Annotated in this window: 54 protein-coding genes (2 of these 54 running past the window's edge); 33 read left to right on the top strand and 21 right to left on the bottom strand. The window is 58.6% G+C overall.

The genetic code is table 11. From position 1 onward, the window contains the following. The 10 genes from O3297_RS19085 to O3297_RS19040 form a co-directional block, all read right to left on the bottom strand. Positions 1-416, bottom strand: the 5' portion of a protein-coding gene (locus O3297_RS19085; RefSeq protein ID WP_305049439.1) for a head GIN domain-containing protein. Its footprint begins 454 nt before the window's first position; 416 of the gene's 870 nt are visible here — the first part of the coding sequence; the start codon lies at positions 414-416; the stop codon falls past the left edge of the window. 539 nt (positions 417-955) lie between these two features. Further along, the gene (locus tag O3297_RS19080) at positions 956-1186 is read right to left on the bottom strand and encodes a hypothetical protein (protein WP_305049438.1); all 231 of its coding nucleotides are present in this window, start codon (positions 1184-1186) and stop codon (positions 956-958) included. A 466-nt stretch (positions 1187-1652) separates the two neighbouring features. Continuing rightward, on the bottom strand, positions 1653-2582 hold the full coding sequence (locus tag O3297_RS19075; RefSeq protein ID WP_305049437.1) for a reverse transcriptase family protein: 930 nt from the start codon (positions 2580-2582) through the stop codon (positions 1653-1655). A 201-nt stretch (positions 2583-2783) separates the two neighbouring features. After that, positions 2784-3080 carry a hypothetical protein gene (locus O3297_RS19070; RefSeq protein WP_305049436.1) on the bottom strand — a complete coding sequence of 99 codons (297 nt, stop codon included), beginning with the start codon at positions 3078-3080 and terminating at the stop codon, positions 2784-2786. Between the two features lie 4 nt (positions 3081-3084). After that, positions 3085-3939 (bottom strand): hypothetical protein, encoded by an 855-nt coding sequence (locus tag O3297_RS19065; protein ID WP_305049435.1) that lies wholly within the window; start codon positions 3937-3939, stop codon positions 3085-3087. A 446-nt stretch (positions 3940-4385) separates the two neighbouring features. Then, on the bottom strand, positions 4386-4874 hold the full coding sequence (locus O3297_RS19060; RefSeq protein ID WP_305049434.1) for a 3'-5' exoribonuclease: 489 nt from the start codon (positions 4872-4874) through the stop codon (positions 4386-4388). Positions 4875-5407: 533 nt separating this feature from the next. Continuing rightward, positions 5408-6505, bottom strand: coding sequence for a TniQ family protein (locus O3297_RS19055; protein WP_305049433.1), 1098 nt, complete (start codon positions 6503-6505; stop codon positions 5408-5410). Next, a complete protein-coding gene (locus O3297_RS19050) occupies positions 6502-7455 on the bottom strand; it encodes an ATP-binding protein (RefSeq protein WP_305049432.1) in 954 nt (317 codons plus the stop codon). Before O3297_RS19050 ends, O3297_RS19055 begins: the two co-directional genes overlap by 4 nt. A gap of 3 nt (positions 7456-7458) precedes the next feature. After that, positions 7459-9363 carry a DDE-type integrase/transposase/recombinase gene (locus tag O3297_RS19045; protein WP_305049431.1) on the bottom strand — a complete coding sequence of 635 codons (1905 nt, stop codon included), beginning with the start codon at positions 9361-9363 and terminating at the stop codon, positions 7459-7461. A gap of 977 nt (positions 9364-10340) precedes the next feature. Continuing rightward, positions 10341-10568 carry a DNA-binding protein gene (locus O3297_RS19040; protein ID WP_305049430.1) on the bottom strand — a complete coding sequence of 76 codons (228 nt, stop codon included), beginning with the start codon at positions 10566-10568 and terminating at the stop codon, positions 10341-10343. A gap of 291 nt (positions 10569-10859) precedes the next feature. On the opposite strand from O3297_RS19040, the gene O3297_RS19035 reads away from it, so the two are divergent. From O3297_RS19035 to O3297_RS19015, 5 genes are all read left to right on the top strand, one after another. After that, a complete protein-coding gene (locus O3297_RS19035; protein ID WP_305049429.1) occupies positions 10860-11213 on the top strand; it encodes a helix-turn-helix domain-containing protein in 354 nt (117 codons plus the stop codon). 86 nt (positions 11214-11299) lie between these two features. After that, a complete protein-coding gene (locus O3297_RS19030) occupies positions 11300-12619 on the top strand; it encodes a hypothetical protein (protein WP_305049428.1) in 1320 nt (439 codons plus the stop codon). A 38-nt stretch (positions 12620-12657) separates the two neighbouring features. Continuing rightward, positions 12658-13539, top strand: a complete 882-nt coding sequence (locus O3297_RS19025; RefSeq protein ID WP_305049427.1) for a DNA adenine methylase — start codon at positions 12658-12660, stop codon at positions 13537-13539. Positions 13540-13578: 39 nt separating this feature from the next. Continuing rightward, a complete protein-coding gene (locus O3297_RS19020) occupies positions 13579-14466 on the top strand; it encodes a DUF6602 domain-containing protein (RefSeq protein WP_305049426.1) in 888 nt (295 codons plus the stop codon). Between the two features lie 123 nt (positions 14467-14589). After that, a complete protein-coding gene (locus tag O3297_RS19015) occupies positions 14590-15831 on the top strand; it encodes a hypothetical protein (RefSeq protein ID WP_305049425.1) in 1242 nt (413 codons plus the stop codon). A gap of 107 nt (positions 15832-15938) precedes the next feature. Here the strand turns inward: O3297_RS19015 and O3297_RS19010 are convergent, their stop codons facing one another. After that, on the bottom strand, positions 15939-16256 hold the full coding sequence (locus O3297_RS19010) for a transposase domain-containing protein (protein WP_305049424.1): 318 nt from the start codon (positions 16254-16256) through the stop codon (positions 15939-15941). A 388-nt stretch (positions 16257-16644) separates the two neighbouring features. On the opposite strand from O3297_RS19010, the gene O3297_RS19005 reads away from it, so the two are divergent. From O3297_RS19005 to O3297_RS18990, 4 genes are all read left to right on the top strand, one after another. Next, positions 16645-17295: a TetR/AcrR family transcriptional regulator gene (locus tag O3297_RS19005; RefSeq protein WP_034788763.1), complete on the top strand. Its 651-nt coding sequence runs from the start codon at positions 16645-16647 to the stop codon at positions 17293-17295. Positions 17296-17464: 169 nt separating this feature from the next. Next, the gene (locus O3297_RS19000) at positions 17465-18115 is read left to right on the top strand and encodes a protein-L-isoaspartate O-methyltransferase (protein WP_099389175.1); all 651 of its coding nucleotides are present in this window, start codon (positions 17465-17467) and stop codon (positions 18113-18115) included. Positions 18116-18128: 13 nt separating this feature from the next. Further along, a complete protein-coding gene (locus O3297_RS18995; RefSeq protein ID WP_034788759.1) occupies positions 18129-18452 on the top strand; it encodes a rhodanese-like domain-containing protein in 324 nt (107 codons plus the stop codon). A 141-nt stretch (positions 18453-18593) separates the two neighbouring features. Beyond that, positions 18594-19934, top strand: coding sequence for a TolC family outer membrane protein (locus tag O3297_RS18990; RefSeq protein WP_099389174.1), 1341 nt, complete (start codon positions 18594-18596; stop codon positions 19932-19934). 75 nt (positions 19935-20009) lie between these two features. On the opposite strand, the gene O3297_RS18985 is transcribed toward O3297_RS18990, so the two are convergent. Further along, complete coding sequence (locus O3297_RS18985; RefSeq protein ID WP_305049423.1) at positions 20010-20477, bottom strand: DMT family transporter; 468 nt, start codon at positions 20475-20477, stop codon at positions 20010-20012. A 91-nt stretch (positions 20478-20568) separates the two neighbouring features. Between O3297_RS18985 and O3297_RS18980 the strand changes: the two genes are divergently transcribed. After that, a complete protein-coding gene (locus tag O3297_RS18980; protein ID WP_305049422.1) occupies positions 20569-21474 on the top strand; it encodes a LysR substrate-binding domain-containing protein in 906 nt (301 codons plus the stop codon). 4 nt (positions 21475-21478) lie between these two features. Here O3297_RS18980 and gloA read toward each other — a convergent pair whose 3' ends face one another. The 4 genes from gloA to O3297_RS18960 form a co-directional block, all read right to left on the bottom strand. Next, positions 21479-21886 (bottom strand): lactoylglutathione lyase, encoded by a 408-nt coding sequence (gloA, locus tag O3297_RS18975; RefSeq protein ID WP_071653386.1) that lies wholly within the window; start codon positions 21884-21886, stop codon positions 21479-21481. A gap of 124 nt (positions 21887-22010) precedes the next feature. Next, positions 22011-22433, bottom strand: coding sequence for an OsmC family protein (locus O3297_RS18970; protein WP_070254681.1), 423 nt, complete (start codon positions 22431-22433; stop codon positions 22011-22013). 106 nt (positions 22434-22539) lie between these two features. Continuing rightward, on the bottom strand, positions 22540-23850 hold the full coding sequence (locus tag O3297_RS18965; protein WP_305049421.1) for a sorbosone dehydrogenase family protein: 1311 nt from the start codon (positions 23848-23850) through the stop codon (positions 22540-22542). A 51-nt stretch (positions 23851-23901) separates the two neighbouring features. Continuing rightward, positions 23902-24168 (bottom strand): hypothetical protein, encoded by a 267-nt coding sequence (locus O3297_RS18960; protein ID WP_034788743.1) that lies wholly within the window; start codon positions 24166-24168, stop codon positions 23902-23904. Positions 24169-24424: 256 nt separating this feature from the next. Between O3297_RS18960 and O3297_RS18955 the strand changes: the two genes are divergently transcribed. The 7 genes from O3297_RS18955 to can all read left to right on the top strand — a co-directional run bounded on the left by O3297_RS18955 (position 24425) and on the right by can (position 33501). After that, the gene (locus O3297_RS18955) at positions 24425-25384 is read left to right on the top strand and encodes an NAD kinase (protein ID WP_305049420.1); all 960 of its coding nucleotides are present in this window, start codon (positions 24425-24427) and stop codon (positions 25382-25384) included. Between the two features lie 49 nt (positions 25385-25433). After that, positions 25434-27101, top strand: coding sequence for a DNA repair protein RecN (recN, locus tag O3297_RS18950; RefSeq protein WP_092607376.1), 1668 nt, complete (start codon positions 25434-25436; stop codon positions 27099-27101). A gap of 271 nt (positions 27102-27372) precedes the next feature. Further along, positions 27373-28482 carry a ferrochelatase gene (hemH, locus tag O3297_RS18945; protein WP_305049419.1) on the top strand — a complete coding sequence of 370 codons (1110 nt, stop codon included), beginning with the start codon at positions 27373-27375 and terminating at the stop codon, positions 28480-28482. 344 nt (positions 28483-28826) lie between these two features. Beyond that, the gene (grpE, locus tag O3297_RS18940) at positions 28827-29363 is read left to right on the top strand and encodes a nucleotide exchange factor GrpE (RefSeq protein ID WP_034788734.1); all 537 of its coding nucleotides are present in this window, start codon (positions 28827-28829) and stop codon (positions 29361-29363) included. 91 nt (positions 29364-29454) lie between these two features. Next, positions 29455-31398, top strand: coding sequence for a molecular chaperone DnaK (gene dnaK / locus O3297_RS18935; RefSeq protein ID WP_034745982.1), 1944 nt, complete (start codon positions 29455-29457; stop codon positions 31396-31398). 161 nt (positions 31399-31559) lie between these two features. Next, positions 31560-32693 carry a molecular chaperone DnaJ gene (gene dnaJ / locus O3297_RS18930; protein ID WP_034745985.1) on the top strand — a complete coding sequence of 378 codons (1134 nt, stop codon included), beginning with the start codon at positions 31560-31562 and terminating at the stop codon, positions 32691-32693. Between the two features lie 136 nt (positions 32694-32829). Further along, entirely contained in the window at positions 32830-33501 is a 672-nt protein-coding gene (gene can / locus O3297_RS18925) for a carbonate dehydratase (RefSeq protein ID WP_034788731.1), read from the top strand. A 21-nt stretch (positions 33502-33522) separates the two neighbouring features. Here can and O3297_RS18920 read toward each other — a convergent pair whose 3' ends face one another. Then, positions 33523-34008, bottom strand: a complete 486-nt coding sequence (locus O3297_RS18920; RefSeq protein WP_083299841.1) for a tetratricopeptide repeat protein — start codon at positions 34006-34008, stop codon at positions 33523-33525. A gap of 211 nt (positions 34009-34219) precedes the next feature. On the opposite strand from O3297_RS18920, the gene O3297_RS18915 reads away from it, so the two are divergent. From O3297_RS18915 to O3297_RS18900, 4 genes are read left to right on the top strand one after another with little or no spacing between them, the layout of a single operon-like run. Further along, positions 34220-35104: a TauD/TfdA family dioxygenase gene (locus O3297_RS18915; protein ID WP_070254678.1), complete on the top strand. Its 885-nt coding sequence runs from the start codon at positions 34220-34222 to the stop codon at positions 35102-35104. Positions 35105-35138: 34 nt separating this feature from the next. Then, complete coding sequence (locus tag O3297_RS18910; protein WP_370385417.1) at positions 35139-36152, top strand: ABC transporter substrate-binding protein; 1014 nt, start codon at positions 35139-35141, stop codon at positions 36150-36152. 1 nt (position 36153) lies between these two features. Next, positions 36154-36999, top strand: coding sequence for an ABC transporter ATP-binding protein (locus O3297_RS18905; protein WP_305049418.1), 846 nt, complete (start codon positions 36154-36156; stop codon positions 36997-36999). After that, positions 36996-37868: an ABC transporter permease gene (locus O3297_RS18900; RefSeq protein WP_305049417.1), complete on the top strand. Its 873-nt coding sequence runs from the start codon at positions 36996-36998 to the stop codon at positions 37866-37868. Before O3297_RS18905 ends, O3297_RS18900 begins: the two co-directional genes overlap by 4 nt. On the opposite strand, the gene O3297_RS18895 is transcribed toward O3297_RS18900, so the two are convergent. After that, positions 37869-38762: an HTH-type transcriptional regulator ArgP gene (locus O3297_RS18895; protein WP_208672440.1), complete on the bottom strand. Its 894-nt coding sequence runs from the start codon at positions 38760-38762 to the stop codon at positions 37869-37871. Positions 38763-38900: 138 nt separating this feature from the next. Between O3297_RS18895 and O3297_RS18890 the strand changes: the two genes are divergently transcribed. From O3297_RS18890 to O3297_RS18870, 5 genes are all read left to right on the top strand, one after another. Continuing rightward, on the top strand, positions 38901-41330 hold the full coding sequence (locus O3297_RS18890) for a penicillin-binding protein 1A (RefSeq protein WP_305049416.1): 2430 nt from the start codon (positions 38901-38903) through the stop codon (positions 41328-41330). A gap of 4 nt (positions 41331-41334) precedes the next feature. After that, entirely contained in the window at positions 41335-41958 is a 624-nt protein-coding gene (locus O3297_RS18885) for a trimeric intracellular cation channel family protein (protein ID WP_070254674.1), read from the top strand. Between the two features lie 96 nt (positions 41959-42054). Continuing rightward, complete coding sequence (locus tag O3297_RS18880) at positions 42055-43944, top strand: beta-propeller domain-containing protein (protein ID WP_305049415.1); 1890 nt, start codon at positions 42055-42057, stop codon at positions 43942-43944. Between the two features lie 49 nt (positions 43945-43993). Continuing rightward, on the top strand, positions 43994-44560 hold the full coding sequence (locus O3297_RS18875) for a sigma-70 family RNA polymerase sigma factor (RefSeq protein ID WP_305049414.1): 567 nt from the start codon (positions 43994-43996) through the stop codon (positions 44558-44560). Further along, positions 44557-45363 (top strand): hypothetical protein, encoded by an 807-nt coding sequence (locus O3297_RS18870; protein WP_305049413.1) that lies wholly within the window; start codon positions 44557-44559, stop codon positions 45361-45363. The genes O3297_RS18875 and O3297_RS18870 overlap by 4 nt, the downstream gene beginning before the upstream one ends. Positions 45364-45369: 6 nt before the next feature. Here O3297_RS18870 and O3297_RS18865 read toward each other — a convergent pair whose 3' ends face one another. Further along, positions 45370-46515 carry an MFS transporter gene (locus O3297_RS18865; protein ID WP_305049412.1) on the bottom strand — a complete coding sequence of 382 codons (1146 nt, stop codon included), beginning with the start codon at positions 46513-46515 and terminating at the stop codon, positions 45370-45372. 282 nt (positions 46516-46797) lie between these two features. Between O3297_RS18865 and O3297_RS18860 the strand changes: the two genes are divergently transcribed. The 7 genes from O3297_RS18860 (at position 46798) to O3297_RS18830 (ending at position 55053) form a co-directional block, all read left to right on the top strand. After that, on the top strand, positions 46798-47565 hold the full coding sequence (locus tag O3297_RS18860; protein ID WP_092607402.1) for a gamma-glutamyl-gamma-aminobutyrate hydrolase family protein: 768 nt from the start codon (positions 46798-46800) through the stop codon (positions 47563-47565). Between the two features lie 54 nt (positions 47566-47619). Further along, positions 47620-48990, top strand: a complete 1371-nt coding sequence (locus tag O3297_RS18855) for a glutamine synthetase family protein (RefSeq protein WP_034788700.1) — start codon at positions 47620-47622, stop codon at positions 48988-48990. A 12-nt stretch (positions 48991-49002) separates the two neighbouring features. Then, a complete protein-coding gene (locus O3297_RS18850; protein ID WP_151097272.1) occupies positions 49003-50463 on the top strand; it encodes an aspartate aminotransferase family protein in 1461 nt (486 codons plus the stop codon). Positions 50464-50601: 138 nt separating this feature from the next. Further along, positions 50602-51750, top strand: a complete 1149-nt coding sequence (locus O3297_RS18845; protein ID WP_151097270.1) for an ABC transporter ATP-binding protein — start codon at positions 50602-50604, stop codon at positions 51748-51750. A 7-nt stretch (positions 51751-51757) separates the two neighbouring features. Next, the gene (locus tag O3297_RS18840; protein WP_305049411.1) at positions 51758-52687 is read left to right on the top strand and encodes an ABC transporter permease subunit; all 930 of its coding nucleotides are present in this window, start codon (positions 51758-51760) and stop codon (positions 52685-52687) included. Continuing rightward, positions 52684-53529: an ABC transporter permease gene (locus O3297_RS18835; protein ID WP_070281693.1), complete on the top strand. Its 846-nt coding sequence runs from the start codon at positions 52684-52686 to the stop codon at positions 53527-53529. Before O3297_RS18840 ends, O3297_RS18835 begins: the two co-directional genes overlap by 4 nt. Positions 53530-53565: 36 nt before the next feature. Further along, the gene (locus tag O3297_RS18830; protein WP_305049410.1) at positions 53566-55053 is read left to right on the top strand and encodes an aldehyde dehydrogenase; all 1488 of its coding nucleotides are present in this window, start codon (positions 53566-53568) and stop codon (positions 55051-55053) included. 141 nt (positions 55054-55194) lie between these two features. On the opposite strand, the gene panB is transcribed toward O3297_RS18830, so the two are convergent. Both panB and folK read right to left on the bottom strand, forming a co-directional pair. Then, positions 55195-56070, bottom strand: a complete 876-nt coding sequence (gene panB / locus O3297_RS18825; protein ID WP_305049409.1) for a 3-methyl-2-oxobutanoate hydroxymethyltransferase — start codon at positions 56068-56070, stop codon at positions 55195-55197. 110 nt (positions 56071-56180) lie between these two features. Further along, positions 56181-56445: the 3' portion of a 2-amino-4-hydroxy-6-hydroxymethyldihydropteridine diphosphokinase gene (folK, locus tag O3297_RS18820; protein ID WP_305049710.1), read on the bottom strand. The gene runs 224 nt beyond the window's last position; the window shows 265 of its 489 coding nt (coding positions 225-489); the start codon falls outside the window, past its right edge; the stop codon is at positions 56181-56183.

The raw sequence follows: 56445 nt of genomic DNA, 5'->3' as shown, positions 1-56445 counted from the left end.
TTCAGGCCACTGACCACCAGGCGGCCCGAGCCGGAGATGTTGATCTTCTTCAATTGTGGCGTCGTATAGATGACGTGGATACCATTGCTGCTGCGAATGTTCGTATCGCTCCAGATGCGCAGGGTGTTGCCGTTTACGTCGCTATGGATCAACGGTTGCAGATTGTTGTCCGCTTCGATCACCAGCGATGCCGTCGGGCCGACGCGCACGTCGATCTTGATATCGATGCGCTTCATGTTGTCGATGTCGAGCGCGTTGATGTTGCCGACCTGGCGCATGTCGCGGCTTGCTTGCCCGTTGCCCTGGATGGCATTGCCGCCCGATTCGGCATAGCGCACTTCGCCGTCGTTGGGGTTGATGACGATGGCGCAACCGCCGAGAACAACGGCACAGCACAGGGCCAGCAAGGTACGCATGGTGTTTCCTTTATGATTGTTTTAGTTCAGGACAAGAAAAAAGCCGGCTGCCGCGCCGCGGCTGCCGTGCTGTCGATGAGAAGATAGCAAGGCGGCACGGTGGTTTGAAGGGAAATGCGATGAACTGCGCAAAATGGGGGCTGAAACGCATTCTGGCTCACCCGTTACCGAAGGTCAGGGCGGCAAAGGGCGGTGCCGCCGACCCTGGCGCGGAGGGTACAATACGGGGAGTTGGCAGCCTGGCCAAGTGTCTTGCCGTTGGACGACACATAAGTTTGCACCTGACGTTATGAAAAAACAGGGACTTACGAATTTCGGCGACACATAAATTTGCACTGAACGACAGATAAACTTGCACTACGGTCTGAAAGCGACACATAAGCTTGCACTCTACTAACTGGCCATCCGTTAGGCTATCGCGAAGTGCGCTGGGTACAGCGGCCTGTGCTAACGTTGTTCGACGTGTAAGCACATCAGCATAGTCCACTTACGTGGTAGAGCGAAAGGACGCGAGGATGGCAATTGATCAAAAGATACGTTCATTGTTCTGCTGCATATCCGCTGGCATACAGTTTCAATAGGTTGGCGAAATGACTATGCTGCGGCTTTCGCTGTGCCCTACAAGCCTTGAGCGCACTATCGGAAATTGGATATTTGCTTTGCCTGCGGAGTTGCATGCCGATGCGCTGTATGTCGTGGATGGCGTGCCAGAGGGAATACATGCGGTGCAAAGTCTCGATCAGGCACAATGCGCAAGGAACTTCAGACATACAATAACTCAATGTAGTCTAAAATCGTTCCGTTAAGTTTTTTTGATGGTGTCTTTAAGGCTTCATTAAAGATAAGGGCGCTTAGCCTTACTTTACACATTGAAGATGACGTGTGAACATTCAGTAGTTGGCGAGACAATTTTCTGATAAAAAGGGTATCTTTATCCAGAAATTGATGATTTAAATTCATCAATTGATGAGACAATTTTATGTAAGTTTGTAAGCCGCGAAGTTGAAGCTAACGTCTTCAACAACGGGTAGTTATGAACTACTGTTAGCCACCAAATTGTCTAGCTTTACTAGTTGATTTGCGTGCATTTCCAAGAGTGCATCTCGTAGTTGGACCTAAACGAAAGTTTCCGGCAACGTAAGGGCATAGGCTAGAGCTAACCTGAAGGAAATTTTTCTCATCTCTTATTATGTATTTATTCTAAAAATTCCCATACTAACCATTGTGATTTTAATTTTAAATTAATGCAAGGAAATCTTGATGGCGGGCGCTAAGAAATCTTTTTTTCTCTAATGCAAATTCGTTGGCTGGTTCAATCTGCAACAAATAATTGATCCTGCCTAATACTCGCTCATATACAAACGGGTCTAAATTGGAAATGCCTGATAAATTTTCGGAAAATTTCTCTATCTCGTATATTTGTGCTCGCAGTTTGCGTTTGAATTGCTTAGGTGCCATTAATACTTTTCTAGATATTGAAACGCCCGTAATTATTTTCTTTGAGCCTGCTATTTTTAATTTTGTCTTGCTTTTATTTAAATTGAAGTTTTTTGATTTTAAAATATGCTCAACGATATTCGGTAGCGATCGTGGTATACGATCTCCAGAAAATGCGAGATCATCTGCATATCGAGAATAAACTAAATTTAGCGAGCGGGCCAAGCGAAGAAAACGGTCATCTAAATTCTTGAAGATAATATTGCTTAATATTGGACTCGTGGATGCCCCTTGCGGCAGTCCAGAATCCGATGAACAAAGTGATGAAATAAATCCACAAATCTCATTCTTTATACCACCTTGCTGCAAGCTCTCAAATATCATTTGTCTAGAAATACTAGGGAAAAAATCCTGTATATCTAAGATTAGCAATTCATCATTTTTTACATGGCAAGCCGCATGTAGAACTGCATTAGACTTTTTCTTGTATGCAAAAGCGTTTGAATGGACATCAAAGTCCAATAAAATTTTCTCTAATATTTTTCTTTGGACTAATGCAAGTGAAGGATAAGGTGATGAAATTTTTCGAAATCCGCCAGCACGTTTAGGTATTTGAAAAATTCGATAAAATTTATGTGTGCCAGCGAGCATTGCGGGAATGGTAGATGCAGTAGCATCATCTAACTCTAGCAGGTCAACAAATGAATAATAATCTTGGACATTTTTCATAAAGTAGGAATTTCCCAGTACGGACTATTATTTCACACACAAATTATTCACGTCAGTGAATGAATTTGACTCTGCTTCTGCCCTGGAGGGGCAGAGCCCCGGAGGGGGAGAAGCAGAGTTACATTTATTCAGTGGCTAAAAGCAGCCTGAATAATAAAGGCGGATACACCTTCGATTGCTACTGGGAAATCCCTTGTTGGATCATACACGATTCCCCCCTCTCGTCAAGTGGTTTGGCTCATAGAGATCTAAAACTAAAGGACGCTTTGTCTTCTGGATGCGATTTAGGAAAGCCATCTGTGAATTTGTCAGATTATCGACAATCCGAATATTATATCCAACTTTATCTATTATTGAATTTTTTAATAAAACATCTATAACCCTAAATATTTCAACCGGAGATAGATGATAGGTCTGGTGAAATTCATACACTTCATGCCATTGTTTGTCCTTGAGTATTGATACAAATTCTTTCAGCGGAGTTTCAATGGATTCCATAAATTTATCCTACTCGTTTAAGCAGTGTCTTTAATGTTTTCCCATTTTTTAAATTTGGCCACCACAATATTGGAAATACATTATTTGGACAGTTGTCATTTTCTGCGCAATACAAAGCCTCGCTTTTTCCATAACCAAGTGAAAATTGTTCAATTTTTTTATTTTTATAATTTAAACCAAGCCGTGATTCCAAATTAATCATCACGTCTATCATTTTCTCAGCTTCATCCTTTGGGTAAGTTTCGCTAATCCCTTTGTTTAGCAAAAAATGCGCATAAATTCTTTTCTCTTCGATATTTTCAATATTTTCAAATCCAAATTTCATTGCTGAAAATGCAATATAGTAATAATTTATATTTACAATCGCACGCTTTTCCAGCAAGCTGGCCAGCCATTTCCTCTTCTTTATTAGTTTATCTCCGGAGCCAATAAAATCGTCAAAAATAACTACGTTTTGCCCGTCTTTTATCTTATCTACAGCAGATGGAATGTTCCCTACAAATCGTGCATGCCAATCATCAGCAGGTTCAATCTTATTTTTTAACCTTTGTAAACCGGCTGTTGATCCATCAATTTCATTATTGTTTGCTGCAGCCACAATCCACGTATTATTTGGTACAAGATTCCAATTTTGAATTTTCTGATTAATTCCTCTGCAAGCTAACAATTCTTTTGCTGCATCCAGAATGCAAATTTTGGAAACAAGGCTTTTAACTAAGTTTTGCTCTTCGCGAGTTTCACATAAATTCCATAGCGCTACCATTTCCTCATGTAAATTCATAAGCCATGGCTGAACGGAAAATAAATCCATCATATCTTTAAGAGCTTCTGGCGAAATTTTCACTGCGGCTAATGACATATAAAATTAAACCTTGGTTTGCGGAAAAATAGAAATTATTAAAAATCGTCAAACACTTCCAACTTTAAATAATGGCATAGCATAAAGATAGCATATATGATGGTAAAAAACATGGAAATGTAAAAGCCAACTTTAAGATGTGTTAAATTGATACAAAAATTAAGGCTCTTCGCAGCCTATAAAAATATTTGTTATCTTGAAAAATTTTGCTGCGTTCATGTTCTCAATTTAAGGATATTTCGAAATACCTTCACTTTCCAAGATCTTAAGCGAATAAGTCAGTTAATGTTAAATCGCATAGGATTGCGCATTTCTACACTGCAATCATCCACCACCATTGCCCCTCGTTGCATGATAAAAATACTAGATTGCAAAATTTGCTATTTTTTAAGAATTCCTGAGAAGGAGCCCACGCAACTTTGGCTAAATTCAGCGCTCTTTAGGCATTAGGCGTACTGATTCTTTCTGCCATCTTGCCAAGCAAGCCACCCATGCCGGTGCGCACGCGCATCGTGTAAAGCATGGTGCCATGGCCCATAGCGTTCATGATATCGGATTACGGCATGATGAAATTCAGATGAGTCGATATGCCCACGTAAATCGTAACGGCCGGTCAGGTTCGACGGATATATTCCATCCATCGCGGCAACGAGTAGCTTCCAGTCCGTGATGCTGTCGCACGCGATAGTAACGCTACGAGGCAGCGTTAAGAACCATGATGCCACCTGTGTCCTTAGCTGGGACCGGTCCATAGCCTGGCCAGTCTTGCCAAGCAAAGGCAGCACGGTGGAGTGGACAAACGGATTACACCATTCCACCCGAAAATCTGAGCGTTCCAGATACAACTCATTTTGGCCGTCCTCACCGACCATGCCAATGCTGATGAGGTCACAGTTCACTGGATCGGTATATTCAGTGTCAAGGAAAATTAGCATTTAGTCCCCACATGTAATGTGCAGCATGCTGCACTTTTCTTTGCTACTCATCATCATTGTGCCGTATGCGGCATATCATGGACACCGTAGTAACTAGTAAAATTATCGCGCAGAAACGGCAGAAGCTGGGCGTGCAGCAAGAATTGGCAGATTAAGCGAGCGTCAGCTGGCAGACGTTGTTTGAATTAAAACATGGCCGTAACGATACCAGTGTGCAGTGATTGTTACGAGTTTTTCTGTCGCTGTGAACTACAATCCTATTTTGGAATAATTTTTATCAGATGGTTACATGGACGGATGAAATCCGTCCATGAACTACGCTCCATCCTACTTATTGAATGATTTGTTGCGTTCAGGGAAAAGGTGGGGGCCACACCAATCGAACTCACTTAACGACTCCGCAAGCCGCATTCTTATGTTGCCAAGGTAGAAACCTTAGTTGGCGTTTCGATGTTGTCGAGATCGCTGACTGGTTGACCGCGCTGCGAACGTCACCTCTGTTTTTCATGGCTGATCTGGTAGCGTTGAAGCTTCTAAACTGGCCGAGCCCGTGGTCTAAATGAGCAGTCAGGCACATCAGGGTATAGGTAAAGGATTTCGGTCTGCGAAAATCCGTGTTCTCGCAGTTCTCTTTCCGTTATCGCAATTTTTTGCTGACGACTGCCGTCATCTGGCCAGTTGATGGCACCTCTTGTGATTAGCCGCGTCAGCTTTGCGGGCGGCATCTTCAAAATTATGCAAACTTCGCTCTTGCTTAGATGAGATAGTCGCGACTCCGCTGCACCGATCTGGGTCAGTGGCCACACTTGACTCAAGACTTCCTCACCGAAGCGGTTGAGTGAGGAACTTCCTGATAAAAATGGCAAGAGTTGAATGCGCGGACCCGTAACGGGAATGCGCGGCACAACCTGAGTCGCCACATGTTCGACCGCTGTGACTTCGCTCCGGAAGAATGCGACGGCAACTTCGAGCCGGGCATATTCGTTGGCCGGGCTATCGTCCAGTTCATCGAAACGCTCCAGGGCACTCCAAAATTCAAGCACGCTGTTCACTGCGGCGGCGTCGGCTGACTTCAGCAGTTCTTCTATTGTTTGCATGACCTCAGTGTTTGCCGGCGCACCGTGCATAGTCAGCAAAGAGGTCTGACAATGATTGCATGCGGCGATTTCGCTTCTGCCGATCGATGGAATCCGTTTGCAATGAACGCAATGGTCTACCAATAGGCACTTGTGCCGAATACAGACTGCAAAAGGACGGACCAGCCATTGCTGTCGCCAGTACGGAAGTTCAGTCAAGCAAGCTGCACAAAATGCTCTTGCGTCATCCCGCCGAAAGCAGCGGTCAGGTATCTCAATGGCGTGATATCGGCGCGATGACCGTCTTGATGATGAAGCGCGCTTGAGCGAAAGTGCTGCCGCGTCATCCGTTAGGCCAAGTTGTCTGACGATAGCGACGAATCGACCAGGGTCGATAATTGCAGCCCGCAAACTTGGCTCATTGATTGACATACCGCTCCCGGCAAGTAGCTGATACACAGATGCGTGGCCATTTTCTTTGGCTGCACGTATCAAGATGCTTGCGGCAGTTTCGTCCTTGAATGGGATTGGGCGGAAGAGTAGGCGGTTCGTCATGCGCGCCTCCGCATCGCCGTTGCTAGTGCGCCATGTGATAGCCGAAATGGATTTTCGTTGACGATGCTTGCCTCCGCCGTTGTGCCACAATCCCAGGCAGCAGCAAAATTCTCAAGGGTCACATGTTCTGTACCTGATGTTAGCGCTTCTAGGGCAGCCTGTTTGATCAGCGCGACTACGAAGGATGGAATTCCCCCGGTCGCTGCGTATATTTGCGTTGCACTGTAGAGGCTATCAAATTGAGGGAGTGATGCAAGCACAAGCCGTTGCTTCGCCTTTCTGATCGCCTCATCCATAAATGGGACTAACTCGCCCGGATTGCTTTGATCCCCCGGCATCAGTGGTAACAAGTGAAATCGCATGGGGAATCGGCGTGCTAGCTGACCGTCTTCAGACAGAATCGGTTCGAAGACGGGATTACCCACAAGGCAAAAAGAGATGCCTGTGCGATTTACCAACGTCTTGATCCAGTTGCGGACTTGATTGTTCGTTATCGATGACTGGCTCTTATCGCCAAACAAGTTATGCATTTCATCTGCAAACACCAAGATCGTCTTCGACCTTTCCAACAGAGTGCATAATCGTTCAGTGAGGTATTGCGCTGATTTCCCAGAGGTCGATGCGTTCGCACCGAGCGCGCTAAGCATGCTAGCAGCGACGGATCGGACGGTAGCTGGTGATGGGATTTCAAAATAAAAGGCTGGGACAATCGTCCTTTCAACGTGGGCGTCGCGCTCCATTGAAATCGGCATACGGGCCAGAAGTGCACGGCTCACTGTGGTTTTACCCAGCCCTGCCTCGGCGAGAACCAGACTCCCAACCGGTTCAAGATAATGCCGGGATTTCAAAACGCATTCCTCGATTCCCAGCACTGCCTTCTCGAAAGCAGCGTGCAGAATGATGACTTTATCGAGTTCAGCCACACGTGCTATTAGGCTTTCATTTAGCATGGCCTACTCCGTGTCGAGAGATTTGATCGTTGGAATGACATTCCACCCCGCCTTCGCAGTACTCTGAGGGGCGGAAGAAGGCTGAGGAGCAAGCGTACTTTTAGGACTATCGATCTGCTCGACCCGCTCAAGCTCGCTGCATTCACTGCCGGCCGATTTTGCATCAGTTTTACGTAGCTTGCGACCAACGCCATTGGTCAGCTTACGAAGCCACTTCTTTGCTGCTTCGCTTTCGTGCTGAATTCGCGACATCAGCGTCCAGCGAGCAATACGGTTGGCGTTCGTGCCGAACCGCTTTCTGTCTGCATCGGAAAGTGCCTTTTTGATCTTCATTGCCTCTAAGTGTGCAAACAGCGTTAGATCGTCTGTGTAGTCCGGGTCAGTTGATTCGGCCATTAGGTATTCCCCCCTCAAAGAAGGGTTTTCGAAGAAAACGGTTTGCAGATTCAACTCGTCGATTAAGATCGTGATCTTCGAATTGCCTTGAGCTTCAAGACCAATAAGCGCATGTGAAAAGTAGTGCAGCCCTTCGAACTGAACCCGGCCACCATGGATGGTTCGCTCATATGGGCGTCTTGCCAGAATATCCACCTCTGCAGCGGTTAGTTTCATTGGGCTCATCACACTCGCTTTTTCTTCCCATGCTATGGCTGGAGCACGAAGGGTTCGTGAGTGAACTGTCTTGTGATAAACCTCGTTAATCCACTCGTCGACAAAGGACTTGACTTGCTGAATGGTGAACCGCGCATTTCGACTGGAGTCGTAGTCACCTCGTGCTGCTGGACTAGAAAAAGTCGTGCCCGCCAAGCTTTGTATCAGTGCATTGGTTAAAGTTCTGAAGAAGGATTCCACGTGCGCTTTGCCATTCGGGTCTCGCGACTGTGCTGGCGAAATCGTTATCTTCAACGTACCGCATACCAAGATAAATGCTGAGTTCGCAAATTCGACGCCATTGTCAGGAATGACTAACGACGGGATGCCATACCGGACCAGCATGTCCTTGAGTGCGGCCAGCGCGGTCGTCGCGCTGGGATCGTACATGCTGATGTACGTGCCAACAATGCTCCGGGTGTGCACATCAAGAACGGTAGTAAGGAATGGCCGTCCGAGTACGTCGCCAGTATCAGGATCAACGACCAGCACGTCCACCTTGTGGGTATCCATCTGAACGATTGATAAGCAATTTCGCGCTTCGATTGTTCTCCCTGCTGCACGTGCAATCTTGCTTGCGGCCAGCGGGCCCAACTGCGCACATGCGACTGTATGCGGATCAAGTTGTTTTATCCGTCGTTGAATTGTACGGATAGATGGGAGCGCGACTTTGCTGGCGTGAGAGTCGCAAAGACCAAGCTGTGCAGCTCTGCCGATGACCTGGCTGTGCACAGCATCGCCGCCGCCACGTTCACGTCGCAGGAACTGTTCTTCAATAGCCTCAGAAATTAGTTGCTCGACTTCGACAGCGAAGCGAATTGTCCGATTTCCGCGGCGAGAATATCGCGGCGGGAGGGATTCCTCCTTTCGCTGCTTGAAGTTGGCGATCCAATATGACACTGTTCTAACCGATGGCGGCTTTGCATCGGAAAGGTCCGCGCAAACAGTTCTGATTACCTCAGCCAGCGGTGCCCTCGCGGTGGGATGTGGCAGTGTTCGTATCGCTGCTTCAATATAACGATATTTTATGATGCTCGCATGGCTACTGTACGTGTTGATAACTGCGTTGGTCGCGTCGCTGACATCAAGCGATCCTTGAATTTGCAGATCAAGAAATTTCGCATATGGCATCCGGTGGACTTGCCCGCCCGCACTGCTTGAGTAGCGAACCGTACCATCTGCTATGAAGCTAATTTCGAATTTTGCACCGTGGATGGAGAATCGTGTTCCCAGTTTCGGTTCAACAACGGATTTCATCGAGCACCTCGCGATTTGAATGCATTGTCAGTCGGTTGAATGAAAGACCACTGCTGATGAAAACTCAGAAAATCGATTATTTGCGCGGGTAGCCCATGTAGCGCCATCAGTTGATAGGCTGCGTCAAACGTACAGTTAGCATTGTGTGCAAGCAGCGATCTTGCGATGTCGGTCTGCGCTTGAGAGAAAGCTTGCAGGTGGCCGCGCGCGTAACGTTGTAGTAGCTCTTCCAATACCGGCGGGCTCGGTAAACTGTGTATGTCGATTAATCGAAAGCCGACGCCTGCTTGGCCCAGTACGTCTCGCATGAACGTGAACCGCTCCACGTCAGCTTTGGGAAGATGTTCGATAGATGGCTTTACCTCATGGACCTCGATTTGGCCACAAGTCGTCCGAATCAAGAAATCTGGATGTGCGAATCCTCCGCTTGGCAAGCAGACTCGAATTGCCTGAGTTCTATATTCCTGAACACTTGGAGAGCGTTCGAGAACTACCGCGTATGCAAGTTCGAGTCGACTTTCCAGCGGGATACTGCCCCCGCATTTGGTACTTGGAAATAGTGCAGTTCTTCTGCCCCTCCCACCCTGTCGGATTTTTCGGTCACCATGAAGGATACGGGCAAGGCTTGGCTGCTTTTGGAAAGCTTGGGCTATTTGAATAAGTAGATCAGCAGATGCCACTTGGGGCATAGGGTACTTCTGCGAAGCGACCCCGGATGGTGGAGTACGGCGTTGGTCGTAAAAAATTCCAGACATAGTTATCTTCCGAGAAATAGGTTGCACGGTACCGTTGCCCGCATGGGCGTACGCTACCGCGACGCGCCATCAAAAAAACGAAGGCGTGACTTGACTCTGGGTTGCATTCGGAAGAAACTACGGGTGCGAACCGTTGTGAGTGTCTTTCGATACTGCAACCGCAGGCGGACCCGAGAGGGTCCGTTTGTGTTTGGGCGGATAGGTTTGCTTCTTTAGTTCCTCCTATTCTTGATAACGGCTTGTTGAAAAATCAAGATCAGGCTCTGTAATTCCATTCTTCATGCCCAAACGTACAGCGATAGTGTGACTTTTCCCGCGCGAAGGAACGCTGTGGCCTCGCAGCACTTGATACACCAAAGACGGAGTGAATCCATTCTGTCTTGCCCACTCGGCAACAGAGACGCCGCGAAACCTGAAGTCTTGCAGTACGTCGTTAGCGGTGCGGTTCATAGATGTGCTCCAGTTTCTTGCTCAGTTGTGAGGAAACATACACGTTTATGAAAGTGCGCGCAAGTCATTGATTACATTGGACTTGTTGGATTCCTGTCGATGTATTTTTCTTACATTTCGACAGAATTGCATCTCATATCTCGCAAGATTGGTATCTGGATGGTGCTTTGTAATTTGTTGCAATCGGTCTCTACGAGCGGAATTGGCGTTTTGTTGATGAAACCGCTATGAGCCCCCTTGAACGTGCTCTGATTGTTCGATTGACGTTTGAATTCGGTCATCGCATCTTGCATGTTTGACCGTCCTCATCATCAACACATCGCTAAATTTCTCGCCTCCCTAAACGCAGATTTTCTCGCCCAACCTGGTTGCTATTTCGGTGTTGGAACGGCCATCGTTCTTTCCTTGAATGAATACAGGGAGTCGGTTGTCGTTGACTTCCTGTGCAGCTCGAAAGACGGCCACCGGACCTTGCGCAACACGATCACGAATGCGTCGCTTGGCGATCGGACGTACATCAGTCAAGTGGAGCGGTGCGTAAGCAACCCGTCCCTGTTAGTGCTGTGTAAAATTGCAACAGTGTTAGAAGTGGACATGCAGGAGTTATTTAACGTACCCGTACTGCTGAACTTAGTTTGCACTTGAGTTGACCCATCGAAGTATGAGAATTAGAGATTTACTATTTATAAAATATTAATTACAATACTTCGAAGAAATATTTCCGAGGAAGAATGATGGAAACTAGCGATGTGCGTGTTGGTCTTATTTATTTGGACCGGGACAATCCAAGGCACGAGCCAATGGAAGGTGATCCAGAATTGATCACCTATCTGCTTCATCATGAAGGTGTGCGTGCCCTAGCAAAAGATATTGCTACGAAGGGCAGCTTGAACCCATTGGATATGTTGGCGCTTGTTCCTCACCCAAAGATAAAAGGTTCTTTTATTCCAGCAGAGGGAAATCGCCGAGTTTGCGTATTGAAGCTGCTCGAAGACCCGGACCGCGCCCCTACTGAAGCCGATAAGAAATATTTCCGCAGCCTTCGCGACATGATGCCGAAGCCGATCAAGCTTATCGAAGCCCGCATTTTCAAGAACAAAGCGGAGGCCAGACCGTGGGTCTCGATCCGGCATGAAGGCGAGCAAGGCGGGATTGGTACTAAGAAATGGGACGCAAGGCAAAAGGCCCGCTTCAATATGGAAGGTGGCGAGCGTACAAATCCCAATGCACAAGCTACCCAAATTGTTGAGTATGCCGTAGAGAGCGGCCTAATTACCGAGGACGACAAGGCGAACATTGCCCTCACTACCCTCACACGGTATCTGACCAATCCCGTGTTCCGCGACACAGTCGGACTACAGAACAATCGCGACTTGAATATTACGGTCCCTCAGGATGAGTTTGACCGGGCCGTTACTCGCTTTCTACGCGATGCTGGTGACAAAGACTCTGACGTTAGCTCACGTTCATCGGCGGAAGAGCGCAAGGCCTACGCCGCCAAACTGCGCAAAGATGGCGATGCGCCGACGACTCGCGGCCTGCCTGCTACACCTGCTGCTGCTGCTTCCACCGGCGGCAAAGCTGAATCATCGACAAAGCCAAAAAGAAACAATCGCGGCAGAGAACACGACAAAACTGTGATACCTGCGTCGTTCAAGTCCCATATCAGCAAGGACACGGTACTGAAACGCATCTACGATGAACTGCGCACCCTAGATGCCGAGTTTGCCTTCAGCGCTGCCTACTTGTTACGGGCCTTAATAGAGCAAACTTGCACGCTGTACTTAAAGCAGGAAAACAGGGGGAGAGCGCTACCGAAGGAACTGCACCAGAAAATCGAAGCGGTGGAAAAACAGCTGGAGGCCGAAGGGATTGAGGATCGAGTTCGCAAGAACCTTCGCGTCATGTCAAGCAAAAAGGATTCAACGGCCTCTCCTGATACGCTGGGACATTTCGTGCATGGCGGCGCGATTCCATCTAAGCACGACGTTTTCCGCACTTGGGACAACATCTCCGAGGCGTTTGCGTACATCTACACCAAACTAAAATAGTGCTGGCCAAGGGAGCTAAATTTCGCTAGCATAACGCTATGCCAACGACAGACACCCCCCTTCGCTACCCTGGCGGTAAGAGCCAGCTGATCCCTTTCGTCATTGAGCTGATGCGTACCAATGACCTGTTTTATGGTCACTATGCGGAGCCGTTTGCTGGCGGAGCCGGAATCGCCGTCAAATTATTGCTGGACGACTACGTCTCGCGTATTTACCTGAATGACTACGACCCAGCCATCTACGCCCTTTGGCACAGCATCACCAATAAAACGGACGAATTGTGTACTCTCATCCAAAGCACTGAGGTCACCATCGACGAGTGGCATCGTCAACGCGAAGTCTATTTCTCGAAGACGAGAACGTCGACTCTGAAGAAGGGTTTTGCAACGCTATTTCTGAATCGCACGAACAGGTCAGGCATCATCAAGGCCGGGGTGATCGGCGGCCTCCAACAAAAGAGTGAATATTCCCTTGATTGCCGGTTCAATAAACTCGACTTGGTGCGCAAGATTCAGCGCATTGGTACTCGCCGAGAGCAGATCGTGCTGACGAACCTTGATGCTTCGGAGTTCATCTCACAGATCGTACCAACAACAGGCAAGGATACGCTGGTCAACCTCGACCCGCCTTATTACGCGAAGGGGCAGGACCTCTACACCAACTTCTACAATCCTGAAGACCATGCGCAACTTGCGAAATCAATCGCAAAGATCAAACGGCGTTGGATGGTGACCTACGACGACACGCCGGAAATCCGTAAGCTTTACTCGCAATACCCGACATTCACCACACAGCTCAACTATTCAGCCCAAGTCAAGCGCATGGGAACTGAACTACTTGTATTGGACCCAAAGCTGCATGCCCCAGCATCGATCTGGGCGCTGCAGATTCCCCAATCCGAATTGGCGATGGCTTCCTGATACCGGCGTCTACGCCTTATTCGTTATGGACGAACGCAGATGAGAAAGAACGAGACGACGTCTGCTGTGCAAGGCTACTTTCGCGCAAAGCGAAAGGAATTGATGGCCCTTGCGGAACTCCCCGTTTGCAATCATTCCGGGCTAATTGGCGGACATCGTGAACAGATCTACAGAGCCTATCTGGGAGACCTGCTGCCCCGTCGGTATTCCGTAGGCCGAGGGATGGTCTACGATATTCTAAAGCGCAGCAAAGAGGCCGACATAGTAATTTGGGACTCAAGTAACTTCCCCTCTCTCCCTCTGTTGGACCACTCCTTTTTCTTTGCAGAGTCTGTGAGGGGCGTCATTGAATGCAAGAGTAATTGGAGTGCCGAGGAATTTCAGGATGTTCGTGAAAAAAGCGCGGCGATTAACGCGATCGCGCCGCTGAAAGATCCGACTCTTGACGACGCAGTCGAGACGCTGGATGCACGCGTTTCAGCTATTGAGTATGGGGTAGCGTATCAGGGAACGTTGCTCGTAAAACATCAAATCGGCAGCGCGGCGATGTTCTTGGGAGGTGGAGGGAGCCTCACGCCTGAAAAGTTACTGAAGCTTGCGGATGAAGAGAGACCAATCGATCAATGTTGGCCGCATGTAATGGTCTTTTTGGAAACTGGGCTCTTGGTAATCAAAGACGAGATAGATGGAGAAGGATGTTTAGAATTTTTTAAGTTCGGTGATGACGTCCTCCTCGCGTTTTCAATCGCGCTGATGAAGTTAGTTGAAGACAGGGTCGTCCATAGTGAGGCCCGGTTTCTACTAGAACGGTACGCAATCCAAATCCTCGAATGGCAGCCAATACATGTCCAAAAGTTCCCGTTGACGAGATTGGCTGTAGGGCGGCGGCATTTCACTGAGCCTTATCCGAATGAGTCGGATAATTAAGCAGCAACTGCATTCGCGGTTATCAAATTGTTAGCGTATCCCTGAAGCAAGTTGTATCATGCCAACATAAATTCCGTATTTCATCTGTTGGCACCAATTCGATTTCGATATCGGGGAAGATACATGACACAAGAGGTAATGCTGCTGAAACTGTCAGATTTGGTGCTTTGGACCGAGAATCCTCGCGATCCAATAAGGGCAGATGCCAAAGATCAAGATATCGTCGATAAAGCGCTTTCTGACACGCACAGCAAGTGGGGACTACCCAAGCTCGCGAAGGAAATGGGCGAATTTTACGACCTCAGTGAATTACCTACCATTGTTTTCCACGGCCAGCATCCAGTCGTATATGACGGGAATCGGCGTGTCGTACTTGGAAAAATCAAGATTGGTCAGGTCAGGGCTGACGGCCTTGCACCAGCAGAACTGCCGACCTTCCCCGAGGAAATACCTTGCAACGTGTGCTCAAAGGGGATTGCGCTGACCAACGTCCTCCGAAAACACGCGGACAGTGGCTCTTGGTTACCTTTGGAACGGGACATATTTCTTCACAAGCACATGAAAAGGCCTAAGTCGCCGTTCTTAGTTTTAGAGGAACGGACTGGGATCATCAGTGCAAATCCGTATATGAATCAGCGCTTTGTGAAGGAGGAAATATTTCGCGAGGATGTGCTTGAAAAAATTGGCTTGCAAATCGACGGTGATACGTTCCACTCAAGGCACACCAGTAAGGAGACGGCTGCGATTCTTGCGGATATTGCGCGGAAGGTGCGCGATAAGGTTATCAGCACTCGGAACAATCGCGGTGACGTAGTTGGAGTACTGGATTCAAGTACGCAAGAAATCCTCGCCACCAATCAGACAAAGAAATTCAGAGATGTCAAAGAATCCAAAGGCACATTTGAACTAGCATTACGGCAAACGCAGACTAGGCGCACCCGTCCAAAAGAACCGCCGATTTTCGGAGGTCCTCTCTACCTACAAAGTGGTGACGTCAATAATTTCTACCGAGACTTAGCAGACTTGTACAACTTTTATGTAAGCAACAAGCAAAAATTTTCGCAATCGTTTCCAAGCGTCATTCGGATGGCGTTGCGATTGTTGGTCGAAACCGCAGCGCAGGACATCGGAGAGAACTTGGCCACCTACGTGAAGAATAGGTTTAAGAATGCTAAGGCTGCACTGAACCAGGACCAAAAGACGACGCTATCGGCCCAGAGTGTGACTGAGGGGAGCATAGTTGCCTTGCTTCAAATGGGAGCACATAACTATGCTGCAGCCTCGAACATAGATCAATCGATGGCGGTTTCGCTTGTCCTTGGCGGCATCTTGACAAACTCACATGGCAAGGCTCCGTCGAAGTGAGCTGAGCCGGATATACATTCAGACTCACTACCGTAGTGAAATTCATCTTTGATGTTCCAGCAGCAATTCAGCATTAATTCAGTTCCAATTATTCCTAGATGCTCTGATCAGTGAGTGTCGCGTAAGTGTAGCAGGTTCCACGGCAGCAAAGACTCGACCTCAGCTGCCGTCTTCAGATAGGGCAACGTCGCGAACACATGCCACAGATAGTCGTACGGATTCAACCCATTCGCTTTGGCAGTTGTAACAAGGCTGTACATGATTGCGTTGGCACGCATGCCATCTATTGAATCGGCAAACATCCAGCTCTTGCGGCCGATGACGACCATTTTTATTTCACGTTCGGAAATATTATTATCGAACGCAACCCTGCCATCCTCAACGTATCGGCTGATGAATACCGAATGATCGAGAGCATAAGCCATAGCCCTTCGCTGGATGACATTCCCAGGCCAAACAAGCCGAGCGCTCGCGTATGCTATCCATACGATTCGCTGCGGACCTCACGACCGTTACTTCCTCCCTACCTCAGACCGCTATAATGGCCTTGCAAAGCATGTTTGGCCGGTAACCTAAGGCTTTTTGCATCGGGATGGAGGCATGAGTACGATGTTATGCGGCATTGTGGTTGCCGGAGCCGTCAGCAACTTTGCACCGCGTGCAGGTTTATGCGTCGTCGCGTGCAACTTTATCTGTCGTCCGTGCAAACTTATGCGTCGTCCAACGCTTGCGTAGTGGTACGGCCAGCGCTTGACCTTGACGGTAGACCGGTCTACCATTAATGACTCAAAAGTAAGTTACTTGGAAAGACACATGCAAGCCCCGATTGATACCAAGCCCCGCTGGGAGCGGCGCAAGGATGCCCGCCCGCAGGAACTGCTCGCCGCCGCCCTCGACCTGTTTGTCGAACGGGGCTTCGCATCGACGCGCCTGGAGGATGTGGCCAAGCGGGCCGGCGTGTCGAAAGGCACGCTGTACCTGTACTTTGAGAACAAGCAAGAGCTGTTCAAGGCCGTGGTGCGCGACAATATTGTGCAGTCGATCGGCGAGGCGGAAGACAGCATGGCCGCCTCGGACAGCAGCAGCGCCGAGTTGTTGCGCAAGGTGATGATGCAGTGGTGGGAAGAGTTCGGCGCCACCAAGCTGGCCGGTTTGACCAAGCTGATGCTGGCCGAAGCGAACAATTTCCCGGAACTGGCGCAGTTTTACAACGAAGAAGTCGTTACGCGCGGCAATGGGCTGATCGTCAGCCTGCTGGAACGGGGCATGCAGCGGGGCGAATTCCGCCAGGTCGATCCCGTGCTGGTCAGTACCATCCTCAGCGCGCCCGTCACCATGCTGATGATGTGGACGCATTCCTTCCTGCCGTGCGAGGTCAAGAACATCGACCCGATCGCCTATATGGATGCCTTTATCGACATGAGCTTGCGCAGTCTGCAGGTGGAGGCGCCCGGGAAAAGTTGACATGCCGAGCTTGCCTCTACCGTTCAGTTGCCCCTTTTCCAAGGTTCGCCCCCTCAAATCTGCAGATCGTCGCAAATTTCCTCCATTCCCCGTCTTTATGGTTAACATGTGCTTTCAGCCAGTTCAACGATAAAATGGCGGATTATTACTTCACTTACCGAGTCCAAAGATGAATATCGAACAAGCCCGCTTCAATATGATCGAACAGCAGATCCGTCCATGGGACGTACTGGATATCGACGTATTGGAGCTGTTGAATGTGGTCAAGCGTGAAGATTTCGTGCCGGCCACCTATAAAAACCTGGCCTTCGTCGATACCGAAATCCCACTGGGCGGCGGCGAATGCATGTTGACGCCGAAGCTGGAAGCGCGCATTTTGCAAGACGTAGCCGTCAAAAAGCATGAAAATGTGCTGGAAATCGGCACCGGCAGCGGCTACATGGCGGCTTTGCTGGCGCACAAGGCGCGTCATGTGACGAGCGTGGAAATCGTTCCCCAATTGAAAACCCTGGCCGAACAGACCCTGGCCGCCAACGGCGTGACGAACGTCACCGTGGAACTGGGCGACGGCGCGCAAGGCTGGAGCAAGGGCGCACCGTATGACGTGATCGTCGTGTCCGGCGCCCTGGCCGTGTTGCCGGAAGCACTGTTGCAACAAGTGAAAGTCGGCGGCCGCATCCTGGCCATCATCGGTGAAGCGCCGATCATGTCGGCGCACCTGATCACGCGCAGCTCGGACAAGGCTTACGACACGCGCAAGCTGTTTGAAACCAATGTCACGCCGCTGCAAGCCGTGGCACCGTCGCATTTCCAGTTCTGAGGCGACCGATTCGATGGAGCATTTGAGTGCACCGCAGCTGGCCGCCTGGCTGGCTGACCCTTCCCGCCCGCGGCCGTTTTTGCTGGATGTGCGGGAACAGTGGGAGTTCGACCTGTGCCACCTCGACGGTGCCACCCTGATGCAGATGAACTCCATTCCTGCGCGCATCGATGACCTCGATGAAGACGCCGAGATCGTCTGCATCTGCCATCACGGCATGCGTAGCATGCAAGTGGCGGCCTTCCTGGAGCGCAATGGTTTTGGCAAGATCAGTAATTTGACGGGCGGCGTGCATGCCTGGGCGCTGCAAGTCGATAGCGCGATGCCTAAATACTAAGTTGTTTTGCAGTAGATGCACCCAGGCATGTTTTCCTGCATGCCTGCGGAGGCCTGTACCCCGCTCACCCGGCGGGCGCAAGGCAAGCGGTAGCAGATTTTTGATTCCATCAACTTTTGACGACTCCAACGGAGAAATGCAATGCGGAAACCCCTTATCGCCGTGCTGATGACCAGCGCTTTTGTCTCGATGACATACTCGCTGCAAGCGCAGGCGGCCGATCTCATCCAGGTGTACCAGCAGGCGCTGGCCAATGACGCGCAGTATGCGAGCGCGCGGGCGGCCCTGTCGGCCGGGATGGAGCGGGTTCCGCAGGGGCTGGCAGGCTTGCTGCCGCAAATCTCCGCCTCGGGCAGCAATACGCGCGGCAATCAGGAACAGATCGTCCAGAACAATGGCGGCAACAAGATCACTTCGCCATCCGTGAACGTGCGCACGAACAGCTACAACCTGACCCTGGCGCAGCCGCTGTTCCGCTGGGACCGCTGGGAAACCTATCAGCAAAGCAAGCTGGCGCAAGCGATTGCTGAAGCGCAATTTGCGCAAGTCCAGCAAGACCTGATCACTCGCGTGGCGCAGGCGTATTTCGATGTGCTGAGCGCGCAGGACAACCTGGGCGCCACGCAGGCGCAAAAGGTCGCCACGACGGAGCAGCTGGCATCGGCCAAGCGCAACTTCGAAGTCGGCACGCAAACGATTACCGACACGCACGAAGCGCAGGCGGCCTACGACCTGGTGGTGGCGCAGGAGTTTGCCGCCATCAATGACCTGGCCAACAAGCGCAGCGCCTTGCAAACCATCATTGGCGAGGCGCCAACGAATCTGGCGCCGATGCGCACGGGCGTGGTCATCAGCGCGCCGGAACCGGCTGTCGTCGAGCCGTGGGTATCATCCGCCGAAGAGCAGAACTATGGCGTCGTCACGGCCCAGTTCAACGTGGAATCGGCCAAGCGCGACATCGGCCGCAACCGCGCCGGCCACTACCCGACCCTGGACCTGATCGCCAACACGGGCCATAGCTACACTTCCGGTGGCGGCAATGGCAGCGGCAATAACAACAATGCCATCGGCGTGCAGTGGAGCATCCCGATCTTCAGCGGCTTTGCCGTCACCAGCAAGGTGCGCGAATCGATCGCGCTGGAAAACAAGGCCCGCAACGACCTGGAAACGGCACGCCGCACGGCATCGCAAGGCGCGCGCCAGGCTTTCCTCGGCGTTAATAGCGGCCTGGCGCAAGTCAAGGCGCTGGAAGCGGCGGAAGTGTCGAGCAAGTCGGCGCTGGAGTCGAACCAGCTCGGCTATCAAGTGGGCGTGCGCATCAATATCGACGTCTTGAATGCGCAGAAACAATTGTTCTCGACACAAAAAGACCTGTCGAAAGCCCGCTACGACACCATCATGAACGGCTTGCGCCTGAAGGCAGCAGCCGGCACCCTGAAGGAAACGGATTTGATGCCGGTGAATGCCTTGCTCGACAAGTAAGCGCGGTCTTGCTGTCAACTTCAAAAAAAACCAGCACCGGCAGCGGCGCTGGTTTTTTTTCGTCTTGACGTGTTTTCACACGGTGCGGGTATTGGCGACTTGCGTCACGATCACGCCGGCCACCACCAGCCCCGCGCCGGCCCAGTGCAGTGGAGAAATGTGCTTGACGGCAAAGCCCAGCAAGCCGTAGCGGTCGATGGCCAGCGCGGCCAGCATTTGCCCGCCGATGACGGCCGCCATGAAGGGGCCGGACCCCATGCGCGGCGCCAGCATCAGCGCGGCCGTAATATAGAACACGCCGGCCGCGCCTCCCAGCCAGGACCAGCCCGGCCCGCGCATGGCGAGGCTGACATCGGGCGCCGGCACCCGCCAGACCAGCATCACGAGCGAAGCGAGCACTGCGCTGACGGCCAGCGAGGCGAGGGTGGCCCACAGCGGGTGGCCCAGGTTGCGGCCCAGCGCGGCATTCGCGCCCGCCTGGACGGGGACGACGGCGCCGGCCAGCATGGCCAGCGGGGCAAATACGGTAATCCATGCATGCATGTGCGACTCCCACAGTTGAGTTGATGGGGGCATCGTATTATGCTGTGATGATTAAATCCAATTCGTAGTTTGTCATCCAACTATGCACCAAATGAATAATCTGCGCGCCGTCGATTTGAACTTGCTGGTGATCCTGGACGCGCTGCTGAGCGAGCGCCATTTGTCGCGCGCAGCCGAACGCTTGCACATGAGCCAGCCTGCCGTCAGCCATGCGCTGGCCCGCTTGCGCCACCTGCTCGGCGATCCGCTGCTGCTGCGCGGCAAGGGCGGCTTCCAGCCGACAGCGCGGGCTTTGGAATTGGCGCGGCCGCTGGCCGAAGCCTTGCAAAGCGTGCGCTCGGTGCTGGGCGGTGCCGTCTTCGAGGCGGCCACGGCGCAGCGCGTGTTTCGCCTGGCCATGTCGGATTACGGCGCGGCGTTGATCCTACCCCGCCTGTTGCGCCGCTTGCGCGTGGACGCGCCCGGCATCGACCTGGCCATCAGTTACGCCAGCCGTCCGGCCGTGATCGCTGGCGTGCAGGATGGCGAGATCGACCTGGCGCTCGGTGTGTTCCCGCAACTGCCCGAGCAGCTCCATAGAGAAACCTTATTCGAGGAAACGTTCGTGTGCGCGCTCGATCCGGCCAGCCTGGCGGCCGGTGAAATGCTGAGCCTGGAAACCTATCTGGCGCGCCCGCACGTGCTGGTGGCGTCCAGCGAAGGCGGCCTGGCGGCCGAAGTCGACGCGGCCCTGGCCCAGCTGGGACAGACGCGCCGCATTGCCGTGCGTGTGCCGTACTGGACGGTCGCACCGGACGTCGTGATGGGGACGGACTTGATCCTGACGGTGGCGCGGCGCGCCTTGCAGGGCAGTGCGGCGCAAGGGCTGGCGCTGTACGCTGCACCGTTTACCATCGCGCCGTTTGCGTTTGAAGTGATACGGCACCGCCGCACGGACGGCGATGCGGGCATCGCCTGGCTGCGCGCGGCCATTGCACAGGCCGCTGAGCCAGGCTGAGGTATTACAGGCCGCCGCCCTGGCCGTCGAACTTGCGCTCGATCAATTCGATCTTGTAGCCGTCCGGGTCGGTGATGAAGGCGATGACCGTGTTGCCGCCTTTCACGGGACCCGGTTCGCGCGTGACGTTGCCGCCATTTGCGCGTGCCGCGTCGCACGCGGCGACGATGTCGTCGGCCGAGATGGCGATGTGGCCGTAGGCCGTGCCCAGCTCATAGCTGGTGGTGCCATAGTTATACGTCAGTTCCAGTTCCGCGTGGTCGGGATTCGAGCCATAGCCGACGAAGGCCAGCGTGTACTGGTATTCCGGGTTGTCGCTGGTGCGCAGCAATGTCATGCCCAGGACCTTGGTGTAAAAATCGATGGAGCGCTGCAGGTCGCCGACCCGTAACATGGTGTGCAAAATACGCATCGTAAATCCTTGATGATGATAGGGGAATGGCAGGATTTTATGCGTTTTACGGCTTTCTTGCCGAGACCGCCCCAGCTGTCCTGGTGCAGGACAGCAGCGGACGGTGACGTTAGTGCCGCTGGATTTACTCCAGATGGGCATCCAGCGTGATTTCCGTGGCCAGCAACTTGGACACGGGGCAGCCGAGCTTGGCGCGCAGGGCCGCATCCTGGAATGCTTCTTCCGTGGCGCCGGGAACGGTGGCCACCAGGGTCAGGTGCACGGCCGTGATGGCATAGCTGCCATCGATTTTTTCCAGGCTGACATCGGCCGTGGTTTTCAGTGCCGTGGCACGCAAGCCAGCTTCGCCCAGTTGGCCGGACAGGGCCATGGTGAAGCAGGCCGCATGGGCAGCGCCGATCAGTTCTTCCGGATTGCTGCCGGGACCGTCTTCGAAGCGCGTGTTGAAGCCATATGCCACATTGTCGAGCGCGCCGCTTTGGGTGGAAATAAACCCTTTGCCATCCTTAAGGCCGCCACTCCAGACGGCTGATCCTGTTTTTTTCATGATGTACTCCTTGCGTGGTTCGAGCGTCCATCATGCGCGCCAGGGCTTGGCGCTTCCGTTCGTTGCGTCACACAGGGGGCGCATGCGCGGCACGGGGCAGGGCCGCTCACGGCGCCGGCGTCACGCGCCAGATGACATTGCCCACGTCGTCCGCCACCAGCAGCGCGCCCGCCTTGTCGACCGCCACGCCGACGGGGCGCCCCTGCGCCTTGCCATTGCTGTCGAGGAAACCGGCGATGACGTCCTGCGGCGGGCCGCTGGGCACGCCGTTGGCGAATGGTACATAAATGACTTTATAGCCGCTGAAGGGCTTGCGGTTCCACGAGCCGTGCTGGCCGATGAAGGCACCGCCCCGGTAGCGTTCGGGCAGCAAGGCGCCGTCATAGAACGCCAGTCCCAGCGAAGCCGTGTGTGCGCCCAGCGCGTAGTCGGGCGCGATGGCGGTGGCCACCAGTTCGGGGCGCGGCGGCTTGACCCGCGCATCGACGTGCTGGCCGAAATAACTGTAGGGCCAGCCATAGAAGCCGCCGTCCTTGACGGACGTCATGTAATCGGGCACCAGATCGTTGCCCAGCTCGTCGCGCTCATTGACGGCCGTCCAGAGGGCGCCCGTTTTGGGTTGCCAGGCCATGCCGTTCGGATTGCGCAAACCCGTCGCATACACGCGCGCCTTGCCCGTGGCGCGCGTGACTTGCCAGATCGCGGCGCGGCCATCTTCGGCCGCCATGCCGTTCTCGCCCACATTGCTGTTCGAACCGACGGATACATAGAGAAATTTGCCGTCGGCGCTGGCGACGATGTTCTTGGTCCAGTGGTGATTGATGGGGCCACCTGGCAAATCCATCACCTTGACGCCTGGCGCCGTGATGGCCGTCTGGCCTTCCTTGTAAGGAAAACGCATCAAGGCATCGGCATTCGCGACATACAGATCGTCGCCCACCAGGGCCATGCCAAATGGCGAATGCAAGCCTTGCAGGAACACGCTGCGCGTCTGCGCCACGCCGTTGCCATCCGTGCCGCGCAGCAGGGTGATGCGGTTGGCGCTGGGCGTGGCCGCGCCCGCTTTTTTCATCTGCATCTGCATGATGGCGCCCTTGATGCCCTTGCTGTCGTCCGGTTTCGGCGGCGCATTCGTTTCCGCCACCAGCACGTCGCCATTCGGCAGCACGTACAGCCAGCGCGGATGGTCGAGGTCGCGCGCATATGCATGGATGGCCAGGCCGGCCGCGACCACGGGCCGCTGTGCGGCCGTCCAGCGCTGCACGGGCGCTACGTTGACGGTGGGAATCAGTTGCTTGTCAGGCGCAGGCAGGGCGGGTTGCGGGCCAAAGCCCACGGGCATGGCGGGCGCCTGGGCGTGGGCGACCGTGGTGCCGCAGGCAGCGGCCAACAGGAATGAACAGACATAACGGTGCATGGCGTACTCCATAACACTAGCAATGCGGGCAGCGGCGCGTGACAGTTGGAGTCAGCGCGCCTTCTTTGGTTCCAGCTGCGCGTCGGGACGGGCCTGTTTCGGTTCGGCCGGCTTGACCTTTTCCACGCCGGGCTGGGCGCGCCGATCCGTATCGACCAGACCCTGTTCCAGGTCGCTGGCCGCCTGTTGCATGATTTTGCGCGGGCGTGCGTTTTGCGCATCGGGGGACTCGTCGCGCTCGTGCGGCAGGCGGTCGACGCCGTCATTCTTGACCTTTTCATCGGTATTGATCTTGCGTTCGCTTGGTGGGGTATGCATATGGCCTCCTGGCAGTAAAGTGAAACCAGTGTCCCGCCGCGCCAGGCCGCCTGCAAGCGGATTTGTCCATGCTGGGAGCGCTGGCGCACGCATGGACGAATCTTTTTCTGCGCTACACTGCGTGCAACACCAAGAACGCCCCTTGCGGGCACACGGCAGCCGCACTATACTGTGCATATATACAGTATCATGCGATGCCGGCGTGCGACGCGACAGCCTGGGGCGGTTTGCCACCGAATTTACTACCGAGACTCTTATGCCCGTCGATATACCCGCCGAACAGCCAGCCGCGCCCTCGCCAGCCCCGGGCGAACGCTTCAACCTGGGCGCCAAGACCATCGCCCTGGTCGTGCGCCAGAATACGGATGGCATTGCCGAGCCCGTGAAAAGCATCGTCGATTTCCTGCAAGTGCTGGGCCACACGGTGGTCTTTGAGGCGGAGACGGCCGCGCATATGAACCTGGCGTTTCCCGGCGTGCGCGCCATGTCGCCGGCCGAGATCGGCGCCGCCGCCGATTGCGCCATCGTCATGGGTGGCGACGGCACCATGCTGGGCATTGCGCGCCAGCTGGCGCCATTCGACGTACCCTTGATCGGCATCAATCAAGGACGCTTGGGTTTCATGACCGATATCCCGCTCGAGCGCATGCTGCCCGTGCTGGCGCAAATTCTCGGTGGCCGCTTCAAGGCCGAACGCCGTACCTTGCTTGAAGGCAGCGTGCTGCGCGACGGCGAGTCGATTCACGTGGGCATGGCCGTCAACGATGTCGTCGTCTCGCGCGGCGCCGGTGCCGGCATGGCCGAATTGCGCGTCGAGGTCGATGGCCACTTCATGTACAACCAGCGTTCGGATGGCTTGATCATTTCCACGCCCACGGGCTCGACCGCGTATTCGCTGTCGGCCGGCGGCCCACTGCTGCACCCGACCCTGGGCGGCATCGTGCTCGTGCCGATCGCCCCGCATGCGTTGTCGAACCGTCCCATCGTGCTGCCCGACTCCAGCCAGATCGTCGTGGAAATCGTGCGCGGGCGCGATATCAGCGTCAATTTCGACATGCAGACCTTTGCCAGCCTGGTGCAGCAAGACCGCATCCTCATCCGCCGTTCGCCGCATACGATTACCTTCCTGCATCCGGAAGGGTGGAGTTACTACAACACCCTGCGTGAAAAGTTGCACTGGAATGAGTACCCGTCGGGCGAGGGCAAGCTCAGCTAACTAGTTTTCTCTACGTCAACCCGCGGTGCGCCGCCTAACCACAGAAGCCATGCTCCATACACTGTCCATCCGCGATTTTGTCATTGTCGATACCATTGAACTGGAATTTTCCGCCGGCTTCAGCGTGCTGACGGGCGAGACGGGCGCCGGCAAGTCCATCCTCATCGATGCGCTGACCCTGGCGCTGGGCGGGCGCGGCGACGCCAGCGTGGTGCGCGAAGGCGCGGCCAAGGCCGACATCACGGCCGACTTCTCCGTCAGCGAAGTGGCGCAGGCCTGGCTGGTGGCGCATGAATTCGCCAACGACGATGGCGGCGCCCTGTTGCGCCGCGTGATCGACAATGCGGGCCGCTCGAAGGCGTATATCAACGGCATCCCCGCCACGGCCGCGCAGCTGCGCGAACTGGGCGACATGCTGGTCGACATCCACGGCCAGCACGCGCACCAGTCCCTGCTGAAAAGCGAAGCCCAGCGCGCCTTGCTCGATGGCCAGGCGACGGCGCGCGAAGCGGGCGCGGAACAGGATGCGCGGCAAGTGGCGGCGCTGCACAAGCGCTGGCGCGCCCTCGTGCGCCAGCGCGAAGAATTCGAAACCAACGCCGCCAACGTGCTGTACGAGCGCGAACGCCTGGAATGGCAAGTGGGAGAACTGGAAAAGCTGGCCGCCAAGCCCGGTGAATGGACGGACATCACGAACGAGCACAGCCGCCTGTCGCATGCGGCCAGCCTGCTGGAAGGGGCGCAGGAAGCCCTGTCGACTATTTCCGAGTCGGAAGACCACCCGATCGTGTCGCAACTGTCGGCCCTGAACCAGAAGCTGGGCAAGCTCGTCTCCGTCGACGCGGAATTGCAGCCGATCGTCGACCTGATCGAATCGTCGCGCATCCAGTTGCAGGAATCCGTGTACGCGCTGAACAATTACCTGGACCGGGTCGAGCTGGATCCGGAGCGCCTGCACCAGCTCGACGCGCGCATGGAAGCCATGCACAGCACGGCCCGCAAATTCCGCGTCACGCCCGAAGAATTACCCGAGGAACATGCGAAGCTGTCGGAAAAGCTGCAGCACCTGGCCGACGCTTCCGACATCGAAGGCTTGCTGCGCCAGGAAGCGAAGATCGAAGCCGAGTACCGCAGCGTTGCCGAGCGCTTGTCCGACACGCGCCGCGCCGCCGCCCTGGAACTGGGGCACGCCGTCACACGTGCCATGCAGGAACTGAGCATGACGGGCGGCAGCTTTGAAATCGCCCTGCACCCGTGCGAGCCGGCCGCCCACGGGCTCGAACAAGTGGAGTTTCTCGTCGCCGGTCATGCGGGCACGGCGCCCCGCTCGCTGGCGAAAGTCGCGTCCGGCGGCGAACTGGCGCGCATCGCGCTGGCCATCTCCGTCATCACCTCGCACGCCACCACCACGCCGACCCTGATCTTCGACGAGGTCGACAGCGGCATCGGCGGCGCCGTCGCCGAAGTGGTGGGCCGCCTGTTGAAACGCCTGGGGCAGGGACGGCAAGTGCTGTGCGTGACCCACTTGCCGCAAGTGGCCAGCCAGGCGAATCAGCATTTTCAGGTGGCAAAAAGCACCCTGGACAATGGCAAGACGGCGTCGCGCATCGACATGCTCGACGCCAAGGCCAGGGTGGAAGAAGTGGCGCGCATGCTGGGCGGCCTGGAAATCACGGCCACCACGCGCAAGCATGCACGCGAGTTGCTGGCTATCTAGTACACCTAACCAAACCTACTGCGCGTCGTGGGTCGCGGCCTGCGATGCTCACTGCCTCGGCGGCCCCATGCTTCGCACAGCTCCGCTTCTCGGGCCAACGGGGGCGCCGAGCCTCGCTGCCGCTCGCTACGGTTTTGTTAGGCGTTGTTAGCGTAAACCGGTCTGGCGAGAATAGCAGTTAGCCTTATGCCGTTCCTTTCCATCTTTCCCGATGTTGACGCAATGTAACTATAATGGTCGGCTATCCATCCAACGCCTTCGAAGAGCCTTCATGTCATTTCAAACAGAACCTCCGTACACGCATGGCAGCATCGACCGCAGCGCCGTGGTGCTGGTCAACCTGGGCACGCCCGATGCGCCGACATCGTCGGCCGTGCGGCGCTATCTGAAGCAATTTTTGTCGGACCCGCGCGTGGTGGAGATTCCCCGCATCGTCTGGTGGTTCATTTTGAACCTGATCATTTTGCCCTTCCGCTCCGGCCAGTCGGCCAAGAAATACGCGTCGATCTGGACGCGCGAAGGTTCGCCCCTGAAAGTGCACACGGAAAAGCAAGCCAAGTTGCTGGCCGGCGCCCTGGCCGAGCGGGGTCACGACGGCGTGACGGTGGCCATGGCCATGCGCTACGGTTCGCCTTCCTTGCCCGAGGTGCTGGCCAGGCTGAAAAGCGAAGGCTGCGAGCGCATCGCCATCCTGCCTGCCTATCCGCAATACTCGGGCACGACGACGGGTTCCATCTACGACGCCGTGTTTGCCCATTACGCCCACGTGCGCAATGTGCCGGAATTGCGCTTTATCAAGCAGTATCACGAGCACGACACGTATATCGACGCCTTGCGCGACTCCGTGCTGAACCACTGGGAAGCGCATGGCCGTCCGGAAAAACTGGTGATGAGTTTTCATGGCGTGCCCAAGCGCACCCTGCTGCTGGGCGATCCCTACCACTGCCAATGCCTGAAAACGGCGCGTCTGCTGGCGGAAAAGTTAAAATTAAGTAAAGAGCAATATGTGGTGACTTTCCAGTCGCGCTTTGGCAAAGCCGAATGGCTGCAGCCGTACACGGCGCCCACCCTCGTGGCGCTGGCGCAACAGGGCGTCAAGCGCGTCGACCTGCTGTGTCCCGGCTTTACCAGCGATTGCCTGGAAACGCTGGAAGAGATCGCCATGGAAGCCAAGCATGATTTTGAAACGGCCGGCGGCCAGCAGTTTCATTACATCGCTTGCTTGAACGAAACACCCGCCTGGATCGCAGGCATGGCGGAAATTGCGGAACAGCACATGATTGGCTGGCCGACGATGAAGACGGTACCGCAGCGCGAAGCGGACAGGAAAGCGGGCGAGCAGGCGCGCACGGCGGCACTGGCGCTGGGCGCGACCAACTGACAACTGCATTTTTCGCCATCTAAAAGCCGCGCTTGCGCGGCTTTGTCATGTCTGGCGCGGCCAAGGGGCTTTCCAAATAGCAACACCGCCAGTGGCGATGGCCGCGGCGGGGCTGGTAGAATGCCCGCTTTGCCATGGGAAGCCTGGAAAATCAAGGGGGCGCGCGCACGGATCGCTGGCCGAAATGGGTGGCGTTTTGTAATAAGCTGTAACATGGATCGCTGTAATCCTGGTTTTGCCACGGATACCCCTTGAAACAATAGGATATAGCCCCATCTGCCCGTTAGTGTTGTAAAGATAGTTAGACTAACTCATTTAAGTCATTGATTGTAGGAGCTTTTCAGATGCAAGATCAGGAAAACCAAGCTGTACCTAATCCGCAAGCGGACGCCGCGGCGACTGCCCCATCGACTCCCGCAGAGCCTACTTTGGAAGAGCAGCTGGCGAGTACCGAAGCGCGTCTTGCAGAGATGCACGATGCCTTCATGCGCGCCAAGGCCGATGGTGAAAATATCCGCCGCCGCGCGCAGGAAGATGTTGCTAAAGCGCATAAATTCGCAGTGGAAAGCTTTGCCGAAGCCATGGTGCCGGTGAAAGACAGCCTGGAAACGGCGCTGACGGTGGAAGCACCGACCATCGAATCGCTGAAAGAAGGCGTCGAGATGACCCTGAAGCAACTGAACGCCGCGTTCGAGCGCAACCGCCTGGTGGAAGTGTTGCCAGTGCAGGGCGAGAAGCTCGATCCGATGAAACACCAGGCTGTTGCCGTGGTGCCAGCAGAGCAGGAAGCCAATACCATCGTGTCAGTCCTGCAAAAGGGCTATATGATTGCGGACCGCCTGCTGCGTCCAGCCATTGTCACGACCGCGCAAGCAAAATAATCAGAGGGCGGCATCAAGCAAGCCTTGAAACCATGCCGCTTTGCCACATATAAGAACCATCTGAAATCTAGCAAATAAAAGGAAATAAATCATGGGTAGAATTATCGGTATCGATCTGGGAACCACGAATTCCTGCGTTTCCATCATGGAAAACGGTCAACCAAAGGTAATCGAAAACGCTGAAGGCGCACGCACGACGCCGTCGATTATTGCTTATCAAGAAGATGGCGAAATTCTCGTCGGCGCGCCAGCGAAACGCCAGGCCGTGACCAATCCGAAAAACACGCTGTACGCAGTCAAGCGTCTGATCGGTCGCAAGTTCGACGAAAAAGAAGTCCAAAAAGACATCGCGCTGATGCCGTACCAAATCATGAAAGCCGACAACGGCGATGCATGGATCGGCGTACGCGACAAAAAACTGGCGCCGCCGCAAATTTCGGCTGAAGTGCTGCGCAAGATGAAGAAAACGGCAGAAGACTACCTCGGTGAAGAAGTCACCGAAGCCGTCATCACCGTGCCTGCGTACTTCAACGACTCGCAGCGTCAAGCCACCAAGGATGCCGGCCGTATCGCTGGCCTGGACGTCAAGCGCATCATCAACGAGCCAACCGCGGCAGCGCTGGCGTTCGGCCTGGACAAGACCGAAAAAGGCGACCGTAAAATCGCCGTGTATGACTTGGGTGGCGGTACGTTCGACGTGTCGATCATCGAAATCGCAGATGTTGATGGCGAGAAACAATTTGAAGTGCTGTCGACCAACGGCGACACCTTCCTGGGCGGCGAAGACTTCGACCAGCGCGTCATCGATTACATCATCGACGAGTTCAAGAAGATCAACGGCATCGACCTGAAAAAAGATCCGATCGCCCTGCAGCGCATCAAGGCTTCGGCCGAGCGCGCGAAGATCGAATTGTCGTCGTCGCAGCAAACCGAGATCAACGAGCCGTACATCGCCATGGCGAACGGCGCACCGGTCCACTTGAACCTGAAGATGACCCGCGCCAAGCTGGAATCGCTGGTGGAAGAGCTGATCACGGCCACGATGGAACCATGCCGCATCGCTATCAAAGATGCTGGCGTGAAAGTGTCGGACATCGATGACATCATCCTGGTCGGCGGTATGACGCGTATGCCGAAGGTGCAGGAAAAAGTGAAGGAATTCTTCGGCAAGGATCCACGCAAGGACGTGAACCCGGACGAAGCCGTCGCCGTGGGCGCAGCGATTCAAGGTTCGGTCCTGTCGGGCGAACGCAAGGACTTGCTGTTGCTGGACGTTACTCCTCTGTCCCTGGGTATCGAAACCCTGGGCGGCGTGATGACCAAGATGATCCACAAAAACACGACGATTCCGACCAAGTTCAGCCAAGTCTTCTCGACGGCCGACGACAACCAGCCTGCGGTGACCATCAAGGTCTTCCAGGGTGAGCGTGAAATCGCCGCCGGCAACAAGGGTCTGGGCGAATTCAATCTGGAAGGCATCCCGCCAGCATCGCGCGGCACGCCACAGATCGAAGTGACCTTCGACATCGACGCCAACGGCATCTTGCATGTCGGCGCGAAAGACAAGGCTACCGGCAAGGAAAACAAGATCACGATCAAGGCCAATTCCGGCTTGACCGAGGCTGAAATCCAGAAGATGGTGAAAGACGCCGAGTTGAACGCGGAAGAAGACAAGAAGGTCAAAGAATTGGCCGAGTCGCGCAACCAGGCCGATGCTCTGGTACACTCGACCCGGAAATCCTTGACCGAATACGGCGACAAGCTGGATGCGGGCGAGAAAGAGAAGATCGAAGCGGCGATCACCGACCTGGAAGCAAGCATCAAGGCGGGCGACAAGGCTGAGATCGACGCCAAGGTGGAAGCACTGTCGAGCGCATCGCAGAAACTGGGCGAAAAAATGTATGCCGACATGCAAGCGCAGCAAGCTGCCGGCGGCGCGGAAGGTGCACAGCAAGCTGCTGGCGCATCGGACGCAGGCGCCAAGCAAGACGACGTTGTTGACGCTGACTTCAAAGAAGTCAAAGACAGCAAGTAATTGTCTTGCGCTCCCATGAACTGGGGGCAGCCGGGCTGAACGCTACATCGCGGGATTAGCCGCGAAGACCGGCCGAGCCGAGTCGTTGCCCAGTGCAGCACTCGACTCGGCTTTTTCGTGTAATTTTTACATCAGTAGATAGACTGCAAGGTGCCGACAACATGGCAAAGCGTGATTTTTACGAGACACTCGGTGTCGCAAAAAATGCTTCGGAAGAAGAGATCAAAAAGTCTTACCGTAAACTGGCGATGAAATACCATCCGGACCGCAATCCGGATAGCAAGGAATCGGAAGAAAAGTTTAAGGAAGTCAAAGAAGCCTACGAGATGCTGACCAATCCGGAAAAGCGCGATGCGTATGACCGCTATGGTCACGCTGGCGTTGACCCGAACATGGGCGGCGGTGGCGGCTTCGGCGGCGGTGCTGGCGGCTTTGCCGACAGCTTCGGCGATATCTTCGGCGACATCTTTGGCGGTGGCGGTGGACGCAGCCGCAATGCGGGGCCACAGGTGTACCGTGGCGCCGACTTGCGCTACAACCTGGAAATTACACTGGAGCAAGCTGCTCACGGCTTCGACACGACCATCCGCGTGCCGAGCTGGGACAAGTGCGACACTTGCCACGGCAGCGGCGCCAAGCCGGGCACCTCGCCAACCACCTGCGGTACCTGCGGTGGCCACGGCCAGGTGCGCATGCAGCAAGGTTTCTTCAGCATCCAGCAAACCTGCCCGAAATGCCATGGCAGCGGCAAGGTCATCACCGACCCGTGCACGCCATGCGGCGGCGCCGGTCGCATCAAGCGCAACAAGACCCTGGAAGTGAAAATTCCAGTCGGTATCGACAACGGCATGCGTATCCGTTCGTCCGGCAACGGCGAACCGGGCACGAATGGCGGCCCGTCGGGCGACCTGTATGTGGAAATCCACATCAAGCCGCACGCCGTGTTCCAGCGCGAAGGCGACGATCTGCATTGCGAAATGCCGATCTCGTTCACCAAGGCGGCACTGGGCGGCGAAATCGAAGTGCCTACCCTGAACGGCAAAGTGTCGTTCACGATCCCGGAAGGCACCCAGTCGGGCAAAACCTTCCGCCTGAAAGGCAAGGGCATCAAGGGCGTGCGCTCCGGTTACGCGGGCGACCTGTTCTGCCACGTGGCCATCGAAACGCCGGTGAAACTGACGGAAAAACAGAAAGACCTGCTGCGCGACTTTGAAAAGTCGACGACCGAGGGCGGTGCCAAGCACAGTCCGCAAAGCAAGACCTGGAAAGACAAGGTCAAGGATTTTTTTGAGTAAGCACACGTAATACCATGCGCCGGGATGCTCACACATCCCGGCGTTTTTTTCACCACGACTGAGAAATGTGCGCGCATCGCCGGCCTATGGGCGCGATCTGCCGCCAATTCAGTCGTATGCACACAATGGGAGCGATATGACCGAACAGAAAAATGGCCCGGCCCTGGCGGAACTGCTGCAGCGTAACCGCCGCTGGGCCGACTCGATGGTGGCGAAAGACCCGAACTTCTTCAAGAACCTGGAAGCGCAAACGTCGCCCGAATACCTGTGGATCGGCTGTTCCGACAGCCGCGTGCCCGCCAACGAACTGCTGGGCATGGCGCCTGGCGACGTGTTTGTGCACCGTAATATCGCCAATGTGGTCGTGCATTCCGACCTCAATTGCCTGTCCGTCCTGCAATTTGCCGTGGACGTGCTGAAAGTCAAACATATCATCATCGTCGGCCATTACGGCTGCAAGGGCGTGCATGCGGCCATGACGGGCACGCGTATTGGCCTGGTTGACAACTGGCTGCGCCACGTCCAGGACGTGGGCCAGAAACACGAGCGCTACCTGGGCGACGTGCTGACGAGCCGCCAGCGTGGCGACCGCCTGTGCGAACTGAACGTGGTCGAACAAGTCTTGAACGTGTGCCAGACCACCGTCGTGCAAGATGCGTGGGAACGGGGCCAGGAACTCAGCGTCCATGGCTGGGTCTATGGCTTGAAGGATGGCTTGCTGAACGACCTGGAAGTGACCGTCACGGCCGGCCACGAGCTGGCGCCGCGCATGGCGACCCGCCTGGCCCGCTACGAAGCAATAGCGTAAGCAAGCAATGCGGGCGCGGCGCTAAGGTGCCGCGCCTTCCAGGCGGCCCAAGTAGTCGGCCGCCTCCCGCACGCCCTCTTGCGCCGCCTGGCGCAGCCAGGTTCTGGCCTGGGGAATGTCCTGCGGCGTGCCCCGTCCTTCGGCCAGCGCCACGCCATAGTGGTAGCGCGCCAGCCGCGCATAGGCGGCGTCATCATTCGTATGCGCGCCGCGCCGCATCAGCGCCGTCGCCTGCGCCAGGTCCTTAGTCACGCCGATGCCCGTTTCATACAACTGGGCCAGCCAAATCATCGAGTACACATCGTTCCAGCGCCGGATGCAATCTTCAAAGATGGCGACGGCGGCCGCATGGTCGCCCGTCTTGTCGGCCGCATAGCCGTACAAACACTTGATGCGCTTGTCGCTGTGCACATAGGCTTTGTAGCTGAGATCACTTTCACCCTGGCTATCCTGGGCGTGGATGGAAGCAGGGAACAGCAAGGCGAGCAGCAGGGCGTAGGTGGGCATGGCTTTCCTGGACGATGGTTGAAGATTGGTAGATAAGCAAGTTGCATGCTAGCGCCATTTCCGGGCAAAGCCGGTGCTGCCGTGCCATTGCGTGACAGCCTGTGTTGCAATCTGGCGCAACGCGCCGCGCATATCCATATAGTAAATGCTTCGTTTGCAAGCAAGGCTGGCCGGCATACAGTGGACTTCCCCTGACTCTAGTCGAGTTCCCATGTCGGCCGTCCTGAAACCCGTGCAGTCCACCAGCCACTTCCGTATCGAGACTTTCGATGCGCCCCTGGGCGCGCAAGTGCTGGGGCTGGACCTGGCGCAGCCGCTGTCGCTGGGCGACTTCCAGCGCCTGCACCACGCCCATCTCGACCATCACGTGCTGGTGTTCCGCGACCAGCGCATCACGCCGCAGCAGCAAGTCGATTTCAGCCGCCGCTTCGGCCCCTTGCAAATCCACGTGCTGCGTCAGTTCCAGCTGCCCACGCAAGCGGAAGTGCTGATCATCTCGAATATCGTCGAAAACGGCCAGCCCATCGGCCTGGGCGACGCGGGCCATTTCTGGCATTCCGACTTGTCGTACAAGGAAGTGCCCAGCCTCGGCTCCATGCTGCATGCGCAAGAGTTGCCGGACGAGGGCGGCGATACCGTGTTTGCCAACATGCACCTGGCCTGGGAAAGCTTGCCGGCCGCGCTGCGCCACGCCGTGCGCGGCGCCCGTGCCGAGCACAGCTACCTGAGCCAGTATGAAGAATTGCGCCGCCGCAACCCATGGCGCCCCGCCCTGACGCAGGCGCAGATCGATGAAGTCAAACCCGTGACGCACCCCGTCGTGCGCGTGCATCCGGAAACGGGACGGCGCGCCCTGTTCGTCAGCGAACACTTCACCACGCGCATCGTCGGCTTGCCCGACGACGAAAGCCGCGCCCTGCTCGACGAACTGTTTGCCCACAGCGTGCGCCCGGAGCACCTGTATGTGCACCGCTGGCAGCCGCACGACCTGGTGTTCTGGGACAACCGTTCGCTGATGCACCTGGCGACGGGCTGTCCGCCCGACCAGCGCCGCAAGCTCTACCGCACTACCATCGAAGGCGATGCGCCGTACTGATTTTTTGACTGTTGATCTGACTCAAGGAGTGTCCATGTTGCCGATCTTTACCTTTTCCCGCCGCCTGCTCGCCACCATCGCCCTGCTGTGCATGGCCATGCCCATGGCCCGGGCCGAAGGTCAGATCCGCATCGCGGGCCAGCACGGCATCACCTTCTTGCTGCTCAATATTGCGCAGGAACAAAAGCTGATCGAAAAGCATGGCAAGCAGCAGGGCGTCGATGTGAAAGTCGAGTGGATCACCCTGTCTGGCGGCCCGGCCATCAATGACGCTTTGTTGTCGGGCAATATCGATATCGCGGGGGCCGGGCTGGGTCCGCTGCTGACCATCTGGGACCGGACGAAAGGCCGGCAGAACGTGCGCGGCGTGGCTTCGCTCGGCAATTTCCCCTACTACTTGGTCAGCAATAATCCCAAGGTGAAAACGCTGGCGGACTTGACGGACAAGGACCGCATCGCCTTGCCGGCCGTGTCAGTCTCCGTGCAGGCGCGTATCCTGCAGATGGCGGTGGCAAAGCAGTGGGGCGACAAGGAATTCGCCCGTCTCGATAAAATCACGCAAACCCTGCCGCACCCGGATGCGGCGGCCGCCATCATCGCCGGCGGCACGGAGCTGACCGGCCACTTCGGCAATTCACCGTTCCAGGAGCAGGAACTGGCGCAGAACCCGAACGCCCACATCATCCTGAACTCGTATGACGTGCAGGGCGGGCCCAGCTCGTCGACCCTGCTGTATGCGACGGAAAAGTACCGCAAGGACAATCCCAAGACTTACCGCGCCTTCATCGCCGCCCTGGCGGAAGCGGCGCAGTATGCGAGCAGCAACCCGCAAGGCGCGGCCGACATCTACATCAAGGTGAATAAAAGCAAAGTGGACCGCAATCTGCTGCTGAAAATCTTTGCCAACCCGCAAGTGCAATTCAAGATCGCGCCGCAAAACACCTATGGCCTGGCGCAATTCCTGCACCGCGTGAGCGCCATCCGCAACCTGCCCGACAACTGGCGCGATTACTTCTTTGACGACCCCGCCATCACGCAGGGAGGCTGACATGAACGCGCCCGCTTTTCACCTGGTACGTCCTCCGGTCACCTTGCAGCCCTTGCTCAGTGTCAAGCATGTCAGCCTGGAATACCGCACCGAGCAGCGCACCGTGCGCGCCACGCATGACGTCAGTTTTGACGTGTTCCGCGGCGACCGTTTCGTGCTGCTGGGGCCATCCGGCTGCGGCAAGTCGTCACTGCTGAAAGCCGTGGCCGGCTTCATCGCGCCGCGCGCGGGCAGCATCGCCATGCAAGGCCAGCCCATCCATAAACCGGGGCCGGACCGCGTCGTCGTGTTCCAGGAATTTGACCAGTTGCCGCCATGGAAAACGGTGCTGGAAAACGTCATGTTCCCCTTGCTGGCCAGCAAGCGGCTGGACAAGGTGGCGGCCCGCGAGCGCGCCCGTCACTGGATCGCCAAGGTGGGCCTGGCCGGCTTTGAAGATGCCCATCCGCACACCTTGTCGGGCGGCATGAAGCAGCGCGTGGCCATCGCCCGCGCCCTGGCCATGCAGCCGGAAGTGCTGCTGATGGACGAGCCGTTTGCCGCCCTCGATGCCTTGACCCGGCGCAAGATGCAGGAAGAATTGAGCCGCCTATGGGAAGAGCTGCGCTTTACCCTCGTGTTCGTTACGCATTCGATCGAGGAAGCCTTGGTCGTGGGCAACCGCATCCTGTTGCTGTCGCCGCATCCGGGCAGGGTGCGCGCCGAACTCAACAGTCATCAATTCGGTCTCCACAGCGCCGGCAGCGCGGAATTCCAGGCCGCCAGCACCCGCATCCACGGTTTGCTGTTCGATGAGGAAGTGGTTCCTGTCCCGCAAGCAGTTACTGCGCAGCGGGAGGCCGTATGAGCGCGCTGCTGGAGCCGCCCATCCGCCAGGAGTTCGTGTATGCGGCGCCGCCGCCGGCCGGCGTCACGGTCGAGCAGCCGCTGTCGCGCTGGCAGCGTGTGAGCCAGCACGCGCTGTGGCGCAAGGCCTTGATTTTGCTCAGCCTGGCCCTGCTGTGGGAAGGCGCGGCGCGCTGGACGCAGAACGATCTATTGCTGCCCAGCTTTCTGCAGACGGCGCAGGCGTTTATCGGCGGCATCACCAGCGGTGAGTTGCTCACGCGCACAGCCGCGTCCCTGGCCGTGTTGCTGCAGGGCTATGCCGTGGGCGTGCTGGCCGCCTTCGTGCTGACCTTGCTGGCCGTGTCCAGCCGCATCGGGCGCGACGTGTTGGAAACCCTGACGGCCATGCTCAATCCCTTGCCGGCCATCGCCCTGCTGCCGCTGGCCCTGTTGTGGTTCGGCCTGGGCCGCGCCAGCCTGATCTTTGTCATCGTCCATTCCGTGATGTGGCCGCTGGCCCTGAACACGTATGCGGGCTTCCAGGGCGTGCCCGAGACCCTGCGCATGGCGGGCCGCAATTATGGCTTGAACGGCTTGCGCCTGGTGCTGCACATCCTCGTGCCGGGCGCCTTGCCGTCCATCGTCTCGGGGTTGAAGATAGGCTGGGCGTTTGCCTGGCGCACCCTGATCGCGGCCGAGCTGGTGTTCGGCACCACCTCGGGGCAAGGTGGCCTGGGCTGGTACATCTTCCAGAACCGCAACGAGCTGTATACGGACAAGGTGTTCGCCGGCCTGGCGGCCGTCATCGTCATCGGCTTGCTGGTGGAAAACATCGGCTTCCGCACTTTGGAGCGCGTCACCTTGAAACGCTGGGGCATGCAACGATAGTTATTTCAGCATGCTGCGCGCCGCCGCGATGATTTGCCGCGACAGTTGCTCCATGCGCGGCGACTGCACTTTCCACGTGTGCCAGTACAGGGCCACGTCGGCCGGGGTCTTGGGCGTGAGCATTTCCACCAGCTCGCCATCCGTGTTCGCCTTCAATAACAGCTCGGGCACCATGCCGTAGCCGAGGCCATAGCGGATGGCGTTGAAGTGCGAGGTGGCGCCCGGCACGTAATGGCAGGGGTAAGCGCCTTCGGGCAACCCCAGCGCCTCTTGCAGGAACGACGATTGCAAGGTGTCCTTGCGCGTGTAGGCGACGACGGGCGCCGTGCGCGCCGCCTTGCGCGTCAGGCCGTGCGCGAACCACTGCTGGCGAAACGCGGGCGTGGCCACCAGCCAGTAGCGCATCACGCCCAGCGGCTCGGCCGTGCAGCCGCGCATGGGTTTGGCTTCCGTGCTGATGCAGCCGATCGCCATGCCCGTCTCCAGCAAGGTATACGTGTGGTCCTGGTCTTCCACGGTCAGGTCCAGCAGCACGCGCTCGCGTATCAGCACCTCGGACAGGGCGGGGAAGAACCAGGTGCCCATCGAATCCGCGTTCAGCGCCAGCACCAGGGTCAGCGGGGCATCCTGCTGCACCGCCAGTTCCGCCTGCAAGTCCGCTTCCAGCAGCTTGGCGCGCTTCAGATACTGCATCAGGCGTTGGCCCATGCGCGTGGCGCGCGCGGGACGGCTGCGCACGATCAAGGCATTGCCCAGCTGGCTTTCCAGCGCCCGCACCCTTTGCGAAATGGCGGGCGACGTCAGATGCAGCCGCAGCGCCGCCTGCTCGAAGCTGCCCGTTTCGACGACGGCGCGGAACGCTTCCGTGTGCTTGGGATTGAGATCCATGGTCACTGCCTTACATAAGAAAAATTTATCAATACTAAATAATACTTACTTTTGATAAGGATTGGTGTGTTGCAGTGCACAATACCTCTTTGATGGAGTGCCACGCGCCAGCGTGCGGCCTCCTGGCAGCAAGGGAATACCACCATGGAAGCACAAGCGAACGGCAGCACCCCCCGCAAGCCCCAGTCTAAGCTGGCGCGCAATCTGAAATTCGGCCTGGGATTGACCCTGGGCCTGGGCATGGCCGCCGCCCTGGCGGGCGGCTGGTGGCTGCGCCAGGCGTGGCAGGATTTGCCCGCCGTCGAGCACCTGGCCCAGTACAAGCCCGCCCTGCCGCTGCGCATTTTCTCCAGCGAAGGCGAGCTGCTGGCTGAATACGGTGAAGAGCGCCGTGAATTCCTGCCGTTGAAAGACATCCCGCTGCGCATGCGCCAGGCCTTGCTGGCCATCGAGGATGCGCGTTTCTACGAGCATGGCGCCGTCGATTTCTATGGTCTCACGCGCGCCACGCTCGCCAACGTCGTCACGGGCCACCACGCGCAGGGCGCCAGCACCATCACCATGCAGGTGGCGCGCGACTTCTTCCTGTCGCGCGAAAAGACCGTGCAGCGCAAGCTGACGGAGATGCTGCTGGCCTACAAGCTGGAACAGCACTACGGCAAGGACAAGCTGCTGGAATTGTATATGAACCAGATTTACCTGGGCGAGCGCTCCTATGGCTTTTCCGCCGCCTCGAATATCTATTTCGACAAGCCTCTGGCCGAGGTCAGCATCGCGGAAGCGGCCATGCTGGCCGGCTTGCCGAAGGCGCCATCGGCCTACAACCCCGTCGCCAATCCGCAGCGCGCCACCGTGCGCCAGCATTACATCCTGCAGCGCATGCGCGAACTCGGTTACATCACGTCAGCCGAATACGATGCGGCGGTGGCGGAAAAACTGGCCCTGAACAAGGACCGCAACAGCTCCGTGCACGCGGCCGCGTATGCGGTCGAGGAAGCGCGCCAGCTGATCCTGCAAAGCTATCCCGAAGGCGCCTACAGCATGGGCCTGGACGTGACGACCACCATCCGCATGGCGCCGCAGCGGGCGGCCGACAAGTCGCTGCGCGACGGGCTATTGAATGCGCAGGCGCGGCGCGGCTACCGTGGCCCGGAAGCGCGCCTGGCCGCTTCCGAAGACAGCGTGGCGCGCCAGCTGGCCGCCTACCCGGACAGCGGAGAATTGCGCGCCGCCCTCGTGCGCAAAGTGGAAACTTCCGGCAAGCGCCAGGTGACGGCGCAGCTGCGCAATGGCGACGAGATCGTGCTGGCGGCATCGGATGCGCGCCTGGGCGGCAAGCTGCAATGGGATGGCAAGCGCGCCATCGTCGAGGGCAGTGTGATCCGCGTGATGCACGACGCGGCAAAGAAGCGCTGGCTGGTGAGCCAGTTGCCCGAGATGGAAGGCGCGCTCATTTCCGTCGAGGCGCACAGCGGCGAAATCGTCGCCATGGCGGGCGGCTTCGATTTCTACCGCAACCACTACAACCACGCCATGCAGGCCTACCGCCAGCCCGGTTCCAGCTTCAAGCCTTTCGTGTATTCGGCGGCGCTGGAAAAGGGATATTTCCCCGGCACGGCCGTGGACGATACGCAGCGCCTGCTGCTGCCGCAGGAAACGGGCGCGCAGCCCTGGCGTCCGCGCAATTACGGCAATAACTATGAAGGCTTCATCAGCGTGCGGCGCGGCCTCGTGCGCTCGAAGAACCTCGTGGCCGTCAGCCTGATGCAGGCGGCCGGCCCCGGCTACGTGCAGCACTACGCCACGCGCTTCGGCTTCGAGGGCGCGCGCAATCCCGTCTCCCTGCCGCTGGCGCTGGGCGCGGGCGCCGTCACGCCGCTGCAGCTGGCGCAGTCGTATGCCGTCTTCGCCAATGGCGGCGTGCAGATGCCGCCGAAATTGATCAAGGAAGTGCGCAGCCGCAGCGGCGAAGTGCTGTTCAGCGATGCGGCGCCACGCGCCAAGGGCGAGCCGGCGCCGGGCACGCAAGTGATCTCCACGCGCAACGCCTACGTCATGGACAGCATGCTGCGCGACGTCGTCAAGAGCGGCACGGGACGCGGCGCGCTGGCGCTGGGACGCGGCGACGCGGCCGGCAAGACGGGCACGTCGAACAACGCGTATGACGCCTGGTTCGCCGGCTATTCCTCGGGCCTGGTCTCTGTCGTCTGGCTCGGCTATGACCAGCCGAAAAGCCTGGGCAACGTCACCGGGGGGACTTTGGCGCTGCCTGTCTGGCGCGACTACATGCAGGTGGCCGTGCAGGGCCGCCGCGAACAGGTGCTGGCGGAACCGCCTGGCCTGTCCCTGCTCGATGGCGATTACGTGTATGCGGAATACCTGGCCGGCGACTGCCTGAAGGATAACCATGCCTTTATCCACAGCAGCGTCAGCTGCGGCAGTGGAAGCCTGGGCGCCGACACGCGCCTGGCCAACGGCGAAGAGCGCGGCACCAGCGGCACGGGCCACGAAGCGCGCACCCTGAGCGAAGCGCGCGAACGCGAACAAATTCTCAAATCATTTTCGGAAGAGTAAGAGCATGCTGTTATATACGATTTACCTGGTGGCGATTGTTGCCGAAGCGATGTCCGGCGCCATCATGGGCATGCGGCGCGGCATGGATTTGTTCGGCATCTGCATGATCGGCACCGTCACGGCGCTCGGTGGCGGCACCGTGCGCGACGTGCTGCTGGGGCACTATCCGCTGGGCTGGATCGCGCATCCCGAATACCTGTTGTTTACCATCGGCGCGGCTGTCGTCACGGCCTTTGTCGCGCGCTACCTGCACCACCTGCGTGCCATCTTCCTGCTGGTCGACGGACTGGGCCTGGTGGCGTTTTGCGTGATCGGCTGCGACATCGCCATGTCGGCCAAGATGCACCCGGCCATCGTCGTGCTGGCGGGGATGATCACGGGCGTCTTCGGCGGTCTGCTGCGCGATATTCTGTGCAACCAGATCCCCCTCGTGCTGCAGCGCGAAGTGTATGCCACCGTGGCCCTGTTCACGGGCAGCCTGTATGTGGGCCTGCTGTACTTCAAGGTCGACAGCTCCGTGGCGCAGCTGGCGTCCATCGGCGCCGGTTTCCTGTTCCGCTTCCTGGCCTTGCACTTCGAATGGCGCTTGCCGAATTTCAACGGCGACCGCATACGGGGCTTTGAGTAAGATAGCAGCGGCGTGAATATTTTCACGCGCGTTTAACCCCTTTTTCTCCGCCGCTGCGTTTCATGTTGGACACCCCAGCCAACCGGAGAAGAAGCGATGTCCAGCGCCCTCAAGATCACATTGATACTGTCCCTGCTGCTGTCGGCCGGCAGCCACGCCGCCGGCACGGCGCCGCGCAAGACCCTGGTGCCGTTTGCCAGCGAGCAGGCCTTGAGCAGCTACCTGCAGCAGTTGCAATCGCGCCAGGCGGCGCTGCAAAGGGAGCAGCAGAAACTGCAACGCGCCACGGCGCAGTACATGGCGGTACCTGCGCCGGCCCCTCCCGCGCCGATGGCGGCGAAAGCCGCGCCGGCAGCATCGGCAGAAGCGGCGGAATCGGTCACGAATGTGCAGACGGCGGGCGTGGATGAAGGCGGCATCGTCAAGCTGCATGGCAAGCACCTGGTGATGCTCAGGCGCGGCAAGCTGTTCACCGTGCAGGTGGGCGGCAAGGCCTTGCAGCCTGTGTCTTCGCTCGATGCGTTCGCGCCGGGCAGCGACCCGTCGGGCAGCTGGTATGACGAGATGCTGATCGACGGCGATACGGTGGTGGTGATCGGCTACAGCTACAGCCGTGGCGGCACGGAGATCGGTCTGTTCGACGTCAACGCGGACGGCAAGCTGGCCTACCGCTCCACCTATCACTTGCGCTCCAACGATTATTATTCCTCGCGCAATTACGCGAGCCGCCTGGTCGGCAGCAAACTGGTGTTCTATTCGCCCCTGTCGCTGAACTTGCGCCGTGGCGACCCGTTCAGCGGTTTTCCCGCGCTGCGCCGCTGGCGCCCCGACGCCGTGCCGTCCGACTTCAAGCGCATCGCTCCGGCCACGCGCATCTACCGCACCGATGAAGAGTCCGAGATGGGCGCCGGCCTGACCCTGCATACGGTCACCGTGTGCGACCTGGCGCAGCGCGACATGCGCTGCGAGGCGACCGCCGTGATGGGACCGCAGGGCCGCGTGTTTTATGTGTCGGGCGAATCCGTATTCGTGTGGACCACGCGCCGCGGCAGCGACTCGGGCGTGTTCCGCATTCCCCTCGATGGCAGCGCGCCCAGCGCCCTGAAAGTGGCCGGTGCCCCCGTCGACCAGTTCTCGTTCCTGGAAAGCGTTGACGGCCACCTGAACGTCCTGCTGCGTGCCGAAGGCCAGGGCGATGGCATGTGGGATGGCGCAAAAGGGCGGGGCGACATGGCCTTGCTGCGCGTGCCATTGGCGTCGTTTTCCGATGGCCGCGACAGCGCGCCCGCCAGCAGCTACAAGGCGCTGCCCGGTGGCGGTGGCTACGGACTGCAGAACCGCTACGTGGGACCGTATCTGCTGTATGGGAACCCCGGCAATGGCGGACGGCGCCAGGCGGATCAGGCCTGGCCGCGCCAGCCCCTGTATGCCGTACGCTGGGCCGATGCGGGCAGCGTGCAAGCCTTGTCCCTGCCGCACGGCGTGGAGCGCATCGAGGCGCTGGGCGATGACGCCGTGGTGATCGGCGCGCAGGGACGGGATCTGCACTTCAGCAGCATCCGCCTGGGTGCGCAGGCGGCGGTTGCCGCGCGCTATATCCGCGCCGATGCGGCGCAGGGCGAGTCGCGCAGCCACGGCTTTTTCTACAAGCCGCAAGCGGCCGGCGAGGGCATGATCGGCCTGCCCATCCTGGGCGCGGACGAGCGGCCTGGCCTCAACAAGTCAGCCGCATCCGTTCTCTATCTGCGCAACAGCAGCTTGCAATTGACGGAACTGGGCGCGCTGGCGGCGCGGTCCGGCCAAACGCCGGACGATGGCTGCCGCGCGTCCTGCGTGGACTGGTACGGCAATGCGCGCCCCTTGTTCCTGCAGGGCAGGGTTTTCGCTTTGCTCGGCTATGAATTGGTGGAAGGGGCGTTCAAGGATGGACAGATCCGCGAAGTGCGCCGCATCAGCTATGCACCCATTGCGCCCGCTGCACGCTGACGGCGTAGCGAAATTGTCGCCGCCGCGTAGTTCGGCTACACTGGTTCTTATGCCCGATACCCTGATCACCGCGACGGATGAAGACCTGATGCTGCGCTACAGCGCTGGCGACCTGCCGTCGTTTCGCGAACTGTACCGGCGCCATAGCCAGGGCCTGTACCGCTTCGTGGCCTGGCGTTCGCCGCGCCGCGCGTGGGTGGACGAGATCGCGCAGGACGCGTGGGCCAGCCTGCATGCGGCGCGCGCCGGCTACCAGCCGCAGGCGGCGTTCCGCACCTATCTGTACCAGATCGCGCGCCACCGTCTGATCGACATCCTGCGCCAGCGGGAAGGACAGGAACACGACGACGTGGGCGAACTGGCGGACGAGGGCGCATCGCCGCCGCAATCGCTGGAGCAGAAACAGCAGCACGCGCTGCTGCATGCCGCCATCGCCGCGCTGCCGGTGGAGCAAAAGGAAGCGCTGGTGCTGCAGCAGTTCAGCGGAATGAGCATCCTCGAGATCGCCGTGGTGACGGGGGCGGAGGCGGAAACCGTCAAGAGCCGGCTGCGTTACGCCATGCAGAAATTGCGCGCGGGCTTGGACAGCGCCGCTGGCGCGGGAGGACAGGCATGAATACGCACGATACGGATCCTCAAGATCCTCAAGATCATCACGACGAAGAATTGAACGCGCTGCTGGCCAGCCTGCCGCAGCCCGCGCCTTCCAGCGCGCTCGATGCGGCCATTCTGGCGGACGCGGAAAAAGCCCTGCACAAGCCGGCAGCCGCGAACGACAGCGCCGATGGCGTGCAGCGCACCTTGCCTGCCAAGAAATCACCGGACTATCTGCAGCGCTGGCGCGTCCCGCTGGGGCTGGCCGCGGCCGTGCTGTTGACGGTGAACCTGATCGGCGTGGACTGGTTCGGCTCGAAGCCTGCGCAATTTCCCGTGGTCGGGGAGCCGGTCACGCAGGAGGTGATGTCCGAACCGGCCGCTGCGCCCGCGACGGTGTCTGCGCCACCGCCGTCGGCACCGCGTGCCATGGCCAAGGCGGCAGCCAGGATGCCAGCGCAGGCCGAGCCAGTGCCGGCACCCGTGTCAGTACCAATACCCGTGCCAGCGCCACCGGCCCCGCCGCCCCCTCCCACGGCAATGCCTCAGGCGATGGAGCAGCAAGCGGCCATGCAGGCCGAGGCCAGCATGCAGCGCCAGGCACCGGTGCAGCGGGCGCTGGCCAAGCCCGCGCCTGTTGCGGCCCGCTCCGCGCCGATGCCGCCGCCCGCAAAGCTCGACGCTTCCGTATGGCTGGTGAAGATTGACGCCCTCTTGAAGGCGGGCGAAGGTGCGCTGGCGCAGGAGGAATGGGCGGCGTTCCGGCAAGCGTATCCCGACTACCCTGTGGCCGAGGAGTTACGGCAGCGGCTGGAGAATAAGTAAAAAACGCTAGACGATTCCCTTCCTGCGCTCCCACACGGCGCTGCCCACGAAAATGGCGGCGCATACCCACATCACGGCCGGCAGGGCATTCACGCCCACCGATTGCATCAGGACCCCCGTCAACAGGGGGCCGCCGCCGCTGGTGACACCCCAGGTGGCGTTGACGATGGCGCTGGCGCTGGTCAGCGACAGTCCCGTGAAACGTTCGCCGCAGGCCACCAGCGCCAGCATGTAGATACCGCCCGCCGCCGCGCCCAGCAATAGCAGCAGGGTCCACCACAGCCACGGCGTGCCGACGGCGAACGGCAGCAGCGGCAGCAGCAGGCAGACAGCCACGCCGCAGCCCGCATGGACTTTGGCGCGGCCGAAGCGGTCGGCCATCCAGCCCAGTGCGAATTGCAGGCCCGTGTCGCCCACCAGCACCACGGTGGCCGACAGCAGCGCCAGGTCCGTGCCGATGCCGTGCTCCATCGCGTACAGCGGCAGCAAGCTCAATGCCAGGGTATCGAACAGGGCGAAGAAGGCGGCGCCCAGCACGATCATCGGCATGCGCGGCAGGATCAGGGTCCACTTCACGCCGTGTTCTTCCGGTTCGCGTTCCGGGCCGCTGTTCGAGATCAGCATCAAGCCCGGCACTGCCAGCAAAAACAGCAGGCCGCAGGCGGCGAAACTCCAGCTGATCTTGTCGTTGAACAGCGCCACGAGGGCGGGGCCGATCAGCTGGAAGAAAGTAAAGCTGGTGGTGTACATGGCTACCACGCGGCCGCGCGAATTATCGGGCGCCAGGCGATTCACCCACGCTTCGCCGATGGTAAACAGCACGCCCATGACGCCGCCGAAGAGGAAGCGCAGCACGCTCCACGCCAGCAGGTGGTCGGTAAACTGCATGGCGATCGTCGCCAGCGACGCCACCCACACGGCGCCCAGCATGGTGGCGCGCGCGCCGAAACGCCCCACCCAGCGCGAGACGAACGGCGAGGCGGCCAGGATGCCGAGGGCGCTGACGGCCGTGATCATGCCGATGATGTCCGTGCCCACGCCGCGCTGGTGCAGGGTCAGGGCGGTGAGCGGCATGGTGGCGCCCAGGCCCAGGCCGACCACGCCGATGCTCACCACGAGGGCGAAGAAGTCGCGCCACGGCATGTGCTTCATGGCTGCCCCCGCAGGGTGGAAAAGGTGTTCGGTATGGCTGGAAAACGGTGTGAATGCATGGGAAAGTAAGGGACTTTGCCTGCGGCGCTGGTGTTTGGCGCCGGACGGGCATATGATGATTTTAATAAGGACAATACTGCAAAGCCGTAGTGTAGGCGATGTGTGCCGCCGCTGGCCACGTCCATCCGTGTGGCCGCCCCTGCCGGCTCTGCTGTACAGTGAAGCGAGCGGCAGCGCCGTGATGGCGCTGTCATTGGATCGTCACGCCAGCGAGGAAGCTCTATGCGCCGTCCCATCGTTCTCGTTCCCGCCTGCCAGCGCCAGCTTGGCAGCCACGTCTGGCACATGGCACAGGACAAATACCTGCACGCCGTGCTGCGCGGCGCCGGCTGCATGCCGCTGCTGCTGCCCGCCCTGGGTGCGGATGCGGACCTGGAAGCGGCGCTGCAGATCGCCGATGGCGTGATGCTGACCGGCTCGGCCTCGAACGTCGACGCGCGCCTGTATGGCGAAGATATCCTCCATCCCGACCTGCCGCAAGATCCCGCGCGCGACGCCACCACCTTGCCCCTGATCCGCGCCGCGCTGGCATGCCAGCTGCCCCTGCTCGCCATCTGCCGCGGCTTCCAGGAAGTCAACGTGGCCCTGGGCGGTGGCCTGCACCAGGCCGTGCATGCGGTGCCGGGCATGCAGGACCATCGCGAGAACGTGCTCGATCCGCTGGCGCGCCAGTACGCGCCAGCGCACCGCATCAAGTTGATGCCCGACGGCCTGCTGTCACGCCTGCTGGGCGGCGAGAGCGAAATGATGGTCAACTCCCTGCATGGCCAGGGCATCGCCCGGCTGGCCGATGGCTTGCTGGTGGAAGCCCTGGCCGACGACGGCCTGGTGGAAGCCTATACGGTGGCCAGCGCCGCCGGTTTTACGCTGGCCGTGCAATGGCATCCGGAATGGCAGGTGGAAGACAATCCGCATTCCATGCGCCTGTTCGGCGCCTTCGGCCAGGCTTGCCGCGATTACCAGGAACAGCAGCATAGAAAGACAGGATGACAGGCGCGCCGCACGCAGTACGCGGTGTTCGATCAAGACCAACGAGAGGGAAACATGGCAATACGTGAAAATTTCACCTATACGGATATGGATTTGTGGCTCAATGAAAAGCGTGTCACGGAAATCGAATGCCTGGTACCCGACCTGACGGGCGTGGCGCGCGGTAAGATCCTGCCGCGCGGGAAATTCACCCAGGAGCGCGGCATGCGCATCCCGGAAGCGGTACTCGGCATGACGGTGACGGGCAATTACCCGGTCGACGATGGCGGCTACGACCGCGCCATTTCCAGCACCGACCGCGACATGATCTTGAAGGCCGATCCCACCACCATCACCATGGTGCCGTGGGCAACCGATCCCACCGCGCAAGTCATCCACGACTGCTATTTCGCCGACGGCATGCTGGTCGATTTCGCTCCAAGATCCGTGCTGCGGCGCGTGCTGAAACTGTATGCGGACAAGGGCTGGAAACCCGTGGTGGCGCCGGAACTGGAGTTCTACCTGACGGCGAAAAACACGGACCCGGACTTGCCCTTGAAGCCGCCCATCGGCCGCAGCGGCAGGGCCGAGACGAGCCGCCAGGTGTACAGCATCGACGCCGTCAACGAGTTCGATCCCCTGTTCGAGGATATCTACGATTACTGCGAATTGATGAACCTTGACGTCGACACGCTGATCCACGAGATCGGCGCGGGACAAATGGAAATCAACTTCCTGCACGGCGATCCGCTGGGCCTGGCCGACAAGGTGTTTTTCTTCAAGCGCACCCTGCGCGAAGCGGCCCTGAAACACGATATGTACGCCACCTTCATGGCCAAGCCGATGGCCGGCGAGCCAGGTTCCGCCATGCACGTGCACCAGAGCGTCGTCGATGCGAAGACAGGCCTGAACATCTTCAGCAACGAGGACGGTTCGGCCGCGCCCATCTTCAAGCATTACATCGCGGGCCTGCAGCGCTACATGCCGTCGGCCATGGCCATCGTCGCGCCCTACGTGAATTCCTACCGCCGCATCGTGCGCCATACGGCCGCGCCGATCAACATCCAGTGGGGCCTGGACAACCGCACGGTGGGCTTCCGCGTGCCCGAGTCGGGCGTGCAGGACCGGCGCGTGGAAAACCGCATCATCGGCGCCGACGCGAATCCCTACCTGGCCCTGGCCGTCACGCTGGCCTGCGGCTATCTCGGCATGACGGAGCAGCTGGAAGCGACGCCGATGATGGTGGGCAGCGCCTATGACATGAAGTTCGAACTGCCGCAAGGCTTGCCCGAAGCCCTGCAGCTGCTGCGCGCGGAAGACAAGCTGCGCACGGTGCTGGGCGAGCGCTTCATCGACGTGTATGCGGCCATCAAGGACCTGGAGCACCAGGAGTTCATGACCGTCATCAGCCCGTGGGAGCGCGAGCATCTTCTGCTCCACGTTTAAGAAAGGATCGCAATGAGTACAACAAACAATCCGCTGGCGCCGAGCGCTGCCCTGGTCGCCTCCGTGGCGCAGAAAAACGCGGCGCCGCAGGTGTATGACACGGCCGCCATCCAGCAGATGGACTCGGCCCACTACCTGCATCCATTCACCGATTTCCAGGACCTGGCAAGCAAGGGCGCCAGGGTGATGGTGCGCGGCGACGGCGTCTATCTGTGGGATAGCCAGGGCAAGAAGATCGTCGACGGCATGTCGGGCCTGTGGTGCGTGAATGTGGGCTACGGCCGCACGTCGATCTCGCAAGCTGTGTACCGGCAGATGGAGACGCTGCCGTTCTATAACAGCTTCTTTGGCACGACCAACGTGCCGGCCGCGCAGCTGGCCGCCAAGCTGGCGCAAATCTCGCCGCCGCAGTTCCAGCACGTGTTCTTCACCAGTTCCGGCTCCGAAGGCAACGACACGAATTTGCGCATGGTGCGCCGCTACTGGGATATCCTCGGCTACAAGGAGAGACATACCATCATCAGCCGCCACAATGCCTATCACGGCAGCACGGTGGCGGGAGCGTCGCTGGGCGGCATGGATGGCATGCATGCGCAGGGCGGCATGCCCATCCCCGGCATCGCGCATATCGGCCAGCCCAATTACCTGGAGTCGGGCCACGGCTTGAGCCCCGAGGAATTCGGTGTAAAGGCGGCTGGCTGGCTGGAAGACAAGATCCTGGAAATCGGCGCCGACAAGGTGGCCGCCTTCATCGGCGAGCCGGTGCAGGGCGCCGGCGGCGTCATCATTCCCCCATCGACCTACTGGCCCGAGATCCAGCGCATCTGCGACAAGTACGGCATTTTGCTCATCGCCGATGAAGTCATCTGCGGCTTCGGCCGCCTGGGGCGCTGGTTCGGCTCCGAACTGTTCGGCATAAAGCCCGACCTGATCACCTTTGCCAAGGGGGTCACGTCCGGCTATGTGCCGCTGGGCGGCGTGCTGGTGGGCGACAGGGTAGCCAAGGTGCTGATCGAGCAGGGCGGCGAATTCACGCACGGTTTCACGTATTCCGGCCACCCCGTTGCCTGCGCGGCGGCGCTGGAAAACATCCGCATCATCGAGGAAGAGCAGCTGGTGGCGAAGGTGGCCGACGATACGGGACCGTACCTGAAGCAGTGCTTCGCCAGCTTGGGCGAACATCCGCTGGTCGGCTATGCGGACAGCTGTGGCCTGGTCGCGGGCCTGAACCTCGTGCGCAAGAAGGGCGCCACCGTGCATGACAACGAGCTGTTCGACGAGGACCAGGGCGTGGGCATGATCTGCCGCGGCCACATGTTCGACAACGGCGTCATCATGCGCGCCGTGGGTGAACGCATGATCGTCGCCCCGCCGCTGGTGATGACGCGCGCGCAGATCGATGAAATGGTGGGCTTGATACGCGTGTGCCTCGACAAGACCCATGCGGAGGTGAAAGCGAAGGGCTGGGTGTAGGTTTTTGCCCCATTTTGCCGCCATCTGCGCATTTTTTGGACCGCAATGGCGGCAGTTCCGCTAAACTTCCATCCTGGCCGCTCTTTGTAGTGGCCAGTTTTTCATTTTGACACCCTCTTACCCAGAAGCCACCCACACATGACGATAGCAACACCCTTTGCTTCGGCCAGCGACGCCCCAGCGCCTTTCTTGCTGATTGATCAACTGGTCAAGGAATTCGATGGCGTGCGCGCCGTCAATGATATTTCCGTGACGATCAACAAGGGCGAGATATTCGCTCTGCTCGGCAGTTCAGGCTGCGGCAAGTCGACCCTGCTGCGCATGCTGGCCGGCTTCGAGACGCCGACGTCGGGGCGCATCGCCCTGGCGGGCAACAGCATCGTCGACGTGCCGCCGCACCAGCGCCCCATCAACATGATGTTCCAGTCGTATGCGCTGTTCCCCCATTTGTCCGTGTGGGACAACATCGCCTTCGGCCTGCGCCGCGATGGCTTGCCAAAGGCGGAAGTGGCGTCAAGGGTCGAGCAGATGCTGGCGCTGGTGCAACTGGGGCAGTATGCGAAGCGCAAGCCGCACCAGTTGTCGGGCGGGCAGCAGCAGCGCGTGGCGCTGGCGCGCAGCCTGGCCAAGCGTCCGCAATTGCTGCTGCTCGACGAGCCGCTGGGCGCGCTGGATAAAAAACTGCGCGAACGCACGCAGATGGAACTGGTCAATATCATCGAGCAGGTGGGCGTCACGTGCGTGATGGTCACGCACGACCAGGACGAGGCCATGAGCATGGCCACGCGCATCGCCGTCATGAGCGAAGGGCGCATCCTGCAGGTGGGGGCTCCCGGCGAAATCTACGAGACGCCGAACTGCCGTTTTGTCGCCGACTTCATCGGCAGCGTCAACCTGTTCGACGGCCGCATCACGGAAGATGAACCCGACCACGTGGTCATCGCCACCGCCGATGGCGAGCACTATGTTTCGCACGGCATCACAGGCAACCTGGGCATGGATGTCTCGGTGGCCGTGCGCCCCGAAAAAATCGGCATCCAGATCGAGCCACCTGCCTTGCAAGAGCGCGCGTCGCCGGCGGAACATGGCTACAACTGCGCCCAGGGCGTGATCGTCGCCATGGCATATTTTGGCAATGAAACCAGCTACCACGTACGCCTCGACAGCGGCACGGTGGTGAAAGTCTCGCGCACCAACGCGGCCCGCCACGACGCCGCGCGCCTCGAGCGCGAACAGCGCGTGTGGGTGTGGTGGGATGGCGCCGACATCGTCGTGCTGACCAGCTGAGGCCATCATGACGTCCATCCTGCAATCGCTGCGTAACCTTGTCACCCTGCGCTGGGTTACTGGGCGCAACGCCGTCATCGCCGTGCCCTCGCTGTTCCTGGCGGCAGCCTTCCTCGTGCCTTTCCTGATCGTGCTGCGTATCAGTCTGTCCGACATGGACACGGCGGGCAGCCCCTTCGGCGGCCTGCTGTCGTATGTCGACGGCATCGTCGTGCTGAAGGTCAAAATCGCCAACTACCTGTTCATCGCCGCCGATGAACTGTATCTGCTCACCTATCTCAGTTCATTGAAATACGCGGCCATCACGACCGCCATCTGCCTCTTCATCGGCTACCCGTTCGCCTACTTCATGGCGCGCGCCAAGCCATCGATCCGGCCCGTGCTGATGATGCTGGTGATGCTGCCGTTCTGGACCTCTTTCCTGCTGCGCGTGTATGCGTGGAAGGGCATCCTGGCCAACCACGGTTTGCTCAACGACCTGCTGATCGCGCTGGGCGTGGTAAGCGAACCGCTGCACATGATGAACACCTCGTTTTCGCTGGTGGTGGGCATGGTGTACGCCTATCTGCCCTTCATGATCCTGCCCCTGTACGCGAACCTGGTGAAAATGGATATGCGCTTCCTGGAAGCGGCGGCCGACCTGGGCGCCACGCCCTTGCAGGCGTTCTGGCGCATCACCGTGCCCCTGTCGAAATCGGGCATCATCGCCGGCGCCATGCTGGTGTTCATCCCGTCCGTGGGCGAATACGTGATTCCCGAGCTGCTGGGCGGCCCGGAAACCCTGATGATCGGCCGCGTGCTGTGGGATGAATATTTCACGAACAACGACTGGGCCATGGCTTCGTCGGTGACGGTGCTGGTGGTCTTGCTGATCCTCGTGCCGATGGCCATTTTTAACAAATACAAGACGGACCAGAACGCGGAGGAACGCACATGAACGGACGTAATTTCCTGCAGCGCTGGTTCGGCCGCGGCTGGCTCTCGCTCGGCTATCTGTTCCTCTACCTGCCCATCATCGTGCTGATCGTCTTTTCGTTCAACAGCTCGCGCCAGGACATGGTGTGGAGCGGCTTTTCGCTGCGCTGGTACAGCGAGTTGATGAGCGACACGGAAATCATCTCGGGCTTCGGTTTGTCCCTGAAGATCGCCTTCATGTCGGCCACCTCGTCTGTCATCCTCGGCACGTTTGCCGCCTTCGCCTTGAGCAGCTACCAGCGCTTCCGTGGCCGCACGGTGTTTTCCGCCATGGTCAGCGCGCCTTTGGTGATGCCGGAAGTGATCATCGGCCTGTCCCTGCTGCTGATGCTGGTGTCCATGCAAAAGGTCTTCGGTTTCCCCGAACGTGGCGTTCTCACCATCTGGCTGGGCCACACCCTGCTGGGCATGGCATATGCGGCCGTGGTGGTGCAGTCGCGCCTGCAGGAGATGAGTAAATCCCTGGCCGAAGCGGCCATGGACCTGGGCTGCCGCGCGCACCAGGTATTCTTCCTCGTGACCCTGCCGAATATCACGCAGGCGCTGGCGTCGGCCTGGCTGCTGACATTTACCCTGTCGCTGGACGACGTGGTGCTGTCGGCCTTTTTGTCCGGTCCCGGTTCGACGACGATGCCGCTGGTGATTTTTTCGCGCGCGCGCCTGGGGCTCGATCCGCGCGTCAATGCCATCGCCGCGCTGACCATCCTGGTGGTGACGCTTGCCGTGATCGCGTATGCCGTGATGCTGGCGCGCGCGGACCGGAGACGGCGCAAGCAGATGTCTGCGGCTTATTTGGCAGACTAGGAGTAAGCTGGCGTTTTCACCTTGCAGGAGACGACCATGACGGAAAACACCAGCTGGCATGCACGGGCCGCAGCGCTCGCGATCGATGGCCGCGCCTTTATCAATGGCGAGCGCGCCGGGGCCAGGTCAGGCCAGACTTTCGACAATCTGTCGCCCATCGATGGGCGTCTCCTGGGGCAAGTGGCCCGTTGCGATGGGGCGGACGTGGATGCGGCCGTGCAGGCCGCGCGCGCCGCCTTCGAGGACCGCCGCTGGGCAGGGAAATCGCCCGCGCAGCGCAAGCGCGTGCTGATCAAGTTCGCCGACCTGGTGCAGAAGTACGGCCCCGAGCTGGCCTTGCTGGAAACCCTGGACATGGGCAAACCGATCAAGTACAGCCAGAGCGTGGACGTGGGCGCTACGGCCAACTGCCTGCGCTGGTATGGCGAGGCGATCGACAAGGTCTACGATGAAATCGCGCCCACGCCCGCCAACAGCCTGGCCCTGATCACGCGCGAACCGGTGGGCGTCGTCGCCGCCATCGTGCCGTGGAACTACCCGATGATCATGGCTGCCTGGAAGATCGCGCCGGCCCTCGCGGCAGGCAATAGCGTGATCCTCAAACCCTCCGAAAAATCCCCATTGACGGCCTTGCGCCTGGCCGACATCGCGCTGGAAGCGGGCGTGCCGGCCGGCGTTTTCAATGTGCTGCCCGGCTACGGCAACGAGGCGGGCGCCGCGCTGGCGCTGCACATGGATGTCGATTGCATCGGTTTTACGGGTTCCACGCGCACGGGCAAGCTGATCGTGCAGATGGCGGGCCAGTCAAACCTGAAACGGGCGTGGACGGAATTGGGCGGCAAGTCCGCCAACATCGTTTGCGCCGATTGCCCTGACCTGGACAAGGCCGTGGCGGCCGCCGTCGGTTCCATCTTCTTCAACCAGGGCGAAAGCTGCAACGCGCCTTCGCGGCTGTTTGTGGAAGAGTCGATCAAGGAAGAATTCCTGGCCAAGGCATTGGCCATGCTGCCGCGCTTCCAGCCCGGCGACCCGCTCGACGAAGCCACCGTCATGGGCGCCATCGTCGACGCCACGCAGATGCAAACCGTGATGGGCTATATCGCGGCCGGCAAGAGCGAAGGCGCGCAGCTGCTGGGCGGCGGCGAGGCCGTGCGCGCGGAAACGGGGGGCTACTATGTGCAGCCGACCATCTTCGGCGTGGACGCGGGCATGACGATCGCGCGCGAAGAGATCTTCGGCCCCGTCTTGTCCGTGCTGGGCTTTACGGATATCGGCGAGGCGGTGAAACAGGCCAATGCCACGCCGTACGGCTTGCAGGCGGCCGTATGGACGTCGGACATCAGCAAAGCCATCCAGACGGCGCGCGCCCTGCGTGCGGGCACCGTGCACGTCAACCAGTACGACGGCGACGACATCACCGTGCCGTTTGGCGGCTACAAGCAGTCGGGCAATGGGCGCGACAAGTCATTGCACGCGCTGGACAAGTACACGGAGCTGAAGACGACGTGGATACAGGTGGGGTAGGGGTTTGCGCCTGTGGTGTTGTCGGATTACGGCCTGCGGCCTCGGCGGCCCCGCCTAATCCGACCTACCCGGCCTACGGCGTTGATGGTCTCGTAGGTCGGCTTGGCGCGCAGCGCGCAAGCCGACTTAAAACAAACTACGTCAGAAGCAGTGTTCCAGCGCCGGGAAGCTGCCATCCTTGACGGCTTTGACATAGCCGATGACGGCGTCGTCGATGCTGGCCGCGCCTTCCATGAAGTTGCGCACGAAGCGCGCCTTGCGGCCCGGGAAGACGCCCAGCATGTCGTGCATGACGAGCACCTGGCCCGAGCAATCGGGACCGGCGCCGATACCGATGGTGGGGATGGTCAGCATGTCCGTCACTTCCTTGCCCAGCTGCGACGGCATGGCTTCCATCAGTACGATGGCGGCGCCCGCGTTTTGCAGCACCAGCGCGTCGTTCTTCAGTTCCGCCGCGCTTTCCGTGCTCTTGCCCTGCACTTTATAGCCGCCCAGCTGGTGCACGGATTGCGGCGTCAGGCCGATGTGGGCGCAGATGGGGATGCCGCGTTCGGTGAGGAAACGGACGATCTCGGCCAGCCAGGCGCCGCCTTCGATCTTGATCATGTGCGCGCCAGCCTGCATCAGGATGACGGCGTTGGCATAGGCTGTTTCAGGCGTGCCGTACGCGCCGAATGGCAGGTCGGCCATGATCATGGCCGACTTGCTGCCGCGCGCCACGGATGCCGTGTGGTAGGCCAGTTCGGCCACGGTGACGGGCAGGGTGGAGTTGTGGCCATTGCAGACCATGCCGAGCGAATCGCCGATCAGCAGGATTTCCACGCCGCAGCGGTCCATCAGGGACGCAAAGCTGGCGTCATAGCAGGTCAGCATGGTGATCTTTTCGCCGGCGGCGCGCAGCGTGGCCAGGGTGTGGATGGTCACGGCCTTGTTGGCGACAGGCTTGGATGGCGCCGGCGCCGGTGTGGCGGCCTTGTCTTTTGCGGCCAGATCTGTTCCTTGCAAATAAGCGGACATAGGTATTCTCTAGAGTGAAAGGGGTGCAACGCCGCTAGTGTAGTACTTTATGCGGCCTGCTGCAGGAGCGGCATTGTAGAGGATGGGAGCGAAACGGGTCGGAGCTGGGGTCAGAGCTGACTGATGGCCTGATCGGCCACGGCCGCCAGGTAGTCCTGCGCCGGACCGAGTCCGGGCACGATGACGGCGGGCGCCAGTTGGAGCAGCGGCACCAGCACGAAGGCGCGCTCGGTGATGCGCGGATGGGGCACTGTCAGCGTGGCGCTGGCGATCCGTTCATCGCCGTACAGCAGCAAGTCCAGGTCCAGGGTGCGCGGGGCGTTGTGGTAAGGCCGTTCGCGTCCATGCGCCGCCTCAATGGCGTGCAGGGCCAGC

The sequence above is a fragment of the Janthinobacterium sp. SUN128 genome, from assembly GCF_030587275.1.
GTDB classification, from domain to species: Bacteria; Pseudomonadota; Gammaproteobacteria; order Burkholderiales; family Burkholderiaceae_D; genus Janthinobacterium; species Janthinobacterium lividum.
The sequence above is the reverse complement of the archived record's forward strand: the minus strand, read 5'-3'. Positions and strand labels throughout refer to the sequence as shown.

Excerpts from the sequence above, each read along its gene's own strand:
- O3297_RS19080 (WP_305049438.1), bottom strand. The coding sequence starts at position 1,186 with ATGTCTGAAGTTCCTTGCGCATTGTGCCTGATCGAGACTTTGCACCGC.
- O3297_RS19075 (WP_305049437.1), bottom strand. The coding sequence starts at position 2,582 with ATGAAAAATGTCCAAGATTATTATTCATTTGTTGACCTGCTAGAGTTA.
- O3297_RS19070 (WP_305049436.1), bottom strand. The coding sequence starts at position 3,080 with ATGGAATCCATTGAAACTCCGCTGAAAGAATTTGTATCAATACTCAAG.
- O3297_RS19065 (WP_305049435.1), bottom strand. The coding sequence starts at position 3,939 with ATGTCATTAGCCGCAGTGAAAATTTCGCCAGAAGCTCTTAAAGATATG.
- O3297_RS19060 (WP_305049434.1), bottom strand. The coding sequence starts at position 4,874 with ATGCTAATTTTCCTTGACACTGAATATACCGATCCAGTGAACTGTGAC.
- O3297_RS19055 (WP_305049433.1), bottom strand. The coding sequence starts at position 6,505 with ATGACGAACCGCCTACTCTTCCGCCCAATCCCATTCAAGGACGAAACT.
- O3297_RS19050 (WP_305049432.1), bottom strand. The coding sequence starts at position 7,455 with ATGCTAAATGAAAGCCTAATAGCACGTGTGGCTGAACTCGATAAAGTC.
- O3297_RS19045 (WP_305049431.1), bottom strand. The coding sequence starts at position 9,363 with ATGAAATCCGTTGTTGAACCGAAACTGGGAACACGATTCTCCATCCAC.
- O3297_RS19040 (WP_305049430.1), bottom strand. The coding sequence starts at position 10,568 with ATGAACCGCACCGCTAACGACGTACTGCAAGACTTCAGGTTTCGCGGC.
- O3297_RS19035 (WP_305049429.1), top strand. The coding sequence starts at position 10,860 with ATGTTTGACCGTCCTCATCATCAACACATCGCTAAATTTCTCGCCTCC.
- O3297_RS19030 (WP_305049428.1), top strand. The coding sequence starts at position 11,300 with ATGATGGAAACTAGCGATGTGCGTGTTGGTCTTATTTATTTGGACCGG.
- O3297_RS19025 (WP_305049427.1), top strand. The coding sequence starts at position 12,658 with ATGCCAACGACAGACACCCCCCTTCGCTACCCTGGCGGTAAGAGCCAG.
- O3297_RS19020 (WP_305049426.1), top strand. The coding sequence starts at position 13,579 with ATGAGAAAGAACGAGACGACGTCTGCTGTGCAAGGCTACTTTCGCGCA.
- O3297_RS19015 (WP_305049425.1), top strand. The coding sequence starts at position 14,590 with ATGACACAAGAGGTAATGCTGCTGAAACTGTCAGATTTGGTGCTTTGG.
- O3297_RS19010 (WP_305049424.1), bottom strand. The coding sequence starts at position 16,256 with ATGGCTTATGCTCTCGATCATTCGGTATTCATCAGCCGATACGTTGAG.
- O3297_RS19005 (WP_034788763.1), top strand. The coding sequence starts at position 16,645 with ATGCAAGCCCCGATTGATACCAAGCCCCGCTGGGAGCGGCGCAAGGAT.
- O3297_RS19000 (WP_099389175.1), top strand. The coding sequence starts at position 17,465 with ATGAATATCGAACAAGCCCGCTTCAATATGATCGAACAGCAGATCCGT.
- O3297_RS18995 (WP_034788759.1), top strand. The coding sequence starts at position 18,129 with ATGGAGCATTTGAGTGCACCGCAGCTGGCCGCCTGGCTGGCTGACCCT.
- O3297_RS18990 (WP_099389174.1), top strand. The coding sequence starts at position 18,594 with ATGCGGAAACCCCTTATCGCCGTGCTGATGACCAGCGCTTTTGTCTCG.
- O3297_RS18985 (WP_305049423.1), bottom strand. The coding sequence starts at position 20,477 with ATGCATGCATGGATTACCGTATTTGCCCCGCTGGCCATGCTGGCCGGC.
- O3297_RS18980 (WP_305049422.1), top strand. The coding sequence starts at position 20,569 with ATGAATAATCTGCGCGCCGTCGATTTGAACTTGCTGGTGATCCTGGAC.
- gloA (WP_071653386.1), bottom strand. The coding sequence starts at position 21,886 with ATGCGTATTTTGCACACCATGTTACGGGTCGGCGACCTGCAGCGCTCC.
- O3297_RS18970 (WP_070254681.1), bottom strand. The coding sequence starts at position 22,433 with ATGAAAAAAACAGGATCAGCCGTCTGGAGTGGCGGCCTTAAGGATGGC.
- O3297_RS18965 (WP_305049421.1), bottom strand. The coding sequence starts at position 23,850 with ATGCACCGTTATGTCTGTTCATTCCTGTTGGCCGCTGCCTGCGGCACC.
- O3297_RS18960 (WP_034788743.1), bottom strand. The coding sequence starts at position 24,168 with ATGCATACCCCACCAAGCGAACGCAAGATCAATACCGATGAAAAGGTC.
- O3297_RS18955 (WP_305049420.1), top strand. The coding sequence starts at position 24,425 with ATGCCCGTCGATATACCCGCCGAACAGCCAGCCGCGCCCTCGCCAGCC.
- recN (WP_092607376.1), top strand. The coding sequence starts at position 25,434 with ATGCTCCATACACTGTCCATCCGCGATTTTGTCATTGTCGATACCATT.
- hemH (WP_305049419.1), top strand. The coding sequence starts at position 27,373 with ATGTCATTTCAAACAGAACCTCCGTACACGCATGGCAGCATCGACCGC.
- grpE (WP_034788734.1), top strand. The coding sequence starts at position 28,827 with ATGCAAGATCAGGAAAACCAAGCTGTACCTAATCCGCAAGCGGACGCC.
- dnaK (WP_034745982.1), top strand. The coding sequence starts at position 29,455 with ATGGGTAGAATTATCGGTATCGATCTGGGAACCACGAATTCCTGCGTT.
- dnaJ (WP_034745985.1), top strand. The coding sequence starts at position 31,560 with ATGGCAAAGCGTGATTTTTACGAGACACTCGGTGTCGCAAAAAATGCT.
- can (WP_034788731.1), top strand. The coding sequence starts at position 32,830 with ATGACCGAACAGAAAAATGGCCCGGCCCTGGCGGAACTGCTGCAGCGT.
- O3297_RS18920 (WP_083299841.1), bottom strand. The coding sequence starts at position 34,008 with ATGCCCACCTACGCCCTGCTGCTCGCCTTGCTGTTCCCTGCTTCCATC.
- O3297_RS18915 (WP_070254678.1), top strand. The coding sequence starts at position 34,220 with ATGTCGGCCGTCCTGAAACCCGTGCAGTCCACCAGCCACTTCCGTATC.
- O3297_RS18910 (WP_370385417.1), top strand. The coding sequence starts at position 35,139 with ATGTTGCCGATCTTTACCTTTTCCCGCCGCCTGCTCGCCACCATCGCC.
- O3297_RS18905 (WP_305049418.1), top strand. The coding sequence starts at position 36,154 with ATGAACGCGCCCGCTTTTCACCTGGTACGTCCTCCGGTCACCTTGCAG.
- O3297_RS18900 (WP_305049417.1), top strand. The coding sequence starts at position 36,996 with ATGAGCGCGCTGCTGGAGCCGCCCATCCGCCAGGAGTTCGTGTATGCG.
- O3297_RS18890 (WP_305049416.1), top strand. The coding sequence starts at position 38,901 with ATGGAAGCACAAGCGAACGGCAGCACCCCCCGCAAGCCCCAGTCTAAG.
- O3297_RS18885 (WP_070254674.1), top strand. The coding sequence starts at position 41,335 with ATGCTGTTATATACGATTTACCTGGTGGCGATTGTTGCCGAAGCGATG.
- O3297_RS18880 (WP_305049415.1), top strand. The coding sequence starts at position 42,055 with ATGTCCAGCGCCCTCAAGATCACATTGATACTGTCCCTGCTGCTGTCG.
- O3297_RS18875 (WP_305049414.1), top strand. The coding sequence starts at position 43,994 with ATGCCCGATACCCTGATCACCGCGACGGATGAAGACCTGATGCTGCGC.
- O3297_RS18870 (WP_305049413.1), top strand. The coding sequence starts at position 44,557 with ATGAATACGCACGATACGGATCCTCAAGATCCTCAAGATCATCACGAC.
- O3297_RS18865 (WP_305049412.1), bottom strand. The coding sequence starts at position 46,515 with ATGAAGCACATGCCGTGGCGCGACTTCTTCGCCCTCGTGGTGAGCATC.
- O3297_RS18860 (WP_092607402.1), top strand. The coding sequence starts at position 46,798 with ATGCGCCGTCCCATCGTTCTCGTTCCCGCCTGCCAGCGCCAGCTTGGC.
- O3297_RS18855 (WP_034788700.1), top strand. The coding sequence starts at position 47,620 with ATGGCAATACGTGAAAATTTCACCTATACGGATATGGATTTGTGGCTC.
- O3297_RS18850 (WP_151097272.1), top strand. The coding sequence starts at position 49,003 with ATGAGTACAACAAACAATCCGCTGGCGCCGAGCGCTGCCCTGGTCGCC.
- O3297_RS18845 (WP_151097270.1), top strand. The coding sequence starts at position 50,602 with ATGACGATAGCAACACCCTTTGCTTCGGCCAGCGACGCCCCAGCGCCT.
- O3297_RS18840 (WP_305049411.1), top strand. The coding sequence starts at position 51,758 with ATGACGTCCATCCTGCAATCGCTGCGTAACCTTGTCACCCTGCGCTGG.
- O3297_RS18835 (WP_070281693.1), top strand. The coding sequence starts at position 52,684 with ATGAACGGACGTAATTTCCTGCAGCGCTGGTTCGGCCGCGGCTGGCTC.
- O3297_RS18830 (WP_305049410.1), top strand. The coding sequence starts at position 53,566 with ATGACGGAAAACACCAGCTGGCATGCACGGGCCGCAGCGCTCGCGATC.
- panB (WP_305049409.1), bottom strand. The coding sequence starts at position 56,070 with ATGTCCGCTTATTTGCAAGGAACAGATCTGGCCGCAAAAGACAAGGCC.